At 70.7% G+C, this 55,367-nt stretch carries 57 protein-coding genes (2 of these 57 running past the window's edge); 38 read left to right on the plus strand and 19 right to left on the minus strand.

The features are described 5' to 3' along the window. The 3 genes from ABT254_RS07040 to ABT254_RS07050 form a co-directional block, all read left to right on the plus strand. A protein-coding gene (locus tag ABT254_RS07040) for an SDR family NAD(P)-dependent oxidoreductase (RefSeq protein WP_351464697.1) crosses the window boundary here: on the plus strand, positions 1-663 show its 3' portion. The gene continues 129 nt to the left of window position 1, outside the view; 663 of the gene's 792 nt are visible here — the last part of the coding sequence; its start codon lies off the left edge, out of view; the stop codon is at positions 661-663. 31 nt (positions 664-694) lie between these two features. After that, positions 695-2,431 (plus strand): PEP-utilizing enzyme, encoded by a 1,737-nt coding sequence (locus ABT254_RS07045; RefSeq protein ID WP_351464700.1) that lies wholly within the window; start codon positions 695-697, stop codon positions 2,429-2,431. Positions 2,432-2,503: 72 nt separating this feature from the next. Continuing rightward, a complete protein-coding gene (locus ABT254_RS07050) occupies positions 2,504-2,818 on the plus strand; it encodes a putative quinol monooxygenase (RefSeq protein WP_351464703.1) in 315 nt (104 codons plus the stop codon). A gap of 46 nt (positions 2,819-2,864) precedes the next feature. On the opposite strand, the gene ABT254_RS07055 is transcribed toward ABT254_RS07050, so the two are convergent. The 4 genes from ABT254_RS07055 to ABT254_RS07070 are packed head-to-tail and all read right to left on the minus strand — an operon-like array spanning position 2,865 to position 5,835. Then, entirely contained in the window at positions 2,865-3,890 is a 1,026-nt protein-coding gene (locus tag ABT254_RS07055) for an NADP-dependent oxidoreductase (RefSeq protein ID WP_351464706.1), read from the minus strand. Between the two features lie 4 nt (positions 3,891-3,894). Then, positions 3,895-4,110 carry a transposase gene (locus ABT254_RS07060; protein ID WP_351464708.1) on the minus strand — a complete coding sequence of 72 codons (216 nt, stop codon included), beginning with the start codon at positions 4,108-4,110 and terminating at the stop codon, positions 3,895-3,897. A gap of 7 nt (positions 4,111-4,117) precedes the next feature. Next, a complete protein-coding gene (locus ABT254_RS07065) occupies positions 4,118-4,444 on the minus strand; it encodes a 2Fe-2S iron-sulfur cluster-binding protein (protein ID WP_351464711.1) in 327 nt (108 codons plus the stop codon). Continuing rightward, positions 4,429-5,835, minus strand: coding sequence for an aromatic ring-hydroxylating oxygenase subunit alpha (locus ABT254_RS07070; RefSeq protein WP_351464712.1), 1,407 nt, complete (start codon positions 5,833-5,835; stop codon positions 4,429-4,431). The genes ABT254_RS07065 and ABT254_RS07070 overlap by 16 nt, the downstream gene beginning before the upstream one ends. A gap of 387 nt (positions 5,836-6,222) precedes the next feature. On the opposite strand from ABT254_RS07070, the gene ABT254_RS07075 reads away from it, so the two are divergent. The 4 genes from ABT254_RS07075 to ABT254_RS07090 are packed head-to-tail and all read left to right on the plus strand — an operon-like array spanning position 6,223 to position 11,063. Next, positions 6,223-7,365, plus strand: coding sequence for a sugar ABC transporter substrate-binding protein (locus tag ABT254_RS07075; protein WP_351464715.1), 1,143 nt, complete (start codon positions 6,223-6,225; stop codon positions 7,363-7,365). Then, on the plus strand, positions 7,362-8,885 hold the full coding sequence (locus tag ABT254_RS07080; protein WP_351464718.1) for a sugar ABC transporter ATP-binding protein: 1,524 nt from the start codon (positions 7,362-7,364) through the stop codon (positions 8,883-8,885). The genes ABT254_RS07075 and ABT254_RS07080 overlap by 4 nt, the downstream gene beginning before the upstream one ends. A 1-nt stretch (position 8,886) precedes the next feature. Then, a complete protein-coding gene (locus ABT254_RS07085; RefSeq protein WP_351464720.1) occupies positions 8,887-10,023 on the plus strand; it encodes an ABC transporter permease in 1,137 nt (378 codons plus the stop codon). Then, positions 10,020-11,063 (plus strand): NAD(P)-dependent alcohol dehydrogenase, encoded by a 1,044-nt coding sequence (locus tag ABT254_RS07090; protein ID WP_351464723.1) that lies wholly within the window; start codon positions 10,020-10,022, stop codon positions 11,061-11,063. The genes ABT254_RS07085 and ABT254_RS07090 overlap by 4 nt, the downstream gene beginning before the upstream one ends. A 36-nt stretch (positions 11,064-11,099) precedes the next feature. Here ABT254_RS07090 and ABT254_RS07095 read toward each other — a convergent pair whose 3' ends face one another. From ABT254_RS07095 to ABT254_RS07105, 3 genes are read right to left on the minus strand one after another with little or no spacing between them, the layout of a single operon-like run. Continuing rightward, positions 11,100-11,894: a ThuA domain-containing protein gene (locus ABT254_RS07095; protein ID WP_351464726.1), complete on the minus strand. Its 795-nt coding sequence runs from the start codon at positions 11,892-11,894 to the stop codon at positions 11,100-11,102. A 3-nt stretch (positions 11,895-11,897) separates the two neighbouring features. Beyond that, positions 11,898-12,662 (minus strand): SDR family NAD(P)-dependent oxidoreductase, encoded by a 765-nt coding sequence (locus tag ABT254_RS07100; RefSeq protein WP_351464729.1) that lies wholly within the window; start codon positions 12,660-12,662, stop codon positions 11,898-11,900. Positions 12,663-12,704: 42 nt separating this feature from the next. Then, positions 12,705-13,943, minus strand: a complete 1,239-nt coding sequence (locus ABT254_RS07105; protein ID WP_351464732.1) for an acyl-CoA dehydrogenase family protein — start codon at positions 13,941-13,943, stop codon at positions 12,705-12,707. 194 nt (positions 13,944-14,137) lie between these two features. Between ABT254_RS07105 and ABT254_RS07110 the strand changes: the two genes are divergently transcribed. From ABT254_RS07110 to ABT254_RS07125, 4 genes are read left to right on the plus strand one after another with little or no spacing between them, the layout of a single operon-like run. Beyond that, on the plus strand, positions 14,138-15,673 hold the full coding sequence (locus tag ABT254_RS07110; RefSeq protein WP_351464735.1) for an AMP-binding protein: 1,536 nt from the start codon (positions 14,138-14,140) through the stop codon (positions 15,671-15,673). Positions 15,674-15,729: 56 nt separating this feature from the next. Next, entirely contained in the window at positions 15,730-16,341 is a 612-nt protein-coding gene (locus ABT254_RS07115; RefSeq protein ID WP_351464738.1) for a histidine phosphatase family protein, read from the plus strand. Between the two features lie 30 nt (positions 16,342-16,371). Continuing rightward, a complete protein-coding gene (locus tag ABT254_RS07120; protein ID WP_351464740.1) occupies positions 16,372-17,574 on the plus strand; it encodes an acetyl-CoA C-acyltransferase in 1,203 nt (400 codons plus the stop codon). Positions 17,575-17,580: 6 nt separating this feature from the next. Further along, positions 17,581-18,552 carry a PDR/VanB family oxidoreductase gene (locus tag ABT254_RS07125; RefSeq protein WP_351464743.1) on the plus strand — a complete coding sequence of 324 codons (972 nt, stop codon included), beginning with the start codon at positions 17,581-17,583 and terminating at the stop codon, positions 18,550-18,552. A 43-nt stretch (positions 18,553-18,595) separates the two neighbouring features. On the opposite strand, the gene ABT254_RS07130 is transcribed toward ABT254_RS07125, so the two are convergent. Then, positions 18,596-19,984 carry a glycoside hydrolase family 43 protein gene (locus ABT254_RS07130; RefSeq protein ID WP_351464745.1) on the minus strand — a complete coding sequence of 463 codons (1,389 nt, stop codon included), beginning with the start codon at positions 19,982-19,984 and terminating at the stop codon, positions 18,596-18,598. Between the two features lie 248 nt (positions 19,985-20,232). Here ABT254_RS07130 and ABT254_RS07135 point away from each other — a divergent pair, with 248 nt between their 5' ends. The 5 genes from ABT254_RS07135 to ABT254_RS07155 all read left to right on the plus strand — a co-directional run bounded on the left by ABT254_RS07135 (position 20,233) and on the right by ABT254_RS07155 (position 25,009). Further along, on the plus strand, positions 20,233-21,657 hold the full coding sequence (locus tag ABT254_RS07135) for an amidase (RefSeq protein ID WP_351464748.1): 1,425 nt from the start codon (positions 20,233-20,235) through the stop codon (positions 21,655-21,657). A gap of 26 nt (positions 21,658-21,683) precedes the next feature. Then, positions 21,684-21,902 carry an NfeD C-terminal domain-containing protein gene (locus ABT254_RS07140; RefSeq protein ID WP_232655759.1) on the plus strand — a complete coding sequence of 73 codons (219 nt, stop codon included), beginning with the start codon at positions 21,684-21,686 and terminating at the stop codon, positions 21,900-21,902. A 143-nt stretch (positions 21,903-22,045) separates the two neighbouring features. Then, complete coding sequence (locus tag ABT254_RS07145; protein ID WP_351464751.1) at positions 22,046-23,533, plus strand: flotillin family protein; 1,488 nt, start codon at positions 22,046-22,048, stop codon at positions 23,531-23,533. A 197-nt stretch (positions 23,534-23,730) separates the two neighbouring features. After that, positions 23,731-24,477, plus strand: coding sequence for a phosphotransferase family protein (locus ABT254_RS07150; protein WP_351464754.1), 747 nt, complete (start codon positions 23,731-23,733; stop codon positions 24,475-24,477). Positions 24,478-24,562: 85 nt separating this feature from the next. After that, the gene (locus ABT254_RS07155; protein WP_123969191.1) at positions 24,563-25,009 is read left to right on the plus strand and encodes a type II toxin-antitoxin system PemK/MazF family toxin; all 447 of its coding nucleotides are present in this window, start codon (positions 24,563-24,565) and stop codon (positions 25,007-25,009) included. Between the two features lie 40 nt (positions 25,010-25,049). Here the strand turns inward: ABT254_RS07155 and ABT254_RS07160 are convergent, their stop codons facing one another. The 3 genes from ABT254_RS07160 to ABT254_RS07170 form a co-directional block, all read right to left on the minus strand. Then, entirely contained in the window at positions 25,050-26,381 is a 1,332-nt protein-coding gene (locus tag ABT254_RS07160; RefSeq protein ID WP_351464758.1) for a phosphatase PAP2 family protein, read from the minus strand. Between the two features lie 282 nt (positions 26,382-26,663). After that, the gene (locus tag ABT254_RS07165; RefSeq protein ID WP_351464760.1) at positions 26,664-27,095 is read right to left on the minus strand and encodes a hypothetical protein; all 432 of its coding nucleotides are present in this window, start codon (positions 27,093-27,095) and stop codon (positions 26,664-26,666) included. Then, positions 27,095-27,772, minus strand: coding sequence for a helix-turn-helix transcriptional regulator (locus tag ABT254_RS07170; protein ID WP_351464763.1), 678 nt, complete (start codon positions 27,770-27,772; stop codon positions 27,095-27,097). Before ABT254_RS07170 ends, ABT254_RS07165 begins: the two co-directional genes overlap by 1 nt. A gap of 127 nt (positions 27,773-27,899) precedes the next feature. Here ABT254_RS07170 and ABT254_RS07175 point away from each other — a divergent pair, with 127 nt between their 5' ends. Then, complete coding sequence (locus tag ABT254_RS07175) at positions 27,900-28,301, plus strand: cupin domain-containing protein (RefSeq protein ID WP_351464766.1); 402 nt, start codon at positions 27,900-27,902, stop codon at positions 28,299-28,301. Between the two features lie 145 nt (positions 28,302-28,446). On the opposite strand, the gene ABT254_RS07180 is transcribed toward ABT254_RS07175, so the two are convergent. Continuing rightward, the gene (locus ABT254_RS07180) at positions 28,447-29,274 is read right to left on the minus strand and encodes a TIGR02452 family protein (protein ID WP_351464769.1); all 828 of its coding nucleotides are present in this window, start codon (positions 29,272-29,274) and stop codon (positions 28,447-28,449) included. A gap of 288 nt (positions 29,275-29,562) precedes the next feature. On the opposite strand from ABT254_RS07180, the gene egtA reads away from it, so the two are divergent. From egtA to ABT254_RS07215, 7 genes are all read left to right on the plus strand, one after another. Then, positions 29,563-30,882: an ergothioneine biosynthesis glutamate--cysteine ligase EgtA gene (egtA, locus tag ABT254_RS07185; RefSeq protein WP_351464772.1), complete on the plus strand. Its 1,320-nt coding sequence runs from the start codon at positions 29,563-29,565 to the stop codon at positions 30,880-30,882. Next, positions 30,879-32,213, plus strand: coding sequence for an ergothioneine biosynthesis protein EgtB (egtB, locus tag ABT254_RS07190; RefSeq protein ID WP_351464775.1), 1,335 nt, complete (start codon positions 30,879-30,881; stop codon positions 32,211-32,213). Before egtA ends, egtB begins: the two co-directional genes overlap by 4 nt. Further along, positions 32,213-33,004, plus strand: a complete 792-nt coding sequence (gene egtC / locus ABT254_RS07195; protein ID WP_351464778.1) for an ergothioneine biosynthesis protein EgtC — start codon at positions 32,213-32,215, stop codon at positions 33,002-33,004. Before egtB ends, egtC begins: the two co-directional genes overlap by 1 nt. Further along, positions 33,001-33,963, plus strand: a complete 963-nt coding sequence (egtD, locus tag ABT254_RS07200; protein ID WP_351464781.1) for an L-histidine N(alpha)-methyltransferase — start codon at positions 33,001-33,003, stop codon at positions 33,961-33,963. The genes egtC and egtD overlap by 4 nt, the downstream gene beginning before the upstream one ends. A 132-nt stretch (positions 33,964-34,095) precedes the next feature. Beyond that, positions 34,096-34,938: an endonuclease/exonuclease/phosphatase family protein gene (locus ABT254_RS07205; RefSeq protein WP_351464784.1), complete on the plus strand. Its 843-nt coding sequence runs from the start codon at positions 34,096-34,098 to the stop codon at positions 34,936-34,938. A gap of 211 nt (positions 34,939-35,149) precedes the next feature. Further along, positions 35,150-35,824, plus strand: coding sequence for an endo-1,4-beta-xylanase XynA (xynA, locus tag ABT254_RS07210; RefSeq protein ID WP_351464787.1), 675 nt, complete (start codon positions 35,150-35,152; stop codon positions 35,822-35,824). Next, positions 35,821-36,510: a polysaccharide deacetylase family protein gene (locus tag ABT254_RS07215; protein WP_351464790.1), complete on the plus strand. Its 690-nt coding sequence runs from the start codon at positions 35,821-35,823 to the stop codon at positions 36,508-36,510. Before xynA ends, ABT254_RS07215 begins: the two co-directional genes overlap by 4 nt. 37 nt (positions 36,511-36,547) lie before the next feature. On the opposite strand, the gene ABT254_RS07220 is transcribed toward ABT254_RS07215, so the two are convergent. Next, a complete protein-coding gene (locus ABT254_RS07220) occupies positions 36,548-37,372 on the minus strand; it encodes a sulfite exporter TauE/SafE family protein (RefSeq protein ID WP_351464793.1) in 825 nt (274 codons plus the stop codon). Between the two features lie 102 nt (positions 37,373-37,474). On the opposite strand from ABT254_RS07220, the gene ABT254_RS07225 reads away from it, so the two are divergent. The 3 genes from ABT254_RS07225 (at position 37,475) to ABT254_RS07235 (ending at position 40,933) form a co-directional block, all read left to right on the plus strand. Next, positions 37,475-38,248: an AraC family transcriptional regulator gene (locus ABT254_RS07225; RefSeq protein WP_351464795.1), complete on the plus strand. Its 774-nt coding sequence runs from the start codon at positions 37,475-37,477 to the stop codon at positions 38,246-38,248. Positions 38,249-38,423: 175 nt separating this feature from the next. Continuing rightward, complete coding sequence (locus tag ABT254_RS07230) at positions 38,424-40,679, plus strand: sensor histidine kinase (RefSeq protein WP_351464798.1); 2,256 nt, start codon at positions 38,424-38,426, stop codon at positions 40,677-40,679. 38 nt (positions 40,680-40,717) lie between these two features. After that, on the plus strand, positions 40,718-40,933 hold the full coding sequence (locus tag ABT254_RS07235; RefSeq protein ID WP_030935003.1) for a dodecin: 216 nt from the start codon (positions 40,718-40,720) through the stop codon (positions 40,931-40,933). A 22-nt stretch (positions 40,934-40,955) separates the two neighbouring features. On the opposite strand, the gene ABT254_RS07240 is transcribed toward ABT254_RS07235, so the two are convergent. Then, positions 40,956-41,447, minus strand: a complete 492-nt coding sequence (locus ABT254_RS07240) for a phosphatase domain-containing protein (RefSeq protein WP_351464801.1) — start codon at positions 41,445-41,447, stop codon at positions 40,956-40,958. A 79-nt stretch (positions 41,448-41,526) separates the two neighbouring features. Then, positions 41,527-42,699, minus strand: coding sequence for an epoxide hydrolase family protein (locus ABT254_RS07245; RefSeq protein ID WP_351464804.1), 1,173 nt, complete (start codon positions 42,697-42,699; stop codon positions 41,527-41,529). Between the two features lie 82 nt (positions 42,700-42,781). Here ABT254_RS07245 and ABT254_RS07250 point away from each other — a divergent pair, with 82 nt between their 5' ends. Further along, a complete protein-coding gene (locus ABT254_RS07250; RefSeq protein ID WP_351464807.1) occupies positions 42,782-43,354 on the plus strand; it encodes a CGNR zinc finger domain-containing protein in 573 nt (190 codons plus the stop codon). A 33-nt stretch (positions 43,355-43,387) separates the two neighbouring features. Here the strand turns inward: ABT254_RS07250 and ABT254_RS07255 are convergent, their stop codons facing one another. Then, on the minus strand, positions 43,388-44,221 hold the full coding sequence (locus ABT254_RS07255) for an alpha/beta fold hydrolase (protein WP_351464810.1): 834 nt from the start codon (positions 44,219-44,221) through the stop codon (positions 43,388-43,390). Between the two features lie 73 nt (positions 44,222-44,294). Beyond that, the gene (locus ABT254_RS07260) at positions 44,295-45,245 is read right to left on the minus strand and encodes a dihydropteroate synthase (protein ID WP_351464812.1); all 951 of its coding nucleotides are present in this window, start codon (positions 45,243-45,245) and stop codon (positions 44,295-44,297) included. Positions 45,246-45,684: 439 nt separating this feature from the next. Between ABT254_RS07260 and ABT254_RS07265 the strand changes: the two genes are divergently transcribed. From ABT254_RS07265 to ABT254_RS07285, 5 genes are all read left to right on the plus strand, one after another. After that, positions 45,685-45,915 (plus strand): hypothetical protein, encoded by a 231-nt coding sequence (locus ABT254_RS07265; protein ID WP_351464815.1) that lies wholly within the window; start codon positions 45,685-45,687, stop codon positions 45,913-45,915. 123 nt (positions 45,916-46,038) lie between these two features. Beyond that, a complete protein-coding gene (locus ABT254_RS07270) occupies positions 46,039-46,461 on the plus strand; it encodes a (2Fe-2S) ferredoxin domain-containing protein (RefSeq protein ID WP_351464818.1) in 423 nt (140 codons plus the stop codon). An 81-nt stretch (positions 46,462-46,542) separates the two neighbouring features. Then, a complete protein-coding gene (rpmF, locus tag ABT254_RS07275) occupies positions 46,543-46,713 on the plus strand; it encodes a 50S ribosomal protein L32 (RefSeq protein WP_351464821.1) in 171 nt (56 codons plus the stop codon). A gap of 19 nt (positions 46,714-46,732) precedes the next feature. Beyond that, positions 46,733-47,962 carry a GTP-binding protein gene (locus tag ABT254_RS07280; RefSeq protein WP_351464824.1) on the plus strand — a complete coding sequence of 410 codons (1,230 nt, stop codon included), beginning with the start codon at positions 46,733-46,735 and terminating at the stop codon, positions 47,960-47,962. 80 nt (positions 47,963-48,042) lie between these two features. Beyond that, entirely contained in the window at positions 48,043-49,041 is a 999-nt protein-coding gene (locus ABT254_RS07285) for an LLM class flavin-dependent oxidoreductase (RefSeq protein ID WP_351464827.1), read from the plus strand. Here ABT254_RS07285 and ABT254_RS07290 read toward each other — a convergent pair. Together ABT254_RS07290 and ABT254_RS07295 are read right to left on the minus strand one after the other, a co-directional pair. Further along, entirely contained in the window at positions 49,028-50,059 is a 1,032-nt protein-coding gene (locus ABT254_RS07290; RefSeq protein ID WP_351464830.1) for an alcohol dehydrogenase, read from the minus strand. The two genes, ABT254_RS07285 and ABT254_RS07290, sit on opposite strands and share 14 nt — an antisense overlap. A gap of 113 nt (positions 50,060-50,172) precedes the next feature. Beyond that, positions 50,173-51,009: a helix-turn-helix domain-containing protein gene (locus ABT254_RS07295; protein ID WP_351464833.1), complete on the minus strand. Its 837-nt coding sequence runs from the start codon at positions 51,007-51,009 to the stop codon at positions 50,173-50,175. 112 nt (positions 51,010-51,121) lie between these two features. On the opposite strand from ABT254_RS07295, the gene ABT254_RS07300 reads away from it, so the two are divergent. The 5 genes from ABT254_RS07300 to ABT254_RS07320 all read left to right on the plus strand — a co-directional run. Beyond that, positions 51,122-51,727: an NADPH-dependent FMN reductase gene (locus ABT254_RS07300; protein ID WP_351464836.1), complete on the plus strand. Its 606-nt coding sequence runs from the start codon at positions 51,122-51,124 to the stop codon at positions 51,725-51,727. A 90-nt stretch (positions 51,728-51,817) separates the two neighbouring features. Then, entirely contained in the window at positions 51,818-54,160 is a 2,343-nt protein-coding gene (locus ABT254_RS07305) for an ATP-binding cassette domain-containing protein (RefSeq protein ID WP_351464839.1), read from the plus strand. A gap of 112 nt (positions 54,161-54,272) precedes the next feature. Next, entirely contained in the window at positions 54,273-54,620 is a 348-nt protein-coding gene (locus tag ABT254_RS07310; RefSeq protein ID WP_351464842.1) for a VOC family protein, read from the plus strand. A gap of 197 nt (positions 54,621-54,817) precedes the next feature. Continuing rightward, entirely contained in the window at positions 54,818-54,997 is a 180-nt protein-coding gene (locus ABT254_RS07315; RefSeq protein ID WP_351464845.1) for a hypothetical protein, read from the plus strand. 30 nt (positions 54,998-55,027) lie between these two features. Further along, positions 55,028-55,367 carry the beginning of an acyltransferase family protein gene (locus ABT254_RS07320; RefSeq protein WP_351464847.1) on the plus strand. The gene runs 1,760 nt beyond the window's last position, so 340 of the gene's 2,100 nt are visible here — the first part of the coding sequence; it begins with the start codon at positions 55,028-55,030; the stop codon falls past the right edge of the window.

Consider the following 55,367-nt stretch of genomic DNA (forward strand, 5'->3'; position numbering starts at 1 on the left):
ATCAAGGGCAAGCAGGCGCTGGAGGAGCTGGACGCCGGGGACCGGGCCGTCTTCCACCCCTGTGACGCAAGCAGCCAGGAGGACATCGAGGGCCTTGCCGACTTCGCCGCCGAGCGGTTCGGGCGGCTCGACATCTGGGTCAACAACGCGGGCGGCACCCAGGGCTTCGCCCCCGTGCACGAGCTCAGCGACGAGGCATGGAACCACGCCCTGGCCTTCAACCTCAACGCCTACTTCTACGGCACCCGCCGGGCACTGCCGAAGATGCTCGCGGGTGGCTGGGGCCGGATCATCAACATCTCCTCGGTGGAGGGCAAGCAGGCCAACAAGCCGGCGATCAGCCACTACATCACCAACAAGCACGCCATCCACGGACTGACGAAGGCGACCGCCTTCGAGTACGGCACCCAGGGCGTCACCTGCAACGCCATCTGTCCCGGTGCCGTCGACACCGACCTCATGCGTGCCGCGGGGCCGGCCGCCGCCGAGGCCGAGGGCATCAGCTACGAGGAATGGCTCAGCCGCTTCGCCGAGCACGCCGCGACGAAGAAGATCACCACGGTGGAGCAGATCGCGGCCGTCGCCTCGCTGCTCGCGAGCGAGGCAGGGGCGGGTATCACCGGCGCGCTGATCAGCGTCGACGGCGGAACGGCGCAGTGGTAGGGGCGGGCACGAAGGGCGGGAGACCTCGGTCATGAAGAGCTGGATCACGGACTGGCAGCGCAGTGAGCGGCTGCCGCACTACACCCGGGCCAACGCGGGCGAGACCCTGCCGGACCCGGCCAGCCCGCTGGGCTGGACCCTGGTCTGGGGGCGCGGTCTGCAGGGCTGGCGGCGCGGCTTCGTCGGGTTCGGCATCTACCGCGAGGAGGAGGTGGCCGGCCCCCGGCCACCGTTCGTCGGCATGTTCGGCGGCCACTTCTACCTCAACCTGTCCCACATGCGGCTGTTCGGCATCCGGATGGGCCAGACGGCGGACCAGATCGACGCGGCCTTCGTCGGCCAGCGCTCCGACACGCCGGTGTACGTGGCGCACCCGGACGACCAGGACGAGGAGCTGACCGCCAAGGCGGGCGCGACACTTCAGCGGATGCTCGGCCAGACCGGTTTCCCGGAGGCCGACGCCGACCGGGAAAGGCTGCGTGCCCTGCGCCGCTCGCGCCCCGACCCGACACGGCTGTCCGACGCCGAACTGGTGGCCCACGCACGGTCGTTGCTGGACGAGGTGGAGACGACCTTCCAGCGTCACGTCGAGTCGTCGCTGCCCGCCTCGGTCGGACCGGCGATCCTCGGCCCGCTGTGCGCGAGCGTGGACCGCCCCGGCGCCCTGCTGGATCTGATCGGCGGTCTCGGCGACGTCGACTCCGCGTCCCCCTCGACCGGACTGTGGACGCTGTCCCGTCAGGTGGCGGCCTCGGGCGAGCTGAGCGCGCTGTTCGACCGGGGTCCGGCCGCCGTGGAGCAGGCGCTCGGCACCGCGACCGGGGATGTGAAGGCGTTCCGTGACTCCTTCGAGGAGTTCCTGGCGGAGTCCGGCGACCGCGGCCCCAACGAGTGGGACATCCACGCCCTGTCCTGGGAGGCGGCGCCCGTGCAGGCGCTGGCCCTGGTCGACCGGATCCGGCACAGCCCCGACGACGCCTCCCCCGCCGCCCGCCACAAGCGGCTGACCGAGGGGCGCGAGCGGACGGCGCGGGAGATCCGGGCCGCGCTGCCCGAGGAGACGCAGCCCATGTTCGACGCGGGCATGCACGCCTCCCAGGTGTGGATCCCGGCCCGCGAACGCACCAAGGCCAACTGCGTCACCGTCGTCAACGAGATCCGCATGACCGTACGGGAACTCGGTCGCCGTGGCGTCGAGGCGGGGCTGTTCGCCCGGCCCGAGGACGTGATGATGCTGCTGGACACCGAACTCGACGACTATGTCGCCGGCCCGGAGTCCTTCGGTCCCGTGATCGCCCAGCGGCTCGAGGAGTACGCCGGTCTGTACGACCTCGAGCCGCCGTTCTTCGTCGCCGACGACGCCGGGACCGAGGTCGACACCTGGCCGCGGCGCGCCGAGGAACGCACCCCGGCGGCCGTCGAGGGCGATGTCCTCGGCGGCGTGGGCGGCAGCCACGGCACCTACACCGGCAGGGTGCGGGTGGTCACCGACCCGGCCTCGTGCGAGGCGCTGGAGCCCGGTGAGGTGCTGGTCGCGCCGATCACGGACGCGGCCTGGACCCCGCTGTTCCTGGTCGCCGGAGCGGCCGTCGTGGATGTGGGCGCCCTCAACAGCCACGCCGTGGTGGTCTGCCGTGAACTGGGCATCCCGGCCGTGATCTCCGTCGAGAACGGGACGCGGCGCCTGCGGGACGGCATGGTGATCACGGTGGACGGCGACCGGGGCACCGTCACCGTGGACGATGTCCCCGGGCCGCTCGGCGGCTGAGAACCCCGCGGGCCCGTCGCCTCCCTCGCAGGGGAGCGACGGGCCCGCGGCCATGAGCGTGAAGGGAAACCCGTGGCTGAGGAAATCATCGTCGCCGGCTGGATGGACTACGAACCCGCCGACCGCACCGCCGTGCTGAAGGCCCTTGTCGAGCTGGGCCGGCGGACCCGCGAGGCGGAACCCGGTTGTCTGGACTACGCCATGACCCCCGACCCCGGCGACGAGGGGCGCATCCGGGTGTTCGAGCACTGGACCTCCCGGCAGGCCCTCGACGAGCACTTCTCCACCCCGCACATCAAGGACTTTCGCGCGGCCGTGGCGGGGGTGACCCGGGTCGGGGTCTCCCTGACGGCGCACACGGTCGCCGAGTCACAACCCATGCGTTGAAACGGCGCCCCCTCTCCGGGGGGCGCCGTTTCAGGCGTTCCATCCGTCAGTCGGCCAGCCGCACGAGCATCTTGCCGACGTTGCCGCCGCCCAGCAGGGACAGCAGCGCCCCCGGGGCGTTCTCCAGGCCGTCCACGACCGTCTCGCGCGCGGTGATGCTGCCTTCGGCGAGCCAGCCCGCGACCCGCTGCTCGAACTCCGGGCGCAGGTCGTCGTGGTCGCGGACGATGAACCCGGACAGCGTCAGCCGCTTGAGGACCGCCTGGACCAGATGGTTGATGTCCACGGTCCGCCGCTCGCCGCCGAACTGCGACATCATGCCGCACAGGGCGACCCTGCCTCCGGTCCGCAGGGCGTGCAGGGCGGCGGCGAGCTGCTCGCCGCCGACGTTGTCGAAGTACACGTCGATGCCCTCGGGTGCCATCCGGGCCAGCGCGTCGCGCACCGGCTCGGCACGGTAGTCCGCGGCGTCGTCGTAGCCGAACTCCTGGACCAGCAAGGCGCACTTGCCGGGTCCGCCGGCGGTCCCGATGACGCGGCCCGCGCCCAGCAGCCGTGCGAACTGGCCGGCCGCGGTGCCGACGGCGCCGGCCGCCGCCGACACGAAGACGGTGTCGCCGGGGCGCAGCTCCGCGATCCGGGTCAGGCCCACGTAGGCGGTGAATCCTGTCTGGCCGAGCAGCCCCAACCAGGTGGGCAGCGGGGCGAGTCGCGGGTCGATACGCGCCGCACCGTCGGTGTCCGCCCCGTTGACCACGACCCGCTCCCGCCAGCCCAGTTGGTGACGTACGAAGGCACCGGGCGGAACGGCAGGACAGCGGCTCTCCTCCACGACGCCGAGGGCCCGCCCGTCCAGCGGTGAACCGGGGGTGAAGTTGTGCGTGTAGTGCTTCTCGGTGGTCTCCAGCCGTCCGCGCATGGACGGGTCGACGCTCATGTAGAGGTTGCGGACGAGGACCTGTCCCTCGCCGAGAGACGGCAGGGGGCGTTCCTCGACGGCGAAGTCGCCGACGACCGGTTCCTTCGCGGGCCGGCGTCTGAGGCAGACCACCCGGGTGGTGCGCGGGGACACGGCGTCACCCCTCCTGCGGGGGCGACGTGCGCCGCTGGGCGAGCCGGCCGACCCACCCGGCCATCTGGAGGTCGGCGTGGCGCAGTTCGCCCGACTGCCACCGGGCCCGGAAGTCGAAGACACCCCGCGCCCCGGTCCTGGGATCGGTCACCTCGACCAGTCCGTCCTCGGTGAGCCGGTACACATGCCCGGTCAGCGGGTGGATCACTTGCTTGGACATGGGGGCCTCACTCCTGCACTCGGCGGCGCACGCCGCGCTTGGTCACGGTCACCGGGCCCTCGACCCGGAGCCGGCAGGCGAGCCGGGTCAAGCCGTCCACCGGCCTGCGCAGGGCCTCGATGCCCTCGCGTTCCAGCGGGCCCACCGGGGAACAGTTCTCGGCGCCCTCCTCCACCTGGACGAAGCAGGTGCGGCAGGTGCCCTTGCCGCCGCAGACGGTGGGCCAGCGGTAGCCGAGACGCCGGGCGGCGGTGAACAGGTCCTCGCCGTCGAGTACGTCGAGTTCGGCGCCCAGGGGTCCGACGGTCACCCGGTAGGTCACTTGTCCATCCACTGGTCGAGCGTCCGGTTGAAGTGGCGGATGCGGCTCTCCTGGTAGTTGGCGAGCGTGATGCCCGGCTTGCGCATCGCCTTCAGGCCCTGCTGGACGTAGGGCAGGTTCTCGCAGTCCTGGTCGAAGACGGGTCCCAGCACGCCGAGTTCGGGAATGTCGGCGAAGAGCATGTCCTCCGGGACCCAGCGGATCTTCGCCGGGGGCGGTATCTCGCCGGACCGCTTCGGGGAGGACATGAAGATGATCTCGGCGGTACAGGAGTCGGGATCCAGGCCGTTGGGGCGGAACCGGTAGATGATGTTGGACTTGGCGCCACCCCAGGGGTTGAAGTTGGGGAACAGCAAGTAGTTGATGGCGTCCAGCAGTTCGGTGTCCGGGGTCTGCGAGAAGTCCTGCGCCGAGGTCTCCGCCAGCTGCGCCCGCATCCGCTCCGCGAGGACCTGGCGGGCGGTGCCGCCGGGCGGGATCGCCGGCAGTTCGTCGCCTTCCTGCCGTACCAGGTCACGGCCCTGGGCGGCGGCGTAGAAGGCGCGCGAGTCGTAGAAGGTCTCCAGGACGTCCTCCTCCGTGACGGAGTCCGCCACATGGGGGCTGGGCGCGCCCTGGATGTTGATCATCCGGTTCCAGTTCGGCTGGTCCGCCATCACGTCGTACTGCGAGTTGGCGTCGGCGAGCCACGGCAGCATCTGCGGGTGGGTGGCGATCACATGGAAGGACTCGATGAACGCGTCCTGGGCGACCTTCCAGTTGCAGGGCAGCACCTTGGCGATGTGCAGGGACTTGTAGCGGGTCTCCAGCGGCCAGATGTAGTACTCGTCGAAAGTGCCGCGGTAGCTGTCGAAGGACTCCGCGTACGGGTCCATGTTGATGAAGACGAAGCCGCGCCAGGTGGCCACCTGGGCCTCGGGGAGGGCGAACTTCTCCGGGGTGACGTGCGGGAAGTCCCAGGCGCAGGGTGGGGTCTGCATCGTGCCGTCGAGGTTCCAGGCGAAGCCGTGGAACGAGCAGCGGAACTCGCTCACATTGCCGCCGCCGGTGCGCAGTTTGCGTCCGCGGTGCAGGCATACGTTGACGAAGGCGCGGATCTCGTCGGGGGCCGTACGCACGACGATGAGCGAGTCGTCGCCGATCTCGTAGACCTCGTGGTCGCCGACCTCGGGAATCTCGCTCTCCAGACAGGCGAACTGCCACACGCGCCGCCAGACCTGCCGCATCTCGCGTTCGGCCCACTCACGGGAGGTGAAGCGGGCGGTGTCGATGTCCTCGCTGCCGAGGGGGTCGTTCCGCTCGAACCTCAGGGCGGGCGGGACCGGGCGGCTGTCCTGGTCGAGGTAGTCCTGGACGCTGGGCCCGGGGCACCGCGCGGTACCCAGCTCCGACGTTTCGTCCATCATCTCTCCTCCGGCAGAAACTTTAGAGTGAGTGTAGTTACCGGTTGCAGTACGGAGCAACACTTTCGACCACCGATGAACCCCACGTCTCCCGAGGTCAGCACTGAATGCGCCACGGAGCCCTGAAATTTCTCGGCGCCTCCCCTCCCCAAGGCCGCTCCGGCGTGTCACACTCCGACCCACTTGAGACTGTAGTGCCTCATAAGTTTCTACGATCCGGGACGGTCTTGGGCCAGCCCGGTGCCAGCGCCGCGGGGATCCCTCCCAGGCGGCCCGCGCCGTACCCCACGCCGGCGATCGACGCACCCCTCATACCTGTTGCGTGCCGTTCCGCCCCGCGCCGCGGGTCGCGGCAGCCCAGGCGCCACACCACGGGAGTTCTCAACGATGAGTTCCACACCCGGACGCGCGGTCCGCCGCGCCCTCACCGCGATCGTCCCCGCCACCGCCCTGCTCACCCTGACGGCGTGCGGGAGCGGCACCACACCGGCCACCAGTTCCTCGCAGGCGGCGGCAGCCGGCTCCCCCGGACTGACGGCGGCCCGCACGGCTCTCAAGACGTACGCGCAGCGCCCGACCGCGATCTCCGTCACCCAGCCCGTCGGCAAGGCCATCCCCAAGGGCAAGAAGATCGACTTCATCCTCTGCGGCGTCCAGTCCTGCAAGGACCTCGCCGACTTCTTCACCGAAGCAGCGGGACAACTCGGCTGGAAGGTGAAGCAGGTCGCCACGCAGGGCACGCCGGAATCCGTCCAGGCGGCCTACGAGCAGGCCGTGCGCGACAGGCCCGACGCCGTGGTCGCCTCCGGTTTCCCGCGCGCGGTCTACAGCAAGCAGCTGGCGCAGCTGAAGGCGGCCGGCATCCCCGTCATCCAGTCGAACGCCGACGACGTGGCGGGCGACGGCATCTCCCTGCTGAAGAACGGGCCCAAGGACGTCGGTGTCCAGGGCCGGATGCTCGCCGCGTGGGTGGTCTCGAACAGCGGCGCCAAGGCGGACACCGTCTACTTCGACCTGCCGGCCTACACGATCCTCAAGCCCGTCAAGGACTCCTTCGCGGCCAACTACCAGCAGTGGTGCACCGGTTGCGCGCTGGACAACGTCGACGTGCCGATCACCGCCGTGGGCAAGGACATGCCGGACCGCGTCGTGTCGTATCTGCGCTCCCACCCGAAGGTGACCCATGTCGTCTTCTCCCTGGGGCTGCTCAACGTGGGCGTGCCCGCCGCGCTGAAGACCGCCGGCATCACCGGCAAGCACATCGTCGTCAACGTCGGTGACGCGCAGAACTACCAGTACATCCAGAGCGGTCTCACCGACGGCGCGATGGCCCTCAACTCCCACGAGACCGCCTGGCTCCAGGTCGACGCGCTGGCCCGGCACTTCACCGGCCAGTCCATGGCCGTGGACCAGAAGGCCGCACTGCCCAACATGCTCGTCACCAAGGACAACCTGCCCTCCGCCGACGGCGATTTCCCGATCGTCGAGAGCTACCAGCAGCAGTTCAAGGCGCTCTGGGGCCTGAGTTGACCGGGCCGGTCCTGCGGGTGGCCTCGCTGTCGAAGCGATTCGGCGGCACCCAGGCACTGACCGACGTGGACCTCGAGGTCGCGCCCGGCGAGATCCACGCCCTCATCGGACCCAACGGCTCCGGCAAGTCCACCCTCATCAAGATCCTCGCCGGCTACCACCACGCGGAGCCGGGAGCGGTGGCGGAACTCGACGGCGAACCCTTCGACCTCGGCAACGCCACCACCTCCCGCCACGACCGGCTCCGCTTCGTCCACCAGGAGCTGGGCCTGGTGGGCGAGTTGAGCGCCATCGACAACCTCGCCCTCAGTCACGGCTTCGCCCGCACGGCCCTGGGTAACATCGACTGGCCCGAGATGTCGAGGCGGACGACCGCCCTCGTCGAACGGTTCGGAGTCGACATCGACGTACACCGTCCCCTGACGAAGGCGACCCCCGTCCAGCGCACGGTGGTGGCCATCGCCGCCGCGCTCCAGGGCTGGGAGGGCGGCCGCGGTGTCCTGGTGCTCGACGAGCCCACCGCCGTGCTTCCGCCCGGCGAGGTGGCCCGTCTCTTCGACATCGTGCGGGAGGTCCGCGACGGCGGCGCCGGCGTCCTGTACGTCTCGCACCGCATGGACGAGATCTTCGCGCTCGCCGACCGCGTCACCGTCATGCGCGGCGGACGCCGTATCGCCACCCGCCCGGTCGCCGAACTCACCCCACGCACACTGGCGGAACTGATGGCGGGCGAGGAGACGCACACCGCGACCGACACGGACCACCGCCCGGCACCCTCCACCGATTCCGCCCCTTCCGTACTGCAGGTACGCGGCCTACGGGCCGGGCCACTACGAGGAGTCGACCTCGACCTGGCGCGCGGCGAGCGCCTGGGCATCACCGGTCTGGTCGGCTCCGGTCACGAGGTAGTGCCGTACGTGGTGTGCGGGGCCCATTCCGGACCGGTGAGCGGCCGGCTGCGGCTGCCGGAACGCTCCGAGCAATGGACCCAGGTTCGCGAGGCCGACACCCTGGGCCTGCCCATGGTCCCGGCGGACCGGGCGGTCGAGGGAGTCATCGGCGACTTCTCCGTCGGCGAGAACCTCACGCTGCCACTCCTGCGGCGACTGCGCGCCCGGGTCGGGCGGCTGCACCGGCGCCGCGAGTCCGCGCTGGTGGAGGACTGGATCCGTCGGGTCGGGGTGCGCACGGCCGGCCCCGGCGCCCGGATCACCACCCTGAGCGGCGGCAACCAGCAGAAGGTCGTCATGGCCCGCTGTCTGGCTCAGCACCCGCCCGTGCTGGCGCTGTGCGAACCCACGGCGGGCGTGGACATCGCCACCCGCCTCCAGCTGTACGACCTGATAGAGCGACAGGCCGCGGAGGGCATGGGCGTCATCGTGTGCTCCTCCGACACCCAGGACCTGCTCGCGCTGTGTACCCGCGTCCTGGTGCTGCGGGACGGCCGGATCGCACGGGAGCTCAATGGGCGGGACATCACCGAGCGCGCGCTCGTGCACGCGATGGAAGGAACCGAGTGAGATGACATCGACCCCGACCCGGGCGGTGCAACCACCGCCGTCCGCAGCGCAGAGGTCCGCGCCGTTCCTCCGGGGAGCGCCGGTCCGACGGGCGGCGGCCGCCCTGTCGTTCCGGAACATCGGCGCCGTATACGTATGGCTCGCCATCGTCGTGATCTTCTCGGTCTGGGCGCCGGACACGTTCCCGACCACCATCACGGTCAAGCAGGTACTCAACGGCAACGCCGTGGCCGGTCTGGTGGCACTCAGCGTCGTACCGCCCCTGGCCGCACGTGTCTTCGACCTCTCGGTCGCCTACACCATGTCACTCACCAGCGTGCTGACCGCCCGCTTCCTGGTCTCCGCCGGCCTGGGTCCGGGCGTGGCGGTCGCCCTGGCGATGACCGCCGCGCTGCTGGTGGGAGTCGTCAACGGCATCGTGGTCGTGGTCCTGCGCGTCGACTCGTTCATCGCCACCCTGGCCACCGGCGCGCTGATCCAGTCACTGATCACCATGGTCACCAACGACAGCTCCATCACCGGTGTGCAGTTGCTCGCCAAGCCGTTCGCGAACATCGCCCAGCTCGACGCGGGCGGCATCACCCTGCCGGTGCTGTATCTGCTGCTCGCCGCGCTGACCATCTGGTTCCTGCTGGAACACACCGCCACCGGACGCCGGTTGTACGCCACCGGCTTCAACGCCGACGCCGCCCGGTTGCAGGGCGTGCGCACCGATCGGCTGCGCTTCCTGACCCTGGTGGCCTCCGGGCTGCTGTCCGGTTTCGCCGGCGTCGTCTTCGCGTCCTCGGTCGGTTCCGGATCGCCGACCGCGGGCACGCCGTACCTGCTGTCGGCCTACGCCGCCGCCTTTGTCGGGGCGACCCAGTTGCGTGCGGGCCGCTTCAACGCCTGGGGCACCGTGCTGGCGGTGCTCCTGCTCGGGACCGGAATCACGGGGCTCGGGCTCGCCACCAGCGCGCAGTGGGCCGCGAGCCTGTTCACCGGTTCCGTCCTCATCGTGGCACTGGTCCTGACGGGTGGCCGGCTCACCCTGCCCGCCGTTCTGCGCCGCCGCAGGGGAGGCCACTCGCGTGTCGGCTCCGAGGCTCCCGCGGAGGGCGAGGCCCTGCCCACCATCGACAAGGAGACCGCCAGATGAAGGCTGTGCAGTACCGGAAGGTCGGACAGGTCCCCGAGGTCGTCGAGGTTCCCGCGCCCCAACCGGGGCCGGGCCAGGTGCTGTTGAAGGTGACCGCGGCGGGGCTGTGCCACTCCGACCTGGCGGTCATGGGATGGCCCGAGGAGCAGTTCCCCTACCCGCTGCCGATGACGCTCGGCCATGAGGGTGTCGGCACCGTCGCGGCCGTGGGCAGCGGAGTCGGCGCGGTGGCGGAGGGCGACGAGGTGGCGGTGTACGGCCCCTGGGGCTGCGGTCAGTGCCCCAAGTGCGCGGTGGGCAAGGAGAACTGCTGCCCGCACGCCGCCGGACTCGGCATCCTGCCGCCGGGACTCGGCTCCCCCGGCGCGCTCGCCGAGTACATGCTGGTGGACTCGCCCCGCCATCTCGTGCCCCTGAACGGACTGGACCCGGTGCAGGCCGCCCCGCTCACCGATGCGGGGCTGACGCCCTATCACGCCATCGGCAAGTCACTGCCCAAGCTGGTCCCGGGCAGCACGGCGGTGGTCATCGGAGTCGGCGGCCTGGGGCACCTGGCCGTGCAGTTGCTCCGCGCTCTGACACCGGCCACGGTGGTCGCCCTCGACGTGAGCAAAGAGAAGCTCGAACTCGCCCAAGCCGTGGGCGCGCACGAGACGCTGCTCTCCGACGGCGCGGCAGCCGCACGGGTGCGGGAACTCACCGGCGGGATCGGAGCGGAGGTGGTCCTGGACTTCGTGGGCGCCGAGGCGACGCTCGCCGTGGCTGCGGCCGCGGTGGCCGTGGAGGGCGATGTGACGATCGTCGGCCTCGGCGGAGGCACCCTGGCGGTCGGCTTCGGCGGCGGGCTGCCGTTCGAGGTCTCCGCCTCGTTCCCCTACTGGGGCAGCCGCCGGGAGCTCATCGAGGTGGTCGAGCTGGCCCGGCGGGGTCTGGTGTCCTCGCACGTCGAGACCTTCACGCTCGACGAGGCGCCCGCGGCCTACGAGCGTCTGCACGCCGGTGACATCAAGGGCCGCGCGGTGGTGCTGCCGCACGCGTGAGCGGCCCCCGCTCAGGGCCGGCGCCCGAGCCCCGACTCAGGCGCCGGCCCGCTGCTGTGCGGGGCTGCGGCCGGTCACCGCGCGCTCCACGCAACGCCGGAGCACGGTCAGGAACTCCGGTGTCTCCCAGGGGCCGCGGTCCACGCGCCCGGTGTCGTCCACGCCCAGGTCCTGCATGTCGTAACGGCCCCTGCAGTGACCGAGGGTGAAGTAGCAGACCTCGCCGAGACCGTGCCGCTTGAGGTACAGCACCGGCCGGGGCGCCCTGTCGAGGGCCGCCCCGCCCTCGGCGAAGCCACGGCAGGGCCCTGTGTACTCGGCGTGCAGCAACACCTCCAGCTCCCCGTGCAGCTCGCACACGTACAGCTCGTCGGTGACCGTGAACGGACCGATCCCGGCGACCAGCGGATGGCCGGGATCGGTCACGCGCACCTCGTACGGCTCGATCGGCGGGTGGGCCAGGAACTGACTGCCGAGTACCTGAGCCAGTTTCCCGAGGAGGCGCGGGGTCGTGAACTCCCGTGCCCCGCCGTGCACCGAGGGCTCGATCACCGCGTTGGTGCCGTGCAGGGCGAGCCAGCGGCCACCCCGCTCCACCACCCGGGCGAGCGCGGCCCGCTGCGCCGGGCGGGGCCGGACGTCACAGGTGTAGGTGACCAACAGGTCGGCCCGGTCGAGGGCTTCTACGCAGTCGTAGTCCTGGTGGACGGTCGTGCGCACCCTCGGGTGCTCGCCGAGCAGTTCCAGCAGCCGCAGCCGCGCGTGGTCGAAGTCGTGCCAGCGGCCGCCGCAGACGAGTACGGCGTCCAGACGGCCTGCCGGGCCCGCCACGGCTCAGTACTGGACGCGGGTGAGCAGCCCGCCGTCCACCACGAGGTTGACTCCCACACAGAAGGAGCCGGTCCGCCCGAGCAGGAACGCCACCGCCGCGGCCACGTCCTCCGCGGTGCCGTAACGGCCGATCGGAAGCTTGGCGAGCACTTCCTCGTAGACCTCCGGACGGCTGGTGCGGATGGTCTCCCAGGCGCCGCCCGGGAAGTCGATCGGGCCGGGCGAGACGGTGTTGACGCGGATGCCCTTCGGTGCGAGGGCGTGTGCGAGGGCGGAGGCGTGCTGGACGACGGCCGCCTTGAGCGCGGAGTACGAGTTCGCTCCGGCCGGGCGCGCGGTGTCGGAGGCGTTGGTGGTGCCGATGGCCACGACGGCGGCCCGGTCGGAGGCCTCCAGATGGGGCAGGGCGGCCTCGACGAGTCCCGCGAACGGGATCAGGTCGCCGCGCAAACTGGCCTCCCAGGACTCGGGTCCTTTCACGTTGCCCGCCGACACGTTGGACACCAGCAGGTCCAGGCCGCCGAGTGCGCCGGCCGCCCGCTCCACGAAGCCGGCCAGGGCCTGCGGATGGGTGACGTCGACCGCTTCCTCGAACACCGTGGCGCCCTCGGCGCGCAGCTCGGCGGCGGTCTTGGCCAGTCCTTCCTCACCCCGGGCGCACAGCGCCAGCGCACAGCCCTCCGCGGCCAGTTGCGCGGCGATCGCCCGGCCTATGCCCCGGCTCGCACCGGTCACCAGCGCCTTGGCACCCGTCAGTCCCAGATCCATCGATGTCACTCCTTCGTGATTGCCGAAACGAGGCCTGGTGCCTCAGTTGCCGGGGAGTTGCGAGAACGGCACCCGGTCCAGCCGCGGCTCGGGCGGCAGCTTGAGCACCCGTTCGCCGATCAGGTTGCGCTGGATCTGGTCGGTGCCTCCGGCCAGCCGGTAGCCGGGGGCGCCGAGGAGATGCTCGGTCCAGGCGAAGGTGCCCGGTTCCCCGGTGTCGGCGCAGATGCGCGCCCCCATCAGCTCGGCGGCGACCTGCCCTGTGCGGGTGAGCAGTTCGGAGGCCATGAGTTTGGTCAACGAGGCCTCCGGGCCCGGCCGGCCGCCGGCCGCGCTGGTCCTGGCGACGCGTTCGACGGTCGCCGCGCGCAGGGCGGCACGGACGTACAGATCGGCGAGGCGCTGGCGGACCAGCGGGTCCTCGGTGCGGCCGAGGGATCGGGCGAGGGCGAGGACGTCCGTGAAGGCGCCGCCCTTGCGGCGGTTGCCGCTGCCGGAGGCGGTGCGTTCGAAGGCGAGGGTGGTGGTGGCGACCTCCCAGCCCTGGCCGGGGCGTCCGATCCGGAGCCGGTCCGGGACGCGTACGCCGCTGAGGAAGACCTCGTTGAAGGAGGCCCCGCCGCTCATCTGACGGATGGGGCGCACCTCCACTCCGTCGGCGTCCATCGGTACCAGGAAGGCGGTGATGCCGGCCTGTTTGACGACGTCCGGGTCGGTGCGGGCGAGCAGCAGGCCGTAGTCGGCGAACCGGGCGCCCGAGGTCCACACCTTCTGACCGTCGATCACCCACTCGTCGCCCTCCTGCCGGGCGCGGGTGCGCAGGGCCGCGAGGTCCGATCCGGCACCGGGCTCGCTGAAGAGCTGACAGGCCAGCAGATCGGTGCGCAGGAAGGCGCGGGCGTGGTCACGGCGCTGCTCGGCGGTCCCGAACAGGGAGACGGCCATCGCGACCAGGCGCACGGTGACGCTGATCAGCTCGGTCGACGGCGGTACCTCGAAGGCGGACTCCTCCTCGGCGAAGGCGGCCACATGTGCGGCGGTCAGGCCCGCGCCGCCCTTGTCCGCGGGGAGGGTGAGGGCCTGGTAGCCGGCGTCGAACCGGGCTCGCTGGTAGGCGCGGCAGCGCTCCAGCAGCAGGCGTTCCTCGTTCTCCGGAAGGTTGTGGAACACGGCGAGGTCGGCGGCCTGGGTGTCGGAGTCCGGCGCCCGCGCCGGTTCCAGCACGGTGCCCAGCCACTGCCTAACCTGCCTGCGCCATGCGTCCGGATCCAGCTCGGACATGGCTCCTCCTCGGGCACTTACCAGACGGTGGATTCAGTAACGGAATGTGGACGGGGCGCCCGGCACCCGCTGAAACAGGCGGTAATGACTCCGTCCAGGATCAGAGTGTTCCGCACTTTCTTGATAAACGCTACAGTCTCAGCATCTCCTCTCCCTTGAACTCGGGAGAGGTCCGAGGAGCCGCCGGAGGAGCCATGTCGCTGCTGCCACTCGACCGTCGCGCCCAGGAGTCACCCGACGAACCCGCCCTGGCGGACGACCTGGACGTGCTGTCCTGGTCCCGCCTCGCCGACCAGGTGACGCGGGCGGCGGCCCGGCTCCTCGAGTTCGCGCCCGGCCCCGAGGACCGGGTCGCCGTCCTCGGTGACAACGCGATCCCGACGCTGGTGGCTCATCTGGCCGGCCTGCGCGCCGGAGTGGGGACCGTCGCCACCTCCCGGAACCTCACCTCGGGCGAGCTCGTCGAGCAGATCATCGACGCGGGCGTCACCGCGATCGTCGCCGGACCCGTCGGCGCGGGTGCCGCGCTCGACGCGGCCCGTGAACTGGGCCTGCCGCTGGTCCTCCACGGAACCCCGGCGCTCGGCCACGCCTTCGACTGGGACCGGTGGCTGGCCGCCGCACCCACCGGGCACACCCTCCCCGCGGGCCGACCCGCCCGGCCTCCGCTCGTCTACACCTCCGGAACCACCGGACGGGCACGCGGCACCGAGGTGCGCTGGGTCAGCGACCCGGTCGCCGACAGCTCCGCCTACCTCGCCGCGATGTCCGCCCGTCCCGGATTCCCGCCGGGACCGCACCTGGTGTGCGGTCCGCTGCAGCACAACGCTCCGCTCACCTCGCTACGGCACCTCGCCGCCGGCGAGCCGGTGGTCGTCCTCGGCAGATACGACGCGGAGACGTTCCTGAGCCGGGTGCAGAGGTGGCGGGTCTCCTCGACGGTGATGGTGCCCACCCACTTCCAGCGCCTGCTCGCCCTCCCGGACGAGGTCCGCGCCCGGTACGACGTCTCCAGCCTGCGGCAGGTCTCCCACACCGGCTCCGCGTGTCCGCCGGACGTCAAGCGAGCCATGATCGACTGGTTCGGTCCCGTACTGACCGAGTCGTACGGCGCCAGCGAAGCGGGCACCGTGGCACGCATCAGCAGCGCGGAGTGGCTGGCCCACCCGGGCTCCGTCGGGCGGGTGCGTCCCCCCTTCGAGGTCCTGGTCACCGACGACGACGGCCGGCAACTGCCGCCCGGCGAACCAGGACTGCTCGCCTTCCGGGCCCCGGAGGACCAGGGCGTGCGCTACCACGCGGACCCGGACAAGACCAAGGCCGCCTACATCGCCCCCGGCGTGTTCACCCTCGGCGACATCGGCCATGTCGACGCCGACGGCTACATCTTCATCACCGACCGGGCCGCGGACATGGTGGTCTCCGGCGGGGTCAACCTCTACCCGGCCGAGAGCGAGGCCGTACTGCGACAGCACCCGGCGGTCGCCGAGGTCGCCGTCATCGGCGTGCCCGACCCGGACTTCGGCGAGTCCCTGAGGGCCCTCGTCGTGGCCGCGGACGAACCGCCCGCCGACGAACTGGACCGCTTCTGCCGCGAGCGCCTCGCCGCCTACAAGTGCCCGAAGTCGTACGAGTTCGTGCCCGAACTCCCGCGCAACGCGATGGGCAAACTCGACAAACGCGCGATGCGCCGCCCCTACTGGGCCTCCGAACGGACCATCGCCGGCTGAGCCGCACCTCCGTGCCCGCTCACCCCTGTGCCCGCTCACCCCCCTGAAGGATCACCATGACCGAACTCCTCCTCATCCGGCACGGCCTCCCGCTGGCCGGTGTGTTCGATCCGGGGCTGTCCCCGGAGGGCACCGCCCAGGCCGACCATCTCGCCGCCTGGCTCGGACACGAGGACCTCGACGCCCTGTACGTCAGCCCCTACCGCCGGGCCCGGGAGACCGCCGCGCCCCTGGAACGGCTCACCGGCATGACCGCCACCGTCCTCGACGACCTGCGCGAGTGGGACACGGACGTGTCCCAGCCCTACACGCCGCCCGAGCAGATCGGCGCCGAGGATCCCCGGGCGGCGGCACTCGCCGAGGGACGCTTCGAGGACTTCGTGCCCGACCTGGACCGGGACGCCTTCCGGGCCCGTGCCGTCCGCGCCATGAACACCATCCTCGACGCCCATCCGGGCGGACGGGTCGCGGCCGTGTGCCACGGCGGCATCACCAACACCTACCTGGCGACCGTGCTGGGCCTGCCCACCATGTTCTGGTTCCACCCCGACTACACGTCCGTCAGCCGGGTGCGGCGCATGCCCGGCGGCCGCATCGTCCTGCACTCGGTCAACGAGACGGCCCATCTGATCGCCGACCGTGCCGTGGACGCCGGCACGGCCGCCTGACCCCGTCCCACGCCCCAGGAGGTCCCGGCCATGCCCGGATCCGTCATCGTCGCCGGTACCCGGACGCCCATCGGCAAACTGCTGGGCGCCCTCGGCTCCCTGTCCGCGGTCGACCTCGGCGCCCACGCCATCCGCGCGGCCCTGGCCGCCGTCGCCCTGGAACCGGCGGCCGTGGAAGCCGTCGTCATGGGCCATGTCGTCCAGGCCGGAGCCGGCCCCAACCCGGCACGGCAGGCCGCGGTCCAGGCCGGCATCCCCTTCTCCGTGCCCGCGAGCACCGTCAACAAGCTCTGCCCGTCCGGACTGCACGCCATCGCCCTGGCCGACCTCATGATCGCCTCGGGCCGACACGACATCGTCGTCGCGGGTGGCATGGAGTCCATGTCGAACGCCCCGCACCTGCTGCGCGGAGCCCGCACCGGCTGGAAGTACGGCTCGGCAGCGCTGGAGGACGCCCTCGACCGCGACGCCCTCGTCTGCGCCTTCGACGGCGTCTCCATGGGCGCGGCCACCGAGCGCTACCAACGGCCCTTCGACCTGACCCGTGCGGAACAGGACGAGTACAGCGCGCTCTCCCATCGACGGGCCGCCCACGCCCAGGAGTCGGGTGCGCTGTCCGAGGAGATCACCCCCGTCACCGTGGCCGGGCGCCGGGGCGAGATGGTGGTCGACGTGGACGAGGGCGTACGGCGGGGGACCACCGGCGAGAGCCTGGGGCGCCTGAAGCCGGCCTTCGCCGACGCGGGCACCATCACCCCCGGCAACGCCTCACAGCTCTCCGACGGCGCCGCGGCCGTCGTCATGATGAGCGCCGAGCGCGCCCGACGGGAAGGACTGACACCGCTCGCCGAGATCGGTGCCTACGGCACGGTCGCGGGCCCCGACCCCTCGCTGCTCGTCCAGCCGGCCGGCGCGATCCGCGACGCGCTGTCCCGGGACGGCCGCCTGAAGGTCGCCGACCTGGACCTGTTCGAGATCAACGAGGCGTTCGCCTCGGTGGCCCTGGCCTCCGTACGGGAGCTGGACATCCCCCTGGACAAGGTGAACGTCAACGGCGGAGCGATCGCGCTCGGGCACCCGGTCGGCATGACCGGAGCCCGGCTCGTACTGACCCTCGCCACCGAGCTGCGACGGCGCGGAGGCGGCAGCGGAGCGGCCGCCCTGTGCGGGGGCGGCGGCCAGGGCGACGCACTACTGCTGCACGTGCCGACACCGGCCCGAACCCGGAGCTGAACCATCATGAGCAACCAACTGCCCACGGTCGACGCGACTCTCACCGTGGAGACCCGCACCCGGGCCGCGGACGACGTCGTCTCCCTCACCCTGCGCCGCCCGGACGGAGGCCCACTGCCCGCCTGGACGCCGGGCGCCCATATCGACGTACTCCTGAACGGCGACGACGGCGACGAGCTGATCCGTCAGTACTCCCTGTGCGGGCACCCCGCCGAACGCGAGGCCTGGCAGATCGCCGTACTGCGTGAGCCGGAAGGCCGCGGCGGTTCCGCATACGTCCACGACCAGCTGCACGAAGGCGCCAAGGTACGGGTCCGCGGACCGCGGAACAACTTCCCGCTGCGGCCGGCCGCCCGCCATCTCTTCATCGCGGGCGGTGTCGGTATCACCCCCATCCTGCCCATGGTCGAGGCAGCCGCGGGCGCGGGAGCCGACTGGCGTCTGCTGTACGGCGGCCGCACCCGGACCTCCATGGCGTTCCTGGACCGCCTCGCCCCGTACGGGGACCGGGTACTCGTGCGTCCGCAGGACGAGTACGGCCTGCTGGACCTCGCCACGTTCCTGGGTGTGCCCGAGGAAGGGACCCTGGTCCACGCCTGCGGTCCCGAACCCCTGCTGCGGGCGGTGCAGGAGCGGTGCGCGGACTGGCCGCCCGGCACGCTGGGCGTCGAACGCTTCGCCCCGGTCCGGACGGCCGAAACCGGCCCTGCCGATGCCTTCGAGCTGGAGCTCGCCCGTTCCGGGCTCACCCTCACCGTGCCACCGGACCGTTCGGTGCTCGAAACCGTGGAGGAAGCCGGCGTCGTGGTCGACTTCTCCTGCCGGGAAGGCACCTGCGGCACCTGCGAGACCGACGTGCTCGACGGCACACCCGACCACCGTGACTCGCTGCTGTCCGAGGAGGAACGAGCCGCCGGCGAGACCATGCTCATCTGCGTCTCCCGCTCGTGCGGCCCTCGCCTCGTCCTCGATCTATGACGGCCCCGCTGCCGGAGTTGACGAACTTGAAGCAGGGCACAGCTCACCCCCAGGCCGTCACCGGCACGAACGAGCTGTCCTGCCGGAACAGATCCGTCCCCGCCGTCGCCTCCACCCGTAGCTGGTAGTTGTAGTGCCGCAGGTAGTAGCCGGGATAGTTGTACGACTCCCAGCGGATCGAGCCCGAGGCCGTGCCGGTTCTGGCGATGAAGGTGGCGTCCTTCGCGAAGGTCGGCGTGCCGTCGTTCGCGTCGAAGCGGCCCCGGAAGTCGTAGTGGCGCAGGTAGTTGCCGGACGCGTCGCGGAAGGAGAAGGCGTTCGAGTCGGCGAGACCCGCGACAACCGTGAAGGCGGACGCCGTCTTCTCCGCGCTCGTGCTGGAGCTGGTCACCACGGGAAGGTTGAGCAGGGAGGACTGCTCCTGCCAGTAACGCGTGGGGTAGTTCGCCGACTGGAAGGAGCGCGTCACGTTCTTGGCGAGGCTCGGGCCGCCGGACACCGTCTCCTTGATGACCGTGAAGTGGCGTGCCGTGCCGGAGATGGAGGGCAGCGCCTTCGGGGCCGTCCAGGTCGCGAAGGTGTCGTAGCTGTCACTGTAGTAGTAGTTGCCGTCGCCGTAGCCGTCGAAGAAGATGCGCCAGCCGCCGTTGTCTAGCTGGATCACGGACGGGCCCTCGCGGTAGCTGCCCCAGCCGGCCCAGTCGCCGGTCCTGGTGATCGTGTAGGGGCCGGTGAGGCTCGACGCGGTGCCGTATTCGATGTACTTGGCCGTCTCGTTCTTCGTGAACGCGTGGTAGGTCGAGCCGATCTTCACGATGTACGTGTCGATGTGGTTGGAGCCGATCCCGGACAGGGCGACGGGTGAACTCCACGCCGTCAGCGCCGAGTTGGCGGCCTTCAGGCGGTAGGGGGTGAAGATCCACTCGTCGCTGGTGAGCGAGCAGGACACGATGATGTTGACGCTGCCGTCGCTGTCGACGAACCACTCGGGCGCCCAGGCCCGGGACAGGTTGGCGATCGGGACCGTGTAGTCGTACAGGAACGTCCAGTTGACGCGGTCGGAACTCCGGGCGAAGCCGATGGTCGTGCTGACGTCCTGCCAGGTGTGCGTGGTGTAGGTGAGGTAGTAGTAGCCGTCCGTGTGCTTGAAGACGCTCGCGTCGCGGATCCTGTTGCCGGGCGGGGTGTAGGCCGAGGCCTGCACCAGGCGGAAGTCGGTGGCGTCGTCGGACTGGTAGACGTTCACCGTGCCGTCGTCGCTGTTGAGGAACGGGACGATGGTGTAGCGGGTGGCGGAGCCGCTCGCCGGCGCCGCGGCCGATGCCGTGCCGAGCAGGCCGGGCAGTTCGCCCAGGACCAGCGCCGAGGCAGGCAGGGCGGCCATCGCGCGCAGGAGGGCGCGGCGGGACGGGGCGGGGGGTCGAGTGCTCACGTGCGGCTCCTTGGTCCAACCGAAATCCATGATGTCCGGAATATCGAACATGGTTCGGCAAGTCGGTCAGAAGGTAGAGGTGGGGCCTGTGTGCGTCAATGGATTGAGCAGGACTTGACGACACCTGTGCGGCGGTTGCGTTCCCGGCGAATCGCCGCCGAGGGAAGGGATGTTCGAGATGCCGTACCACTTCGGCCCAGAGGACGTTACCGTTCAGTAGACAACGCCGTCCCGGAGAGGTGTCCCGTATGACGCTCGACCGTGCCGCAGGCCTGGCGGAGTCCGCCCGAGCTCTCGCCGAGGGGGAGACCACCTCCCGCGCGCTCGTCGAACAGGCCCTCGCGCGGATCGAGGCGACGCAGTCCACCCTCAACGCCTTCCGGATCGTGCGCGCCGAAGCCGCCCTCGCAGAGGCCGACGCGGCGGACGAACAGCTGGCCGCCGGGGTGCGCAAACCCCTGCTCGGCGTGCCCGTCGCCGTCAAGGACGACATGGACGTGGCCGGCGAGCCGACCGCCTTCGGCTGCGGCGGGGAGTTCCCGCCGGTCGCCGAGGACGGCGAGGCCGTACGCCGGTTGCGCGCGGCCGGGGCTGTGATCGTCGGCAAGACCAACACCTGCGAGTTCGGGCAGTGGCCCTTCACCGAGGGGCCCGCCTTCGGCGCGACGCGCAACCCGTGGCATCCGGAGCACACTCCCGGCGGCTCGTCCGGCGGGTCCGCCGCCGCCGTCGCCGCCGGTCTGGTGCCCGCCGCGCTCGGTTCGGACGGCGCCGGATCCGTGCGCATCCCCGCCTCCTGGACCCACCTCGTCGGCATCAAGCCGCAGCGCGGCCGCATCTCCACCTGGCCGCGCGGCGAGTCGTTCCAGGGCATCACCGTCAACGGCACCCTCGCCCGCACGGTCGCGGACGCGGCCCTGCTCCTGGACGCCGCGAGCGGCAACCACGAGCGCGATCCGCACCGGCCGGCGGCCATCAACGCCCTGGAGGCGGTGGGCCGCGAGCCCGGGCGGCTGCGCGTCGCGCTCTCCCTCAAACCGCCGTTCACCGCCGTGCCCGCCCGCCTCCAGCCGGAGGTCCGCGCCCGCGTGCTCCAACTGGCCGAACAGCTCAGCGCGTTGGGGCATGTCGTGGAGGAGGCCGACCCGCCCTACGGCCAGATCGGGCTCACCTTCGTCCCCCGCGCCACCGCCGGCATCGCAGAGCGCGTGGCCGAGACGCCGTTCCCCGCACTCCTCGACCGGCGCACCCGTGAGGCCGCCCGGCTGGGCAGGCTGCTGGGCGGGGTGCCGCTGAAGGCGGCGCGGCGTGCGGAGGTGGTGCTGCAGCGCCGTATCGGCACCTTCTTCGAGTCGTACGACGTCGCCCTCGCGCCCACGACCGCCGCTCCCCCGCCGCGCATCGGCGCGATGCTGTCGCTGAGCGGTTTCGCCACCGACCGGGCGATGATCGCCGCCTGCCCGTATGCCTGGCCGTGGAACGTGCTGGGCTGGCCGGGGGTCAACGTGCCCGCCGGGTTCGTGAGCGACGGGCTGCCCGTGGGGGCGCAGCTGCTCGGACCGGCCGGCAGCGAACCCTTGCTGATCTCGCTCGCCGCGCAGCTGGAGGCGGAGCTGCGCTGGCACGAGTCGTGGCCGCCGCACCGGGCCGTCACGGACTCCCCGGCGGCGTAGGCGGGTTCGGCCCGTACCCTGTGACCATGGACGATGCGTCGATGGTCGGGCTCATGGGGCGGGTCACCGGCACGGTCGGGCCCGGGCTCGTCGGCGAGGTGATCGTCCGGGTGCGGGGCGGGGCCGAGCACTTCCTCGCGTACGCCGCCGCCGGGACCGACCGGATCGAGCGGGGCACGGTCGTGATGGTCGTCGAGTACCTGCCGCCGAGGACCGTCTACGTCACCGCCGCTTACGACAGTTGAGCATGCTCCGCCCCAGGTGAGAGCCTTGGCAAGGGGTGGGCGTCAAGAAAACGACAAGGATTCACCGGCGTCTTCTCACCGGTCTCGCGCAGGAGCACACTCCCTTCGTTCGGTGCCGAAAGGGCACCATGCAAAGGGGGCGTATGCCGATGGTTGTCGGCGTCGTTGCGGGAGTGGTGGCTGCCTCCATTCTCGTTCTGATCGGTCTGTTCAAGCTCATGTGGCGCGTCGCCGAGCCCAATGAGGCGCTCGTCATCTCCGGCTCGAAGCACAAGACGGAGGGGCTCGGCGAGGGCATGGGATTCCGCATCGTCACCGGGCGCGGCACGCTGGTGCTGCCCGGTGTGCAGGCGGTGCGCAAGCTCTCGCTCGACCTGAACGAGACCGAACTGCATGTGGACTGCGTGACCCACCAGGGCATTCCGCTCAAGGTGCGGGGCGTGGTCATCTTCAAGGTGGGCGACGACTACGTGTCGATCGCGAACGCGTCCCGCCGCTTCCTCGACCAGCAGAAGCTGATGGCGGAGCGGGTGCACAACGTGTTCGCCGGTCATCTGCGCTCCATCGTCGGCGGGTTGACCGTCGAGGACATGATCCGCGACCGGGAGAAGCTCACCGCGCAGACCCGGGCCGCCTGCGGCACGGAGATGGAGAAGCTGGGGCTCATCGTGGACTCCCTGCAGATCCATGAGATCGAGGACCCGACCGGGTACATCCAGAACCTGGCCGCACCGCACGCCTCCGCCGTACAGCGGGACGCGCGGATCGCACAGGCGGAGTCGAACCGGCTGGCCACCGAGGCCGAGCAGCAGTCGTTCGCGCGGATGGCGGAGGCGACCCGGGACAGCGAGATCCTGCAGGCCGGCTACCAGGCCGAGCGGGACAAGGCGGCCGCGCAGGCACGGCAGGCGGGTCCGCTCGCCGATGCCGCGGCCCGGCAGGAGGTCGTCGTCCAGGAGACCCGGGTCGCCGAACTCGAGGCGCACCGGCGCGAGCAGCAGCTCCAGGCGGACGTCCGCAAGCCCGCGGACGCCAAGGCCTACGAGAAGCGCACGTTGGCCGAGGCGGAGCGCGACGCGCGGATCTCGGCGGCGCAGGCCAAGGCGAAGGAGACCGAGCTGGCGGCCGCCGCCGAGGCGACCCGGGTCAAGACGGCCGCGGGTGCCGAGGCCGAGGCGACGAAGGCACGGGGTGCCGCGGCCGCCACGGCGACCAAGGTCACCGGTGAGGCCGAGGCGGCCGCCGCGCAGGCCAAGGGTCTGGCGGACGCCGAGGCGACCAGGGCCAAGGGTCTCGCCGAGGCGGAGGCCATCAAGGCGCGGGCCGCGGCCCTGGCCGAGAACCAGGAGGCGGTCGTCGCCCAGCAGCTCGCCGAGAACTGGCCGGAGATCGTCAAGGCGGGTGCGTCCGCGTTCGGCAGCGTCGACAACATGGTGGTGCTCAACGGCGCGGACGGCATGGCCGACATGCTCGCCAAGGCGCTCACCATGGGCGGCACCGGCCTCGGTCTGGCCCGCCAGCTGCTGGCCTCGATGAACCAGAACGGCCAGACCCCGCACGGCACTTCGCCGTCCCTGAACGGGATGGCGGTACCGCCGTCGCAGAAGGTGCCGGTGGAGAAGGAGGGATAGCCGCACCGGCAGCGGTACGCCGGCAGCCCCGGGGGTCCTCGGTTTCGAGGGCCCCCGGCCTGCTGCGTGCCTCGGCCCTTCGCAGGGCTGGTCGGCGTGGTGCCCGAGGCCACCGCCCGGCGGGACGCGGTCAGCCGCGTCATCGCACCTGACAAACCCGGCGACGTCGGCGATCGTCCCCGGGATACTGGTCGCCCATGGATGAGGTCGAAGTCGTCGTCGCCCATTCCGAGCGGGCGACTCTGCGCGTCGGCGACGTGTTCCTGAAGGTGGACAGCGACCAGGCGCGTATCGACGTCGAGGTCGAGGCGATGACCCTCGCGCCGGTCCCGACCCCGCGGGTCCTGTGGCGCAAGCCGCACGTGCTGGCGGTCGCCGCCCTCCCGGGGACGACGCTCGGGCGCCTCGGCGGGCCGTCCACCGGGTCGCCGGCGGCCTGGGCCGCGGCGGGCGCCGCCATCCGGAAGCTGCACGACGCGCCGCTGCCGCCCCGGCCGGGCGGGGCCGGGCGGAGCATCGGCACGCTGGCGGCGGAGCTCGACGAGGAGTGCGGGTTGCTCGTGACGAACGGCGTCCTGCCCGCCGACCTGGTCACCCGCAACCGCCGGGTGGCCGAGGCCGCGCTCCGGCCGTGGACTCCGGCGTTCACCCACGGCGACCTGCAGATCGCGCATGTCTTCGTCGACGGCGACGAGGTCACGGGCATCATCGACTGGTCCGAGGCGGGCCAGGGGGACGCCCTCCACGACCTCGCCACCTTCACGCTCGGACACGAGGAGCACCTCGACGACGTCATCGCCGGCTATGGCGCCGACGTCGACCTCGACGTGATCCGCGCATGGTGGTCACTGCGGAGCCTGCTGATCGTTCGCTGGCTGAGCGAGCACGGCTTCGACCCCTTCGCGCCGGGCTGTGAGGTCGACGTACTGAGATCCCGGATGTGAGGCCGCGCGCGCCCGACTCCACTGACGCACCGTCATGCAAGGAGGTCCGGAAACCTCCTTGTGTCGGGAGACGTAGGGTGCCTGCGTGACTGCGTTTACCGATGAGAACGTGCCGGGCCGCTTCGGCCCCACCGCCACCACCGAGGCCGACCCCCGCCAGGTCGGCAGGGTGCGCACCGAGTACTCCCCCGCGCACGACGGGGACCCCGACCCGGGCGAGATCGTGTGGACCTGGGTGCCCTTCGAGGAGAACGACGGCCGCGGCAAGGACCGCCCGGTGCTCGTCGTCGCCCGCGAGAGCGCCGGCACTCTGCTCGCCGTGCAGCTGTCCAGCAAGCGGCACGACGGCGACCGGGAGTGGGTGGCGATCGGCAGCGGGCCCTGGGACCGCTCCGGGCGCGACTCCTGGATCGACGTGGACCGGGTGCTGCGGCTGCACGAGGACGGCATGCGCCGCGAGGCCTGCGCGCTGGACCGGGGGCGGTTCAACCTGGTGCGACAGCGGTTGGCGGAGCGCTACGGCTGGAGCTGAACGCGAGGCCCCGGGCTGACCGACCGGGGCCTCGCGCGGGTCATGCCAGTTCGGGCTGTGGCTCCAGTTGCCGTGCCGGAACTGCCGTCGGTTCCCACGCTCTGGTGGTCCGCACATAGTCGTGGACCACCGAGATCATCGCCAGCAGGAGCAGCGGCCCGAACAGCCACGGGAGCCTGGCCATGTCCATCGGCAGATAGCGGTACGACACCAACAGCGCGGCGAAGACCGTTGCGCCGTGGGCGACCAGCTGGATGCCCGACCGGTCCCAGCCGCGGCCGTGGGCGCGCAGAGCCCCCTCGATGGTGAGCGTGAACACCACGCCTGCGATGAGGTCCGCGCCGTAGTGGTAGCCGAATCCCAGGGTGGCGCAGACCGTCGCGATCAGCCAGAAGGTGCCGGCGAAGCGCAGGGCCCGTGGGCCCTTCCGGGAGTGGATGAAGATCGCGGTGGCCCATGCCGTGTGCAGGCTGGGCATGCAGTTGCGGGGGGTGTAGTCGTCGAACGGCATCGGGTGCGGGGCGTTGAGCGGCGGCGCCGTGCCCGGCCACAGGTCGGCCACCGCCCAGTGCACGGTGGGCAGCGCGTCCGGCGCCAGGTCGGGTGAGGGCCACTGGTCGGTGCCGGTGCCGTAGGCGAAGATCGGTCCGACCACCGGGAAGATCATGTAAATGGCCGGTCCGAGGAGGCCGATCACCAGAAACGTGCGCACCAGGTGATGGCTGGGGAAGCGGCGGTCCGCGGCCACGTTGCGCAGTTGGTACAGCGTCACGACGACGGCGGCCACCGCGAGCTGGCCGTAGACGAGGTCGAGAAGGTGGAAGCCGACCGGGCCGGAGGCCTTGACGACCCGGCCCACCAGCCACGACGGATTGCCCAGCGCGTGATCGGCGGTTGCCACGTACTGGTCGAGCACCATGTGGCGCGACTTCGACGTGATGAGCAGCCAGGTGTCACCGGTCTTGCGCCCGGCGACCAGCAGCAGGGCCAGCCCGACGCCCTTCAGCAGAAGCAGACGTTCCTGGCCGGTGCGGCGCGTGACGGCGATGACGGCGCAGCCCAGAATGACCCACAACGCGCCGTTGCCGAACGGGTGGTGGTTGTCGGTCACCTTGACGTCACTGGCCCAGCGCACCACCAGGAAGACGAGGTCGATGCCGATCGCGGTACCCGCCGCGATGAACCGTTGCCGCCGGGTGAGCACCACCATCATCAAACCCATGCTGGCGTAGAGGAGGAAACCCGATTTCGGGGGCAGTACCACCTCTTGCACCTGGGTCGTGAGCGGCCCCGGCAGGCCGTAGTGGCGCGCGGCGACCTCCAGCGCGAGGAGGAATCCGAGCACCACCACACCCGCCGCGGTCCACAGCATCGTCCGCGGCCGCCACCAGGTGGCGAAGGCTGAACCGGATCTTATTCGCGGGAATGACCGCGATTCTCTGGATATCAATTGGCTGGCCGATTTTTTGGATGTTGGTTAGTCAGGTCTCTTTTGTGCTGGATGGCGTGGTTTTTCGGTAGAGGGCGGACTGTGACGCGATCGTCGTGGGCTCGAACATGCTATCGGGGCGGTGCAAGTGGGTTTCGCTGGTCACGGACGGCTCGCGATGCCCGCGCCGACTGAGAAGACCCCTTCGGGTCGCACAAGGTTCACTCAGGCGGCAGTCAGCAGACAGATCCCGAGGGCGATCAGGGCCGCGACTTTGGCGGCCTCGAGGGCGACGTAGTACAGGTGGTCGCGCGAGCGGGGCAGGTCCTCGCCCGCCAGGACCCGGTCCGACCTGCGGTTGAGGCGCGGGCGCACCGCGAGGAGTTGCGCGAGGAGCAGCACCGCCGCGGCGGCGACCGGTCCCATGACGCGGCCGGGCGGATCGCCCGCCGCGACGGCGGCCACCACCACGACGGCGAGGACGGCCTCCGCGAGGTTCAGCGCCCGGAAGACCAACCGCCCGATCCCCAGCCCGATGGGGATGGTCACGCCCGGCGCGCGGAACTTCAGCGGTGCCTCCAGGAAGGAGATCGCCAGGACCATGCCGAGCCAGACGAAGGTGGCCGCGACCGCCACTGCGGCCCACGCGGGGTACATCAAGGATGCCTTTCTGCTGTCCGCTGCGGCACGGGCGCCAGGTGGACCAGGCACGCATCGGGATCGGCGAACGGTTCCAGATCGGTCGCGGTCAGCGGGGCGCGCAGCTCGGCCAATGCGCCCTGCATCAGGGCCAGATGCAGCGGGCAGACCAACTGGCCGTACTCCTCGGCGAGTTCCAGGAAGGGGCAGTGCCGCAGCCGGATCCGCGAGGGGACCTCGCCGCCCTCCGGGTCCGGGGCGAAGCCGAGACCGTCCAGCAGCTCGACGAGCCGGCCCGCCGACTCCTCGGGGGTGGGCCGCCGGGACGGGGGCGGCGGCTCGACGAGGGAGCGGCCCCAGGCGCGGCCGGCCTCCATCGCGGTGGAACGCGCGTCGGGCCCCATGGCGGCGATCCGGCCGAGGAGCATCTGTGCGAGCAGCCGATAGCTGCGGGTTCCGCCCCGGTCCATGCCCGGCCTCGGGGCGTAGACGGTGCGCGGCCGCCCGCGCCCGGACGGCTCCAGCACCTGCCGCTCGACCAGTCCCTCGCCGGCCAGCGCCTCCAGATGGAAGCGGACGGTGTTGGGGTGGACTCCGATGCGCTCGGCCGTCTCCGTGACGCCGAGCGGGGTCGCGGCCGTGCGCAGCACGTCGAGGACCTCACGGCGGCGCGCGCTTCTGTGCGCCCCGGGCATGCCCCTCACTCCCCTCCCCCTGCGGCCATTTTCTCCAAATAATACTTGTAATAATTGGTGGGCAGGCGGTAGGGCTTGGTGGGCAGGCGGTACGACGGACGTAGGCGGACAGGATGGAGGGGAGCAGATGAGCAAGGCCGACAGGCAGGTCGGTCCGGAGCCGGAGGCCGCGATCCCGCGCATCCTGGGCAACACCGACGCCTTGACCGCCACGGCCTCGAGCGATACCGCGGTGCTCTGGAAGCTCGCCGAGAGCGGACGCCAACTCGACGCCAATCTGGTCCGGTTGACGCCGGGCCGCCACATCGCCCCGCACGCCGAGCCCGACCTGGACGTACTGGTGCTCGTCGTCGAAGGCGACGGCGTCCTCGGCGCCGATCCGCGGGACGAGCAGCAGTCCCTGACCTCCGGCACCCTGCTCTGGCTCCCGCACGGCTCCACCCGCAGCATCACCGCGGGGGACGACGGCCTCGCCTATCTGACGGTCCACCGCCGACGTGCCGGTCTGCAGATCGGCCAGGCTCCCTGAAACCGCACCCGGACGGGGCCTGCCGGACACTCCGGAGCCTGTGCGAAAGCAACGAGGTGCAAAGTCCTGGAGCCGGGGAACGCGGGCCGTCCTTCGTCCGTCTTCCCATGTGAGTCCCCCGCAGCATCCCCCGTCTGCGGGGGGCTCACCGGCTCGACTGCGACTGCACCACAGGAAACGCCCGTGCGAACGCGCCTCGGAACGTATGGCCCGTGGTGCGGTCCAGGATCCCGAACGTCACGTGCTCGAAGACCCCGGCAAACCGGCCCTCGGGGCCGAGCAGCGTCCGGAAGGCGCCCGCCACCTGCGCCGGGTCGTTCTGGAAGACCCCGCAGCCCCAGGCGCCCAGCACCAGGCGCCGGTAGCCGTGGGCCACGGCCGTCTCCAGCACCCGCTCGGCGCGGACGGCCAGGGCCTGCGGCAGTTCGGTGGCGCGCTGCGGTGCCGTACGCCTGATCACTCCCGCGTTCGGGGCGGCGGCGGTCAGGAAGCCCGCGGTGTACGGCTCGTCCAGCAGGCGGCCGCGGTCGTCGCGGAAGACGGGCACCGCCGGGGAGTGGATGACCCGGTCCTTGTAGAACGGGTCGCGGTGGGTGCGGTGGTGGTCGTAGAACTCCGGGACCCGCAGCAGGCACGTGTACAGCGCGGAGGCGCGGCACAGGGCCTCTTCCTGGGACTGGGCGCCGTTGAGGAAACCGCCGCCCGGGTTGCGGGCCGAGGCGAAGTTCAACACCGCCACCTGCCCGCCGAGCCGCCGTGCGGCCTCCAGGCTGCTCTCGCCGGTGACCTCGAAGAACGTGTCCGCGGCGGCGGTCGGTGAGACCTGCACGGGCTCCGGCCCGTACATCCCCGTACCGGCCCGCGCCGCCTCCACCGCCTCGATGGACACCTCGCGCCCGTCGGGCGCCCGATAGACGCCCGCGGCCACGATCTGTTCCGTCTGCCGCGCGACGCCGCGCAGGCGCGCGCTCATGGCGCCACCCCCGTGTGCGCCACGCTCGCGCGCCGTGCGCGCTCCCCCGTCGTGCTCATGGACCGATCGTGGGCGATCCTGGACGTGCGGTGCAACAGAGTTTCCGCGTCCGCGAACGCCCAGGAAAGCCACAGGAAACGCCCGGAACGAGGAGATTACCGAGCCGGAACATGCCGATACGCACCCTTGTGCGATACGGCGGGAGAGTCTTGGGTGGGACGAGTGCTGCCGTCCGGGTACCTGACGGGCCGGGCCGGCGGCACGGTCGAATCTCAGGAGGTTCCCGACATGTCAGATACGCCGAGCGCCGCTCCGGCGAGCGAGTGTACGGAGCCCCGCACCGCCCTCACCCCACCCGAGGTGGAGGCACTGGTCCGGGGCATCTGTTTCAAGACCGGCCCACCCCGCAATGTCGGGGTCGAAGTGGAATGGCTGGTCCACGAGCTGCGCACACCGCAGCTCCCCGTCACACCCGAACGACTCGAAGCGGCCTACGCCGCACTGCGGACCGTGCCCCTGAGGTCGGCGCTCACCATTGAGCCCGGCGGCCAGCTGGAGCTGAGCTCGCCGCCCGCCACCTCCCTGATGGAGTGCATCGGTACCGTCTCCGCCGACCTCGACGCCGTCCGCTCGGTCCTCGCCGGGCAGGATCTCGGACTCGTCGGCATCGGCCACGACCCCTGGCATCCGCCCCGCCGGTTCCTGCACGAGCGGCGCTACGACGCCATGGAGACCTGCCTGGACCGCACCGGCCCGTCCGGGCGCCGCATGATGTGCACCTCGGCCTCCGTCCAGGTCTGTCTGGACGCCGGACACGAGGAGCCCGGCCCCCTCGGCCACGGCCGCCGCTGGTGGCTGGCGCACCAGCTGGGCGCGGTCCTGGTGGCCGCCTTCGCCAACTCCCCGCTGGCCGGACACGAGCCCACCGGCTGGCGCTCCACCCGACAGCTGCTGTGGCTGGAGATCGGTCCCGGCCGCGCGGGCGCACCCCCACTGGACGGCGATCCCCGCCGGACCTGGGCCCGGCACGTCCTGGACTCGCCGGTGATGTGCATACGCGCGGACGACGGTCCCTGGGACGTTCCGGAGGGGCTGACCTTCCGGGAGTGGACCAGGTCGGGGGCACCGCGGCCGCCCACCCGCGAGGACCTCGACTACCACATCACGACACTGTTCCCGCCGGTCAGACCGCGTGGGTTCCTCGAACTGCGCATGATCGACGCCCAGCCGGGCGAGGACGGGTGGATCGTCCCGCTCGCCGTGACGAAGGCGCTCTTCGACGACCCGGAGGCCGCCGAGACCGCGTACCGCACCGTGAAGCCCCTGGCCGAACGGGCGCTCTCGCTGCCGGCGCCGCACAATCCGCTGTGGATCGACGCGGCCCGAGCCGGCCTGGCCGACCCCGAGCTGCACGAGGCGGCGATCACCTGCTTCACGGCCGCGCTCGACGCCCTGCCCCGGCTCGGCGCCACCACCCAGGTCACGGACGCCGTGGCGACGTACCTGGACCGCTACGTCATGCAGGGCCGCAGCCCGGCCGACGATCTGCTGGACCGGGTGCGCGGCACCGACCGGCGCCCGCACGGGAAGGATCTCCGCACATCATGACCGACCCCGCCCTCGACGAACCCTCGATCGACGCCGAGACCCTGCGCGAGCGTGCCCTGACCACCCTGACCACGGCTCGCGCCCGCACCACGCTCCTGACCAGCTGTGTCGAGGAGCCCGACCTGACCGCGCAGCACTCGCCGCTGATGTCGCCCCTGGTGTGGGACCTGGCGCACATCGGCAACCAGGAGGAGCTGTGGCTGCTGCGGGCCGTCGCCGGCCGGGAGGCGATGCGCCCCGAGATCGACGGCCTCTACGACGCCTTCGAGCACCCGCGCTCCGAGCGGCCCTCGCTGCCGCTGCTGCCGCCCGCCGAGGCCCGCACCTATGCGGCCGAGGTGCGCGGGCGGGTGATGGACCTGCTGGAAGGCGCCGACTTCCACGGCACCCGGCTCACGGAGGCGGGCTTCGCCTTCGGGATGATCGCGCAGCACGAGCAGCAGCACGACGAGACGATGCTGATCACCCATCAGCTCCGCAAGGGCCCGCAGGCCCTGACCGCCCCGGACCCGGAACCGGTGCCGCTGTTCACCGGCCCTGCCGAAGTCCTCGTCCCCGGCGGCCCGTTCACCATGGGTACCTCCACCGAACCGTGGGCGCTGGACAACGAACGGCCCGCGCACCGGCGCGAGGTGGCGCCCTACTACATCGACACCACACCGGTGACGAACGCCGCCTACCAGGCGTTCATCGACGACGGCGGCTACGATACCGAGCGCTGGTGGACGGCGGCCGGCTGGGCGCACATCCGCGAGCACTCCCTGCACGCCCCGCTGTTCTGGAAACGCGACGGCAAGCAATGGCTCCGGCGCCGCTTCGGCATCACCGAGGTGGTGCCGCCCGACGAGCCGGTCGTGCACGTGTGCTGGTACGAGGCCGACGCCTACGCCCGCTGGGCCGGACGGCGGCTGCCCACCGAGGCCGAATGGGAGAAGGCCGCCCGCCACGACCCGGCCACCGGCCGCTCGATGCGCTACCCGTGGGGTGACGCCGACCCGGCGCCCGAGCACGCCAACCTCGGGCAGCGGCATCTGCGCCCGGCCCCGGCCGGCAGCTACCCCGCGGGCGAATCCCCGCTCGGCGTACGGCAGTTGATCGGCGACGTGTGGGAGTGGACGTCGAGCGACCTGGCGCCCTACCCCGGCTTCGAGGCCTTCCCGTACAAGGAGTACTCGGAGGTGTTCTTCGGGCCGGAGTACAAGGTCCTGCGCGGCGGTTCGTTCGCCGTGGACCCGGTCGCCTGCCGGGGGACGTTCCGCAACTGGGACTACCCGATCCGGCGGCAGATCTTCTCCGGGTTCCGCACCGCCCGCTCCGCGGGAGACGTCTGATGTGCCGTCATCTGGCCTATCTGGGGCCCGAGGAGCCGCTCGGCCGCGTCCTCGTGGAGCCCGCGCACAGCCTCTACCGCCAGTCGTGGGCACCCCGGCGGCAGCGGTACGGGACGGTCAACGCCGATGGTTTCGGGGTGGGTTGGTACGCCGAGGGCGACCCGGTGCCGGCCCGCTACCGCCGCGCCGGGCCCATCTGGGCCGACCTGTCCTTCGCCGACCTGGCCCGGGTCGTGCGCTCGGGGGCGGTCCTGGCCGCCGTACGGGACGCGACGCTGTCGGGCGCCGACGCGGAGGCCGCGGCGGCGCCGTACGCGGCCGGGACCTGGCTGTTCAGCCACAACGGTGCCGTGAAGGGGTGGCCGGGTTCGCTGGCGCCCCTGGTGGCGAGCCTGCCCGCCGTCGACGTGCTGTCGATGGAGGCCCGCAACGACTCGGCGCTCGTGTGGGCGCTGGTTCTCGCGCGGCTGCGCGCCGGCGACGACGAGGCGCAGGCGCTGGCCGACACGGTCGTGGAGGTCGCCGAGGCGGCACCCGGCTCCCGCCTCAACCTGCTGCTCACCAACGGCGAAACCATCACCGCGACCACCTGGGGCGACACCCTCTGGTACCTGTCCCGGCCCGGCCGCAGCACCGTCGTGGCCTCCGAGCCCTACGACGACGACCCGCACTGGCAGGAGGTCCCCGACCGCACCCTGCTCGCGGCGAGCCGCACCGACGTGCTGCTCACCCCACTCAAGGAGCCGAACGACGCCTCGGCCCCCGCACTGCCGAAGGAGCCCCGTACGTGAGTCCGTTCCTTCTCACCCGCACCCTGCCCGAGGACGCCACGGACGCCGCCCTGCGGGCAGACGTCCTGCACGGCCTCACCGGCACACCCAAGACGCTGCCGCCGAAGTGGTTCTACGACGCCCACGGCAGCGAGCTGTTCGAGCAGATCACCGAGCTGCCCGAGTACTACCCCACGCGCGCCGAGCGGGAGATCCTCATCGCCCGCTCCGCCGAGATCGCCGCGGCGACGCACGCCCGCACCCTGATCGAACTCGGCTCCGGGTCGTCGGAGAAGACGCGCCACCTGCTGGACGCGCTGACCGAACTGCACACGTACGTGCCCGTCGACGTCAGCGAGAGCGCGCTCACCCAGGCCGGGCAGGCGCTCGTCGCCGAGCGTCCCGGTCTCCAGGTCCATGCGCTGATCGCCGACTTCACGGCGAGCGTGACGCTGCCGGACACGCCGGGGCCCCGGCTGATCGCGTTCCTCGGCGGCACGATCGGCAACCTGCTGCCGGTCGAACGGGCCGCCTTCCTCGCCTCGATCCGCTCCCTGCTGTCCCCCGGTGACGCGCTGCTGCTCGGCACGGACCTGGTCAAGGACGAGCAGGTGCTGGTCCGGGCGTACGACGACGCGGCCGGAGTGACGGCGGCGTTCAACAAGAACGTCCTGGCCGTCGTCAACCGCGAGTTGGGCGCCGACTTCGATCCGGACGCCTTCGACCACGTAGCCCTGTGGGACAGCGCCGACGAGTGGATCGAGATGCGTCTGCGCTCGCGTGCAACGCAGTCGGTGAAGATCCCCGCCCTCGACCTCGCCGTCGACTTCGACGCGGGCGAGGAGCTGCGCACCGAGGTGTCGGCGAAGTTCCGCAAGGAGGGCGTACGGAGCGAACTGTCCGCGGCGGGGCTGGAGCTGGCCCACTGGTGGACGGACGAGGAGGGTCGGTTCGCGCTGTCGCTGAGCGTGGCGCGCTGATCTCTGCACCCTGGGGCCCGACCGCCGGGAACGGCGGTCGGGCCCGTCAGCTGTGAGTGGCCCAACAGCCCTTGCCGACGACCGAGCTCGCATAACCTCGTGCCGGGACACGTCGGATGCCGCGAGGAGGCCATGGTGCTCGAAAGGGGCACGCGGTTGCTCGCGGGCGCCATGGTCGTGGCCTGCATGCTGCTCGTCGGCCCCAGTGTCCCGGGCGGCACCCTCTTCACCCGGTCGCTGCCCGCCGATGCCGCCAGGAATGTCGTTGCCAACCGGGTCATGACCTGGAACCTCTGCAACCCCTGCGAGGCGGGCAACGTGGACCGGGCGGCGGAGATCGCCACGTATGCGCCGCAGGTCATCGGCGTGCAGGAAGCAGCTTGCGTGAGTGACGTCGAGCGGATCCGGGACTACCTGGGGCGCCTGTACGGGCTGGTCTACCACGTCGAGTACGGGCCGGTGCTTCGGAGTTGGGGTCGCTGCGGTGGAGCGCCGTGGCGTCCGGGAGGCTTCGGCCAGGCGATCCTCTCAGCGGCGCCGATGACAGACCGCGTCACCGTGGAATACCCCGACGGCGGCTCCGAGGACCGTGGCTACATGGCCGTCACCACCACGGTGGACGGCCGGCCCGTCCGGGTCTTCAACACCCACCTCGCCCAACGGCGTCAAGAGGCGGTCCGCGCAGAACAGACCGCCGTACTCGCCACCGAGGTCGCCCGGCACGACCGCGCCATCGTCCTCGGCGACTTCAACGCCGTGCCGGACGCCCCCGAACTCGCCCGGATGTGGGCACTGGCCGCGGACGCGGACCCCCGGTGCCGCCCCTCGCGCGCCGGCACCTGCGAGCCGACCACAGACTGGTACAGCAGGTTCGACTACGTGTTCCTACGAGGCATCGCCCCACTTGAGCACCGCGTGCAACCCACCTCGTACTCGGATCACCACCTGCTCTTCGCCGACCTGGACGCAAGGTAAGGCGTCCACCGACTTCGACAGTCCGGAAGGTCTTCGAAACATTCGAGAAATCGCGCCCAGTCATGGTCTGGATAACTGGTCCTCTGGCAGATAACTGCTGTCCAAGACTCCGAATGTTTCGCGATCAATGCCGAAACTATTGACGCTTGACGGGGACAGGCCAACACTGTTCGACCAATACCCGGCCTCGAACAGCGAGGAGGAACCCCACATGAACGGCAAACCCGCACTGCCGATGAACCGCAGGACCGCCTGCGGCCTGTTGCTGGGTGCCGCGTCGGTGCTGGCTCTGCCCGGCACCGCCCGCGCCGCCACGGTCATCACCACGAACCAGACCGGCACCAACAACGGCTTCTACTACTCGTTCTGGACCGACGCCCAGGGCACCGTCTCCATGACCCTGAACTCCGGCGGCAACTACAGCACGAGCTGGAGGAACACCGGCAACTTCGTCGCCGGCAAGGGCTGGAGCACCGGAGCGCGCAGGAACGTGAGCTACTCGGGCAGCTTCAACCCGTCCGGCAACGGCTATCTGTCGCTGTACGGATGGACGTCGAACCCGCTCGTCGAGTACTACATCGTCGACAACTGGGGCACCTACCGGCCCACGGGCACGTACAAGGGCACGGTCTCCAGCGACGGCGGCACGTACGACATCTACCAGACGACGCGGTACAACGCCCCGTCCGTCGAGGGCAACAAGACCTTCAACCAGTACTGGAGCGTGCGGCAGTCGAAGCGGACCGGCGGCACCATCACCACCGGCAACCACTTCGACGCCTGGGCACGCGCCGGAATGCCCCTCGGCAGCTTCAAGTACTACATGATCCTCGCGACCGAGGGTTACCAGAGCAGCGGCAGCTCCAACATCACGGTGTCGGGATGAGCACCGGCCGAGGTCTCCCGTTACGTCCCTGGACGACGGCCCTGGCCGCCGCCGCCCTGGCCGCCACGGGCACTCTCACCCTCCACGCCGCGCCGGCGCAGGCCGCCGCCTGCAACGGCTACGTCGGACTCACCTTCGACGACGGCCCGTCCGGCAACACACCCGCCCTGCTGAGCGCGCTGAAGCAGAACGGGCTGCGGGCCACGATGTTCAACGAGGGCCGCTACGCCGCCGCCTACCCGGCGCAGGTGAAGGCCCAGGTCTCCGCGGGCATGTGGGTCGGCAACCACAGTTACACCCACCCGCACCTGACCCAGCTCGGCCAGGCGCAGATCGACTCGGAGATCTCCCGCACCCAGCAGGCGATCGCGGCCGCGGGCGGCGGCACGCCGAGACTCTTCCGGCCGCCGTACGGAGAGACCAACGCGACGGTGAAGGCCGTGGAGGCCGGATACGGCCTGACCGAGATCCTGTGGAACGTCGACTCCCAGGACTGGAACGGCGCCAGCACGGATGCGATCGTGGCCGCCGCCGCACGGCTCACCAACGGGCAGGTCATCCTCATGCACGACTGGCCCGCCAACACGGTCGCCGCGATCCCCCGTATCGCGCAGGGCCTGGCCGCCCGCAGTCTGTGCGCGGGGATGATCTCCCCGCAGACAGGCCGCGCCGTGGCCCCGTCCTGACCGGGACCACCCGCACGAACACCGGCCGCCACCCCGGTCAGGATCCGACGGGGTGGCGGCCCTCCACGGCCACCATCACCACCAGTACGACCACGAGCAGCAGGACGTAGGCGATGGAGTGGACGCGGTCCGGAACCCGGGCGGTGAGCCGCCGCGCCCACGCGATGGTGGGCAACGAGCCCAGGAGCAGGGCGGCGCCCGCGGTGAGGTCGACGTAGCCGAGTCGGCCCGCGCAGGCCGGTGCGCTCGGGGCGAGGACGTAGACGAGGGTCGCGGCCACGGCGACGGGGACGCTGAGCGGGTTGGCCATGGCGGTCGCCTCGGCCATGGGCAGGCCCCTGCGGCGCAGCAGCGGGACCGTCATGACGCTGCCTCCCACGCCCAGGCCGGCGGCCACGAGACCGATTCCGGTTCCACCGAGGGTGATCGCGGCCCGGCCCAGCGGCTTCGGGCCCGTCCGGTGCGCCACCGCGAGGAACCCCTTGCGCAGCACACTGTCGGCGATCGTCACCAGCAGGTAGGCGGCGAACAGCAGGCGCAGTGCCGTACCGCCGATCAGGGTGGCCACGAAGGATCCGGCGCCCGCGCCGACCGCGATGAACGCCGCCAGCGGCCATACGTACGCGCGGCGCAGCCGGCCCTGACGCCACTGGGCCAGCGCCGCCGCCACGGAGTTGACGACCATGACCGCCGCCGAGGTCGCCACCGCGACGTGCATGGCGTCCGCCGCCGAACACGCCGTCGCGCTCAGGACGCCGTAGACGACGGGAACGGTGATGAAGCCGCCCCCGAAGCCGAAGAGGACCGTCGTGAGGCCGGTCAGACAGCCGAAGAACAGGAGGGTGGAGAAGGAGATCAGCACTGGTCAGACGCTAGGGATCGGGCGGCATGGCGGGCAATCGACGAATTGCCAGGTTCCTACGCGCAGCAGACACAGCCGCGTGGTTGTGCTTAGTCTCGTGGCATGCGCAACATCCCGGTCGCGGAGGTGGACGACCTCGACCGTGCCGTGCTCGCCATCGGCACCGACTATCCCCAGGAGCATCTGCTCGTCCGGCACGAGCACCGCCGGGCCCAGGTCCTGTATGCGGCCACCGGCGTCATGCAGGTCGAGACGGACGACGGCAACTGGACGATCCCCACGGCCCGCGCGGTGCTGATCCCGCCCCGGACCAGGCATCAGGTCACGATGGCGGGCGTCAGCACCCGCAGTCTCTACATCGAACCCGCTGCCGTGCCGTGGTTTCCCGCCCGCTGCCAGGCCGTCGACGTCTCCGACCTGCTGCGGGAGCTGATCCTCGCCGCCGTCGACATGGAGCCGTGCTACCCGGAGCACAGCCGCGACGCGGCACTCGTCGCCCTCCTTCTCCACGAACTCAGGAACCTCACCCCGCTCCCCCTCGATGTGCCGCTGCCGTCCGAGCCGCGGCTGCGCGGCCTGTGCGAGGCGTTCCTGCGGAAGCCGGACATCCATGACCCGCCCGCACGGTGGTGCGGGGCCCTCAACATCAGCGAACGCACCCTGGCCCGCCAGTTCCGCAGCGGCACCGGGCTGAGCTTCTCCGAGTGGCGCCGGCGCGCCTGCATCCTGCACTCCCTGAAGCACCTGGCCGCGGGCATGCCCGTCACCCGCATCGCGGCCCTGCTCGGCTACGACAACCCCGCCGCCTATACGGCCGCGTTCAAAGAGCTCCTCGGCCGCCCGCCCACGGCGCACAGGCCTCAACTCGCCCCGTGAAAAATGCCGTTATTGGGTCGGCGGGTGAACGGAGGGTGGTAGGCGGGACGTAAAGAGATATGCCGGGCCTGCGTCGAACGTCAGGCGATCCCGCAGCGATAGGACGATCTTGCCGAACACGGTTTCCCCGACATCCGAAGACCCGCCGCGGAGGTCCCTGACCGGCAACTGGCCCGTGGCCAGGCGTCTGAGGGCCGTGCTGCTGATCCCGGTCATCGTCGCCCTCGTCCTCGGCGGCATACGGGTCAAGCACTCCGTGGACACCTGGCAGGCAGCCGACGATGCGGTCCGGGTGGCCGAGTTGGTGCGGGCGGCGAACAAGTACGCCAGCGACGCCATCAACGAACGCGACGTGGCCGTCATCCCGCTGCTGAAGGGCGAACGCAACGCCGCCGCGGTCGTGCAGGCCAGCCGTACCACCGACGAGGATGCCAAGGCCTTCGACCGGGCCGTCGACCGCATGCCGCAGAACGCCGGCCTCCTGCGGCGCGTGGGCCTGGTCCGCGCCGGCGAGAAGCAGCTGCCGACGGTGCGCGCGAACGCGTTCACCTCACGCCTGACCGGTGTGCAGACCGAGGAGAGCTACCACATGGTCCAGCACCCCCTGATGGAGATCTCGAACGAACTCGGCTTCGGCAGCAACAACCAGGCGAGTTTCGGCCGCACCCTCTACGCCATCTCCCTGACCCAGGCGGCCGAGTCACTGATCCGCTCCATCGGCACCCATCTGCTGGCCGAGGACCGCGGCACCCTCGCCCCGGGCGAACTGGACAGCCAGCTCGCGTCCTTCCGCTCGTACGCCTATCTCGAAAAGGTCGCGCTCCAGGAGTACGCGGGTGCCGGCACCGCCGACGACATGGCACGGCTGCGGAAGGCACTGACGGCCGCGACCACGCGAGGTGCGCAGCAGCGTGCCGACGCTGCGGCCAAGGCCAAGGCGGCAGGCCGGAGTTACGTCACCCCGCCCGACCTGGACAAGATGGTCAGCGAGATCGCCGCCGGCCGGACGACCACGCAGCTCACCGCAGAGGGCATCACGCCCGAGTCGTTCTTCGCCGCGTCCACGCTCGGCTTCGACGCCTACCGCAGCATCGAGGTCCACCTCACCGACTCGGCCCTCGCGGGCGCCCGCGACATCGCCGACGACGCCCGTCGTGACGCGATCGTCAACGCGCTGCTCGTCCTCACGTCCGTGCTGGTCGCCTTCCTCCTCGCCGCCTGGGTGGCGCGCACGATGAGCCGCCGTATGCGCCGGCTGAGTGCCTCCGCCATCGAGATCGCCGGACAGCGGCTGCCCGCACTGATCACCCGGCTGTCGCGGGCCACCCCCGTCCAGGTCGACTCCCGGGTCGCCCCCATCCCGATCACCAGCACGGACGAGATCGGCGAGGTCGCCCGCGCCTTCGACCACGTCCACCGTGAGGCCGTGCGGCTCGCCGCCGAACAGGCGCTGCTGCGCGGCAACATCAACACGATCTTCACCAACCTGTCCCGGCGCAATCAGTCCCTGATCGAGCGTCAACTGGCCCTGATCACCGACCTGGAGGACCACGAGACCGACCCGGACCAGCTGGAGAACCTGTTCCGGCTGGACCATCTCGCCACCCGGGTCCGCCGCAACGGCGAGAACCTCCTCGTGCTCGGCGGCGAGAAACCCGCCCACCAGTGGGACCGGCCCCTGCCACTGATCGACGTCATCCGAGCCGCCTCCTCCGAGGTGGAGCAGTACGAGCGCATCGCCTTCTCCGGCATCCCGGAGGCCGAGATCCACGGCCGGGCCGTGACCGACCTCGTCCATCTGCTGGCCGAGCTGCTGGAGAACGCCACCTCGTTCTCCTCCCCGCACTCGGAGGTCCGCGTGACCGCCGTCCAGCTGCCGGACGGCCGCATCACGCTCGAGATCCACGACCAGGGCATCGGCCTGCCGGCGGAGGACTTCGCGACGATCAACCGCAAGCTGGCCAATCCGCCGACCGTGGACGCCGACATCTCCCAGCACATGGGACTGTTCGTGGTCGGCAGACTGGCGGGCCGCCACGGCATCCGCGTCCAGCTGCGCCCCGCCAGAGAGCAGTCCGGCACGACGTCGCTCGTCATGCTGCCGGACACGATCACCTACCGGACGGCGGCAGAGCAACCCGACACCGAGACCCTGGCCCTGGCCGCCGTGAAAGAGGTCTCCTCATCACGGCACAGCATCGCGACGGCGTCCTTGGCCGCACAGGGGGCGCCGCCGGTCGGTTTCGACGGGTTCCAGGGGTACGAGTCCTGGAACGACCGCCCGGCCGACCCGCCGCCCGGCCGCGACGAGGACGCCCGCGACCCCCGGGCCAGGGGTGCCCGCTCACGACGGCGTGCACGGCGCGGCCGGGGGCAGGAAAGCGGCCCGGACGTGTCGCGCTCCACGCCGCCTTGGGGCACGGTGGAGTGACGCGTGACGCAGGTGTCACGGCGGAGAGGAGTACCCGCATGACGAACCACACCTACCGGGTCACTGAGATCGTCGGCACCTCACCCGAGGGAGTCGACCAGGCCATCCGCAACGGCATCACCCGCGCCTCGCAGACCCTCCACAACCTGGACTGGTTCGAAGTCACCCAGGTCAGGGGCCAGATCGAAGAGGGCCAGATCGCCCACTGGCAGGTCGGCCTGAAGGTGGGCTTCCGTTTGGACGAGTCGTCCTGACGGGGTGGGTTGGGCGGCAGGTTCAGGTCCGCCCCTCCACCTCCTGCGCCGTCTCCAGGGCGGCCGAGGGGGCGGTCCAGTGGGCCCGTACGACCGGGAAGCCGGCCCGTTCGGCGTCCTCGCACACCAATTCGTCGTCGTCCACGAGCACGCGGACGTCCCGGGTACGGGCCAGGCTGCGCAGGATCTCCAGCTTGGTGCGGCGGGCGGGCCTGCGGTCGTCGTTGCGGCGCATGTGGACGCGCCCGTCGGGCAGACCCTGCGCGGCGAGCCAGGCCAGCGTGTCGCGCCGGCAGCGCTCGGGCCGGCCGGTGAGGTAGACGATCTCGCACTCCTTCGCGCTCTCCAGGACCAGCGCGATGCCCTCCGGGATCGGCGGATCGGCCGGTGCGGCGGCGAAGAACGCGTCCCAGTCGCGCGGCTTGCGTTCCAGGAACCGCTGGCGGTGGGCCGTGTCGGCGAGGGTGTTGTCCAGGTCGAACACGGCGATCGGGCGCTTGCTGCTGTCGGTCACACGCCCACCCTAGATCTGTCCCGCTTTCCCGGTTCAGGGCGTGACTCCGTAGGTGGGAGCGAGCGATGTCTTTCGACGATCAGCGATGGGCGGCCAGCACGGCCGCGAGGCCCTCTTGCAGGTCCTTGACGAAATACTCGGGAACTTCCAGCGCCGGGAAGTGTCCCCCGGTTCCGGGCGAGCTCCATCGGACGATCCGGCGGTACCGCTCCTGTGCCCAGGGGCGCGGGCACTTCTCGACGTCGCGGGGATACATGGTGATTGCTGACGGCACGTCGACCCGAAGCCCGGGGTCGAGCGAGTTGTGGCTCTCGTAGTAGATGCGGGCCGCCGACGCACCGGTCCGCGTCAGCCAATACAGGGTGACGTCGTCGAGAACGCGGTCTCTGGAAATCGTCTCGAACGGGCCGTCCTCGGTGTCCGACCACTCGGCGAACTTGTCGAGGATCCAGGCGAGAAGGCCGACCGGTGAGTCGACGAGCGAGTAGCCGATGGTCTGCGGCCGGGTCGCCTGCTGCTTCGCGTAGGCCGCCCGGTGATGCCAGAAATGGCGGGTCTCCTCGGCCCACCCGCGCTCGACCGCCGTCAGCCCGTCCGTCGACAGCCCGGGCGGCCCCTCCGCGAACGTCGTGTGGATACCGAGAACGTGCGCCGGGAACCTGCCGCCGAGAACCGTGGTGACATTGCCTCCCCAGTCGCCGCCGTGCGCAAGGAACTCGCCGTAGCCGAGCCTCCCCATCAGCTCCACCCACGCGGCCGCGATCTTTTCGGTGCCCCACCCGGTGGTGGCCGGCTTGTCGCTGTAACCGAAGCCCGGCAGCGACGGGACCACGACGTGGAACGCCGGCGCGTCCGCGTCTTTCGGATCCGCCAGTTCGTCCACCACGTCGATGAACCGGGCGATGCTGTCCGGCCAGCCGTGCGTCAGGATCAGAGGAGTGGCGTCCGCGCGCGCGGATCGGCGGTGCAGGAAGTGGATTCCCAGATCGTCGATGGTCGTGCGGAACTGGCCGATCCCGTTGAGGCGCTCTTCGAACGACCGCCAGCTGTACCCGGTGCGCCAGTAGTTCACGACATCGACGAGATCGGCGAGAGGAACGCCCTGTTCCCAGCGGCGAGGGCCGGACGCGGCGCGAGAGACCGTCTCGGCCTCCGGTAGCCGCGCCGCGGCCAATCGCGCGCGCAGATCGTCGAGGTCGGCGTCAGGTGCGTGGGCTTCAAATGCTTGTACGTCGTCGGCTGGACGGGACATGAGACCTCCTGGCCACCTTGGAACCGGCTAAGACGGTTCTAACAGTCCTCCGAGGCATGCCGCAACCGGCTAAGGTGGTTCCATGCGCGATGGGTTCCCTGACTTCCGCCTCGGCAGCGTCCTGGCGACCAGCTTCACGGGGACTCTGTCGGAGCGTCACGGCAACGCCGTGGAGCGCATTCCCACGCCGCAGCGGCTCGTCGACTGGCTCAACGTGAGCGGCCTCGCAGTGGACTCCTGCACCCCTGCCCAGCTCGACCTCGCCCGGGAACTGAGGGAGTCGATTCAAGCCGTCGCGACAGCGGCCGCACTCCAGGACGCGCTCCCTGCGTCTGCTGTCCAGGTCATCAACGACCGCAGCGCCCAGGGCCGGGCCGCGGCGTTCCTGACGGCCGAAGGCCAGCGGCAGTGGCGGCTCAGTTCGGCTTCCCGCGTGGAAGACGCCCTCGGCGTGATCGCCGCCGACGCGATCAGCATCATCGCGGGCGAACGCGACGGAAGACTGGCCTTGTGTGCGTCGCCGACCTGCCGAGCCGCCTTCTTCGACACCAGCCAGAGCCGCACCCGCAAATGGTGCGACATGAACACGTGCGGGAATCGTCAGAAGAAGGCGCGCTTCCAGGCCAAACAGCGCAACCCCGGATCAGCGCAGTGATCGTTGCCCTGGACGAGCCTCATCCCATAGGCGTCAGGGGGCGCTCTGCAGGAAGTCGACGAGCACCGCGGTGAGTTCGGCGGGGGCGTCCTCCTGGACCAGGTGGCCGGCGCCCGTGATGGGTTCGAGGCGCGCACCCGGGATGCGGGCGGTGAGTTCGTGGCCCTTCGCCGGTGGGATCCAGGTGTCCTCCTGGCCCCAGCACACCAGGGCCGGGATGCCGATCTCGCCGTAGCGGTCCTGTATCTCGTCGGTATGGCGCTGGTCCGCCTGGGCGATCTGCCGGTAGAACGCCGCCTGGCCCACCTCCCCGAGCCAGGGCCGAGCGAGCCGGTCCAGTACGGCGGGGTGCAGGCCGGGGCTGCTGGCCGAGCCGATGTACTCGCGTACCAGCGCGCGGTGCAGGGCGGGCGGCAGTTGCTCGAAGACCTCGCAGTGCCCGCCGACCAGCCGGAAGAACGGTGATCCCCAGGGCGCCAGGGCGACCGGGTCGACCAGGGCGAGCGCCCGGTAGCGGACTCCGTGCAGCAGATGCGCCCGCAGGGAGACGGCACCGCCGAAGTCGTGGGCGACCACGAGTGGTTCGGCAAGCCCCCAGTGCGCCAGGAGTTCGGTGAACACCCGGCCCTGGGCGGCGAGGGAGACGTCCTGCCCGGCCGACATCTGCGATGCGCCGTAGCCGGGCATGTCCCACACGAACACCTGGTGCCGGCGCGCGAGCGCACGGGCCACGGCCCGCCAGACGTACGAGGAGAAGGGGGTGCCGTGGCAGAGGACGACCGGGTTTCGTCCCGGCTCGCCGAGGTGGTCCCAGCGGACGTCGCCGGAGGTGCTGCGGTAGGTCTTGGTCAGCGGCCAGTCACTCACGGGGCAACTCCCGGGTTCTGTCTCTTCGATCGGCTCGTTGAGCCTCTTCGGTGGAGCGGCTCCTGGGATAACATCACGCAGGCTGTTGATCGTCCCGGTAGCCGTCGTACCGAAGAGGCGGCCAGGCTTGAGGGCCCAGTTCCCGTAGAGCGGCGAGTACCGCCCTGACCCTAGGAACTTCGTGAGTGCGGTAAATGCCTGTTCCTCCTAGATGCGCCAACACTGCAAAGAAACCTTCGGCGGTGCGAAACTCGTCCTCGAAGAGACCAAAAGCATGTGGTAGGGCGTGACAGATCGGCAGACCTATCCGCCGCAATCGGAATGTATTGAGCAGGGTATTGGCTTGATAGTGAATGCGATCATTGGCGGTTACAGATCCCTCCTGGGAGAATCCGATTCCAGGGTCAATGGCGATTCGATCGACTCCCACCGAGCGAGCGCCTTCCACACGCCTCTCAAAATAGTCAAGCATCCCAGGAATGGGGTCTTCACGGATACCTTTTGCATTCACGTCCCGAGAGTTCTCACCTTCGACGTGGCAAAGAATAATCGTCGCCTGATGGTCTGCCACTATTGGAAATATTTCACCGTCCGAGGCCAATCCACCGGAGTAGTTCAAAAGTAGCGCCCCCGCTTCCAAGCACGATCGGACAACGGCAGGCTCGTAAGTCTCGATTGAAACGACGACACCTTGCTCAGCAAGTTCCTTCACGACTGGCACAAGCGCGGAGATCTGTTCGCGTGCCGTCACCCGCACAGTACGGGGATTGCTCGACTCAGCGCCGATATCGACAATATCGGCTCCTTGAGCCGCAAGGATACGCCCTTTTCGGATAGCAGAGCCCGTTGAGGTCGCGACACTTTCTCGATATGTCGAATCACGAGAAAGGTTGACGCATCCCATTATGACAGGAGTAGCGTCAACATCGATTGTGCGATGGCCCACGCGAAGTAGGTCGACGGGCAAGGAGAGATCACCCTCAAACTGCCGCGCCAAATCGAGCAAATCAGTAAGGGAAATCATCCGACCTCGCTCTCAATTAAGGTTCATATCGCGAACCACTGTCAATTACCGTCCGGGGAAGCCCAGCCGATAAGCGTGGCACATGTCCACCACTCACGTCCGGGGTGTGGCAGTGGTTGGTGATGGATGGCGGGATTGTCGGTTCACCCAGGGAGGCGACCGCGCCTGACGGAGAAGCCGGTAGGCGCACTCCGGGCAGCTCCCGCCCCCTCGGCCCTCTGCTGCTTCCGCCACGCGGCCACCCCCGTCCACCCCCGCCACCGGAGCCCAGCCGAGCGGCGCACAGATCCTGCAGACCCGACTGGGCAGGACCCACGCCAAGACCGAGGACGCCTTCGCTCTGGTCGAGCGGCTACGGTGACGCCGTCGTCCCGGTGGCCTTCGCATTGGCCTCGAACAGCCGCGTGACCTGGGCCGATCCAAGGTCGTTGACCCGGCTATGAAGAAGCTCAGCGTGCTTGCCGTCCTGACCATGACCGGCCTTGCGCTCGCCACCCCAGCCCACGCCGACAACGACGACAACCCCCGCGGCCACATGAACGTCAGCCACCGAAGCCCTCTCGCCACCGGCCTCTGCAAGGAAGCACTCGCCCTCGTCCCCGTGTTCGCGACCGGAACCGACCAGGCGATCGACGACGCCTGCAACAACCGCGACCACGCCGGCGACTGACGCGACCAGTCCAGGCACTCCGGCTCCGCAACCCTGACGACCATCCCCAAGGGAAACTCCTGGAACCTGCGCGGCACCGCCCCGGTGCGACGGGACCAAGGGGGTATGGATCATGCTTGTCCCATGCCATCCGCCGTCCCCTTTCCCCGCCGCACATTGATCGGCGCCGCCCAGCAGCGCCCCTGCACCCTCGTCGTCTGCCGGGGCTGCTGCTGCGGCGACCCGCGCAAGCACCCCGGCACCGACCACGCCTGGCAGCTGGAGCGGCTGCGCGCGGCCGCGGCCGAGCACGGCTTCCAGGTCCGTACGACCGACTGTCTGGGCCCTTGCGACCAGGCGAACGTCATCGTCGTGCAGCCCTCGGCGGCGGGGCGCCGGGCCGGCGGGCGGGCCACCTGGGTCGGCTTCGCCATGGACGACGACTGCACGGAGGAGCTCATCGGCTGGGCGGCGGCGGGCGGACCGGGCATCGCGGAGCCGCCCGTGACGCTGGAGCTGCAGTTCATCCAGCCGCCTCGGGACGCACGCGTGCGCAGCCGCCGGTGAACCACCCACCCACCCACCAATTGTTAATGGGATCCATTTTCATGTAGCGTCCTCGGTGCTCGCCCACCGAGGAGGTTTCCCATGGCTGTCCCCAAGCGGAAGATGTCCCGCAGCAACACCCGCCACCGCCGCGCCCAGTGGAAGGCGGCCACCCCGCGACTCGTCCCGCTCACCCTCGAGGGCGTGCGCCACCTCGTACCGCAGCACCTGGTCAAGGCGTACGAGCGCGGGCTGCTGCGCCCCGAAGGCTGAGCCCGCGATGCCGTACGACATGCCGCAAGCCCGCCTGCCCGTCACCGTCCTGTCCGGCTTCCTGGGGGCGGGCAAGACCACGCTCCTCAACCATGTCCTCGCCAACCGGCAGGGCTTGCGGGCCGCCGTGATCGTCAACGACATGAGCGAGGTCAACATCGACGCCGCGCTGGTGCGTGGCGGCGAGGCCGCGCTCTCGCGGACCGAGGAACGCCTCGTCGAGATGACGAACGGCTGCATCTGCTGCACCCTGCGCGACGACCTGCTGGAGGAGGTCGACCGGCTGGCCCGCGAGGGACGCTTCGACCACCTCCTGATCGAGTCGTCCGGGATCTCCGAGCCGATGCCGGTCGCCGCCACCTTCGCCTTCGCCCGCGACGACGGCGCCACCCTCGGCGACGTGGCCGAGCTGGACACCATGGTCACGGTCGTGGACGCGGCGAACTTCCTGCCTGAGCTGGCGGGCGGCGACGAACTCGCCGAGCGCGGCCTCGCCCCGTACGAGGACGACGAGCGCACCGTCAGCGATCTCCTCGTCGACCAGGTCGAGTTCGCGGACGTCATCGTCCTCAACAAGCTGGACCTGGTCGACTCCCGCGCCGCCGACGCGCTGCGGGCGACGCTCGCCCGCCTCAACCCCCTCGCCCGCATCGTCGACGCCACCCGCGGACGCGTGGACCTCCACCAGGTCCTCGGCACCCGCCTGTTCGACCTCGAACGCGCCCAGCAGGCGCCGGGGTGGGTACGGGAGCTCAACGGCGACCATGTGCCCGAGACGGAGGAGTACGGCATCTCGTCGACCGTGTTCCGCTCCGAACTCCCCTTCCATCCGGGCCGGTTGTGGACCTTCGTGACCGAGGACCTGGACGGCGGCGCATTCGGCCGGGTGCTGCGCTCGAAGGGCTTCTTCACTCTTGCGGGCCGCTCCCAGGTGACGGGGCTGTGGTCGCAGGCCGGTTCGGTGGCCCGCTTCGAGCCGTCGGCCGCACGCGATCCCGAGGCGCCGTATGCGCAGGAACTGGTTCTGATCGGCGTCCGGTTGAATGCCGAAAGGATCCAAGCGACCTTGACGGACTGCCTCATGCGGCCCGGCGAACGCCTCCCGGACGTCGACCCGTTCCCCGTCTGGGACACGTACGGCATCGACGACATCTGTGAGCACGAGCAGCAAACCGCTCATGCGCTGACTCCTGTCGACATCCTGGACACGGTCCCCAGTTGTGAGGACGCTCGAGTGCAAGCGGTGTGACAGCGCGGCACACCAAGTCATGTGACCGGCAGCGACCGGGGGAGCGGGAATGCCGTGGCCTGTCAGGCGTTGAACTGCCTGTGAGTTCCCTGATCGCCACCACCCGCTTCTCCGTCCTCGACCGCTCCCGCGTCCGCGAGGGCCACACGGACGCGGAGGCGTTGCGCGACACCGTGCGGCTGGCGCAGGAGCTGGAGGATCTCGGCTATCACCGGTTCTGGGTGTCCGAGCATCACGGGGTACCGGGCGTGGCGGGTTCCGCGCCCACCGTGCTCGCCGCCGCGGTGGCGGGTGCGACGCGCACGATCCGGGTCGGCACGGGCGGTGTGATGCTGCCCAATCATCAACCCCTGGTCGTGGCCGAGCAGTTCGGGGTGCTGGAGTCGCTCTTCGCCGGCCGGATCGACATGGGGCTGGGGCGGTCGGTCGGCTTCACCGGCGGGGTGCGCAAGGCGCTGGGCCGGGACAAGGGCGACGCCGAGGACTTCGGGGCGCAGCTGGAGGAGCTGCTCGGCTGGTTCCGCGGGACGTCCCCGACGGGCGTGCACGCGCGCCCCGCGGAGGGCCTGACCGTGCCGCCGTTCGTGCTGGCCATGGGTGAGGGCGCCGCGGTCGCCGCCCGCGCGGGCCTGCCGATGGTCATCGGCGACCTGCGAGGCCGTGAGAAGATGCAGCGCGGGATCGACCACTACCGCGCCCACTTCCGGCCCTCCCCGTGGGCGAGCGAACCGTACGTCGTCATCTCCGGCACGGTCGCCGTGGCCGCCACACCCGAGGAGGCGCGTCGGCTGCTGGTCCCGGAGGCCTGGTCGATGGCGTACTCCCGCACGCACGGCACCTTCCCGCCGCTGCCGCCCGCCGAGCGCGTCGAGGAGCTCGCCATGACCGGCAAGGAACGCGGGTTCTACGAGTCCGGGCTCGCCGGCCACATCGCGGGCACCGAGGAGCAGGTCGCGCACGAGCTGGAGACGGTGCTGAAGGAGACCGGCGCACAGGAGGTGCTGGTCACGACCAGTACGTACGACCGTGCGGCGCTGGTCGACTCGTACCGGCGCCTCGCCCGGATCACCTCCCGGTAGTGATGACCATCCGGAAGCGGGCGGTGCCGGAGAGCATCTTCCGGTAGGCCTCGCCGGCCTGGTCCAGGGGCAGGGTCTCGGTCATCGGGCGGATGCCGTGCAGGGCGCTGAAGGCCATGGTGTCCTGCACGTCCTGTGCGGTGCCGGACGGATGGCCGCGGATGATCCTGCCGCTCATGAGGAGCTGGACCGGGCTGATGCCCAGGGGTTCGGGGTCCGCCCCGATGGCGACGAGTTCGCCGCGGGGTGCCAGGCCGTCCACGGTGGCCGTGATCGCCTGGGAATTGCCCGCCGTGGCCAGTACGACCCTGGCGCCGCCGAGGGACTGCAGCGCCTGTGCGACCGGGGTGGCCGCCGTGCTGTCGACGTAGTGGTGGGCGCCGAGCTGCTTGGCGAAGTCGGCCTTCTCGGCCCCGCGGGCGATCGCCACGGTCTCGAAACCCATCGCGACCGCGTACTGCACGCCCAGGTGCCCGAGGCCGCCCAGGCCGAGCACCGCGACCAGATCACCCGGCCGGGCGGAGCTGCGCCGCAGCCCGTTGTAGGTGGTCACGCCCGCGCAGGCCATGGGCCCGGCGTCGGTCGCGGACAGGGCGTCCGGGATCCGGGCCAGGGCGTCGACCGGGGCGATCAGCATCTCGGCGAAGCCGCCGTCGTACGCCCAGCCGGGCACCTTGAGGTTGACGCAGACGACGAAGTCGCCCTGCCGGCAGGGCGTGCAGTGGCCACAGCTGCCACCGAACCAGCCGACCGTCACGCGGTCGCCCGCCTGCCAGCCCTGTTCCGCGGCGCCCTCGCCGAGCGCTTCGATCCGTCCGGCGATCTCGTGTCCGGGGACCACGGGGAAACTGATGCCCGGAGCGCCGCCGTTCACGAACAGGGTGTCGCTGTGGCAGACCCCGCAGGCGTCCACCGCCACCCGTACATGGCCGGGGCCCGGCTGCGGCACCTCGCGCTCGACGATCTGGAACGGGCCGCCGGCCTCGATCGCCTGCGCGACTCGATAGGTAGTGCTCATATGTCCCTCCGGGGTGGGCAGGAACGGGGCGAAAGCCCCAGGGTCCAGCACATCAGCTCGAAGCCGATCCCGCGCGCGAAACAGACGAACCGATCAAGGACGACGGCCCGGGCTCACGAAATGGCCCGCAGCCCGCCGCGGGACCGGCGGCGGAGTTGGTCGACGGCCTGGGCCGTCTGTTCGTCCGCGGGCAGGAAGACGACCAACTGCTGGGCGTCCGAAGGGAGTTCGAGCACCTCACGGACCAGCCGAAGTGCACACCCGGACGGGTGGTCGAGGCGGAGGTCCCCGCGATGCGGAACCAGGTGACGGTGCAGGCGGCGCGTGAAGTCGGGGCCGGCGACGGGGGCGAGTTCCGTGCTGAACCACTCGGAACTCTCGGAGGTCGGTGCCAGCCACAGGTCGAAGGCCTGCTGGTCGGCGACGGCGTCCCAGTCGGCGAAGAACGTCCGCGCGCGGGCGTCGGTGAAGACGTACCGGGTGAGGTTCGGGGTGTCCGCGTCGAGCAGTCCGGTGCCGCTCATCACCGACTCGTAGCCGCTGGTGTGGGCGAGGACGTCGCCCAGCCGGTTGGTGACCATGGCGACGCCCGGCTCCAGGAGGCGGAGTGTCTCCAGGACGGAGGGGCGGACCTCGCGGCGCGGCGGTGCGGGCTGGGTGTGGGCGACACACTCGCCGCCGCTGATCTTCGCGAGATAGCGCAGGTGGTTGCGCTCGGCCGGGTCGAGGCTGAGTGCATCGGCGAGCGCGTTGACCACCGCAACCGACGGGTTGCGGTCACGGCCCTGCTCCATGCGGGTGAGGTACTCGACGCTGATGCCGGCCCGCGCGGCGAGATCCAGGCGTCGTAGCCCCGGTGAGCGGCGGCGGCCGTGATGCGGCAGTCCCAGCGACTCGGGCTGGATGCTGTCGCGCTTGGCCCGGATGAAGTCCCCCAACGGCGTGCCCATGAGGCGAGCATAGGCCGCTGCCCGCTGCTCGCGGAGGGCTCAGCCTGGCCCTGCGGGGGCCAGCCTGAGCACGGTCTGGTTGCCGTCGGGGCGCGGCGTGACCGTGGTGGGCATGGACAACAACGAGCAGAGCAGGCACAAGCTGGTGATCATCGTCGGAAGCGTCCGGGACGGACGGTTCGGCCCGGTGGTGGCCTCGTGGGTGGCCGGACAGGCGGGCGCGCACGGTGGTTTCGACGTGGAGGTCGTCGACCTGGCCGAGATCGACATCCCGTTGGGGCTGCCCGCCCAGTCGCCGAAGTACGCCGGTGACGCCTACCCCCGCCCGGCCGGGATGGCGGCACTGACGTCGGCCCTGGAGGGCGCCGACGCGTTCGTCGTGGTCACACCGGAGTACAACCACAGCTATCCCGCCTCGCTGAAGGCGGCCATCGACTGGCACTTCACCCAGTGGACGGCCAAGCCCGTCGCCTTCGTCAGCTACGGCGGCGCGGCAGGCGGCCGGCATGCCGTACTGCACCTGGAGAACGTGCTGACCGAGCTGCACGCGGTGACCATCCGCGACGGTCTCGCCTTTCCGAACTACTTCACCGCCTGGCAGGACGGGCATCCCCTCGACCCCGACGCCGCCGGGTACGCCAAGACGCTGCTGGAGCAGCTGGCCTGGTGGGCCGGTGCACTGCGCTCGGCCCGCGAGGCCGCGCCCTACCCGGCGTGACCTGGGACGACGCCCCCGAGACGACGCCGACGGATTAGAATCGCGGCGTTTGTCCCGCCGCAGCCGAAGCCCCCCACGGAGTACCCGTTCATGCACGGCCCACACGACCCCTACGTCCGCGTCCGCGGCGCCCGCGAGCACAACCTCAAGGGCGTGGACGTCGACATCCCGCGGGACGTGTTGACCGTGTTCACAGGGGTCTCCGGGTCGGGGAAGTCCTCGCTCGCCTTCGGCACCATCTACGCCGAGGCCCAGCGCCGCTACTTCGAGTCCGTCGCCCCGTACGCGCGCCGTCTGATCCACCAGGTCGGCGCGCCGAAGGTCGGCGAGATCACGGGACTGCCACCCGCGGTCTCCCTCCAGCAGCGGCGCTCGGCCCCGACGTCCCGCTCGTCCGTCGGCACGGTCACCAACCTGTCGAACTCCCTGCGGATGCTGTTCTCCCGGGCCGGCGACTACCCGCCCGGCGCCGCACGCCTCGACTCCGACGCCTTCTCCCCCAACACGGCCGCCGGTGCCTGCCCGGAGTGCCACGGCCTGGGCCGGGTCCACCGTACGACCGAGGAGTTGCTGGTCCCCGACCCGTCGCTGTCGATCCGCGAGGGCGCGATCGCCGCCTGGCCGGGCGCCTGGCAGGGCAAGAACCTCCGCGACATCCTCGACGCGCTCGGCCACGACGTGGACCGGCCGTGGCGTGAACTCCCGGCCGACCAGCGGGAGTGGATCCTCTTCACCGACGAGCAGCCGGTCGTCACCGTGCACCCGGTACGGGACGCGGACCGCATCCAGCGGCCTTACCAGGGCACGTACATGAGCGCCCGCCGCTACGTCATGAAGACCTTCGCCGACTCCAAGAGCCCCACGCTGCGGGCCAAGGCCGAGCGCTTCCTGACCAGTGCGCCGTGCCCTGCGTGCGGCGGCAGCAGGCTGCGTCCGGAGGCACTGGCGGTGACCTTCGCCGGCCGTACCATCGCCGAGCTGGCCGCGCTGCCGCTGAGCGACCTCGCGGGCTGTCTGGTGGCGGGCGACGAGACCGCCCGCGTCCTCACCGCGGACCTCACCTCCCGTATCGCGCCGGTCCTCGAACTCGGCCTGGGCTACCTCAGCCTGGACCGCTCCACCCCCACCCTCTCGGCGGGCGAGCTGCAACGGCTGCGCCTGGCCACGCAGCTGCGCTCCGGACTGTTCGGTGTCGTCTACGTCCTCGACGAGCCGTCCGCCGGCCTGCACCCGGCGGACACGGAGGCCCTGCTGACCGTCCTGGAGCGGCTGAAGTCGTCGGGCAACTCGGTGTTCGTGGTGGAGCACCACCTCGACGTCATGCGTGGCGCCGACTGGCTGGTGGACGTCGGCCCACGTGCCGGCGAGCACGGCGGGGAGGTGCTGTACAGCGGGCCGGTGGCGGACCTCGCCTCGGTCCCGCAGTCCGCGACGGCCCGCTTCCTCTTCGACCGCTCCCCCACCGCCGTACGCCAAGTGCGCGCCGCCCGCGGCCAGTTGAAGGTCGGGCCCATCACCCGGCACAACCTGCGCGGGGTGACGGCCGAGTTCCCGCTCGGCGTGTTCACCGCCGTCACCGGCGTCTCCGGTTCCGGCAAGTCGACGCTCATCGGCGAGATCACCGAGGACCTGACGGGCGTGGCACGCCTGGTCTCCGTCGACCAGAAGCCCATCGGCCGCACCCCGCGCTCCAACCTCGCCACCTACACGGGCCTCTTCGACGTCGTACGCAAGGTGTTCGCGGCCACCGAGGAGGCGCAGGCCCGCGGTTACGGCGTCGGCCGCTTCTCCTTCAATGTCGCCGGCGGGCGCTGCGAGACCTGCCAGGGCGAGGGGTTCGTCAGCGTCGAGCTGCTCTTCCTGCCGAGCACCTATGCGCCGTGTCCGGACTGCGGCGGCGACCGCTACAACCCCGAGACGCTCCAAGTGACGTACCGGGGCCGGAACATCGCCCAGGTCCTGGACCTGACGGTGGAGAGCGCGGCGGAGTTCTTCGCGGACACCCCGGCGGTGGCGCGCAGTCTCGCCACCCTGCTCGACGTGGGCCTCGGCTACCTGCGCCTGGGCCAGCCCGCCACCGAGCTCTCCGGGGGCGAGGCCCAGCGCATCAAGCTGGCCGGAGAGTTGCAGCGCGGCCGCCGCGGCCACACCCTCTACCTCCTCGACGAGCCGACCAGCGGTCTGCATCCGGCGGACGTCGAGGTCCTGATGCGGCAGCTGCACGGTCTCGTCGACGCCGGTCACACGGTGATCGTCGTCGAGCACGACATGTCGGTCGTGGCCGGTGCGGACTGGGTGATCGACCTGGGGCCGGGCGGCGGGGACGCGGGTGGGCGGATCGTCGCGGCCGGGACGCCGACGGAGGTGGCGGGCGTCGCGGGCAGCGCTACGGCACCGTATCTGGCCCGGGTGCTGCCACCGCGGCAGACGTGAGCGCAGGCGCCGCTCGCGGCATCACAGGGATGCCGGCCAGGCGGCGGTGTTGTCGGGGTGCGGGAACCGGACGGTGTTCAGGGGCGCGAAGCAGTCGACCTATCGTGGCCGCATGACCCTCGACCTCTTCGCAGGCATCCCGGTGAACGACTACGCGGTGGCGCTGAACTGGTACGAGCGCCTCCTCGGCACCGTGCCGGCCTTCTTCCCCAATGACACGGAAGCCGTCTGGGAGCTCGCGGAACACCGGTACGTCCACATCGAGCACCGGCCCGGCCACGACGGCCAGGCCCTCCACACAGTCTTCGTGGACGACCTCGACACGCGCCTCACACAGATCACCGAGCGAGGACTGAAGCCGACGAGCAGCCAGACCTACGCCAACGGCGTACGCAAGGTCACCTACCACGATCCGGACGGCAACGAGTTCGCGTTCGGCGGCGCCCCAGCTGCGCGGTGAGCTCGTTGACCGGTCGGCAGAAGCAACTCTTCCTCGTGTGCGGCGGTCTTACTGGCCGTCTACTCAGAGGCCCGGCCTCTGTCGACCCGTAGCGGTGAATCGACCGGAAAGGGCACTCCATAGTGCTGGATCCCAACTTCTGCCTTGATGTTCCACCGGGTTTCGACGACTCGGACGCCGAGAGCGGGGTGCATCCCATGGCGAGGAAGCTGTTCCCCGCCACAACTGCCGCGGACGCCTTCAAGAAAGCCCACGAGTGGGTGCGGGATCAAAGCATCCACCTGGTGGACGTGTCGTGGGATTTCTTCCACGACGAGGACGAGCCCTACTGCCTGAGCATCTATTTCACCTTCGACCTCGATCCCGAGGACAGCTGACACAGACTGTGCGGCCCGAGGAGTCACCGGATGTCGACCGTCACCGCCACTGTCTCGGCGAGCGGCAGATCCGCACCGCCCAAAGGCCACGCTCCACGGCTCGACATCCAGGGGCTGCGCGCGGTGGCCGTCGGGCTGGTGGTGCTCGCCCACGCCCACGTGTCCCAGGTCAGCGGCGGCTACATCGGTGTCGACGTCTTCTTCGTCATTTCCGGCTTCGTCATCACGTCGCTGCTGCTGCGCGAACTCGCCGCCACCGGCCGGGTGTCGGTCCGTTCCTTCTACGCCCGCCGGGCACTGCGGCTGCTTCCCGCGTCGTCCCTGGTGATCGCCGTCACACTGGGCGGGGCATGGCTGCTGCTGTCGAAGG

Source organism: Streptomyces sp. NPDC001137, from assembly GCF_040298885.1.
GTDB lineage: Bacteria > Actinomycetota > Actinomycetes > Streptomycetales > Streptomycetaceae > Streptomyces.

Excerpts from the sequence above, each read along its gene's own strand:
- ABT254_RS07315 (WP_351464845.1), top strand. The coding sequence starts at position 54,818 with ATGGCGAGGAAGCTGTTCCCCGCCACAACTGCCGCGGACGCCTTCAAG.
- ABT254_RS07170 (WP_351464763.1), bottom strand. The coding sequence starts at position 27,772 with ATGCCCGGGGCGCACAGAAGCGCGCGCCGCCGTGAGGTCCTCGACGTG.
- ABT254_RS07265 (WP_351464815.1), top strand. The coding sequence starts at position 45,685 with ATGAAGAAGCTCAGCGTGCTTGCCGTCCTGACCATGACCGGCCTTGCG.
- ABT254_RS07280 (WP_351464824.1), top strand. The coding sequence starts at position 46,733 with ATGCCGCAAGCCCGCCTGCCCGTCACCGTCCTGTCCGGCTTCCTGGGG.
- ABT254_RS07090 (WP_351464723.1), top strand. The coding sequence starts at position 10,020 with ATGAAGGCTGTGCAGTACCGGAAGGTCGGACAGGTCCCCGAGGTCGTC.
- ABT254_RS07305 (WP_351464839.1), top strand. The coding sequence starts at position 51,818 with ATGCACGGCCCACACGACCCCTACGTCCGCGTCCGCGGCGCCCGCGAG.
- ABT254_RS07245 (WP_351464804.1), bottom strand. The coding sequence starts at position 42,699 with ATGTCCCGTCCAGCCGACGACGTACAAGCATTTGAAGCCCACGCACCT.
- ABT254_RS07300 (WP_351464836.1), top strand. The coding sequence starts at position 51,122 with ATGGACAACAACGAGCAGAGCAGGCACAAGCTGGTGATCATCGTCGGA.
- ABT254_RS07235 (WP_030935003.1), top strand. The coding sequence starts at position 40,718 with ATGACGAACCACACCTACCGGGTCACTGAGATCGTCGGCACCTCACCC.
- ABT254_RS07105 (WP_351464732.1), bottom strand. The coding sequence starts at position 13,943 with ATGTCCGAGCTGGATCCGGACGCATGGCGCAGGCAGGTTAGGCAGTGG.
- ABT254_RS07160 (WP_351464758.1), bottom strand. The coding sequence starts at position 26,381 with ATGCTGTGGACCGCGGCGGGTGTGGTGGTGCTCGGATTCCTCCTCGCG.
- ABT254_RS07150 (WP_351464754.1), top strand. The coding sequence starts at position 23,731 with ATGGATGAGGTCGAAGTCGTCGTCGCCCATTCCGAGCGGGCGACTCTG.
- ABT254_RS07100 (WP_351464729.1), bottom strand. The coding sequence starts at position 12,662 with ATGGATCTGGGACTGACGGGTGCCAAGGCGCTGGTGACCGGTGCGAGC.
- ABT254_RS07270 (WP_351464818.1), top strand. The coding sequence starts at position 46,039 with ATGCCATCCGCCGTCCCCTTTCCCCGCCGCACATTGATCGGCGCCGCC.
- ABT254_RS07205 (WP_351464784.1), top strand. The coding sequence starts at position 34,096 with ATGGTGCTCGAAAGGGGCACGCGGTTGCTCGCGGGCGCCATGGTCGTG.
- ABT254_RS07120 (WP_351464740.1), top strand. The coding sequence starts at position 16,372 with ATGCCCGGATCCGTCATCGTCGCCGGTACCCGGACGCCCATCGGCAAA.
- ABT254_RS07075 (WP_351464715.1), top strand. The coding sequence starts at position 6,223 with ATGAGTTCCACACCCGGACGCGCGGTCCGCCGCGCCCTCACCGCGATC.
- ABT254_RS07115 (WP_351464738.1), top strand. The coding sequence starts at position 15,730 with ATGACCGAACTCCTCCTCATCCGGCACGGCCTCCCGCTGGCCGGTGTG.
- ABT254_RS07175 (WP_351464766.1), top strand. The coding sequence starts at position 27,900 with ATGAGCAAGGCCGACAGGCAGGTCGGTCCGGAGCCGGAGGCCGCGATC.
- ABT254_RS07125 (WP_351464743.1), top strand. The coding sequence starts at position 17,581 with ATGAGCAACCAACTGCCCACGGTCGACGCGACTCTCACCGTGGAGACC.
- ABT254_RS07140 (WP_232655759.1), top strand. The coding sequence starts at position 21,684 with ATGGACGATGCGTCGATGGTCGGGCTCATGGGGCGGGTCACCGGCACG.
- ABT254_RS07225 (WP_351464795.1), top strand. The coding sequence starts at position 37,475 with ATGCGCAACATCCCGGTCGCGGAGGTGGACGACCTCGACCGTGCCGTG.
- egtC (WP_351464778.1), top strand. The coding sequence starts at position 32,213 with ATGTGCCGTCATCTGGCCTATCTGGGGCCCGAGGAGCCGCTCGGCCGC.
- ABT254_RS07215 (WP_351464790.1), top strand. The coding sequence starts at position 35,821 with ATGAGCACCGGCCGAGGTCTCCCGTTACGTCCCTGGACGACGGCCCTG.
- ABT254_RS07250 (WP_351464807.1), top strand. The coding sequence starts at position 42,782 with ATGCGCGATGGGTTCCCTGACTTCCGCCTCGGCAGCGTCCTGGCGACC.
- ABT254_RS07180 (WP_351464769.1), bottom strand. The coding sequence starts at position 29,274 with ATGAGCGCGCGCCTGCGCGGCGTCGCGCGGCAGACGGAACAGATCGTG.
- ABT254_RS07165 (WP_351464760.1), bottom strand. The coding sequence starts at position 27,095 with ATGTACCCCGCGTGGGCCGCAGTGGCGGTCGCGGCCACCTTCGTCTGG.
- ABT254_RS07060 (WP_351464708.1), bottom strand. The coding sequence starts at position 4,110 with ATGTCCAAGCAAGTGATCCACCCGCTGACCGGGCATGTGTACCGGCTC.
- ABT254_RS07135 (WP_351464748.1), top strand. The coding sequence starts at position 20,233 with ATGACGCTCGACCGTGCCGCAGGCCTGGCGGAGTCCGCCCGAGCTCTC.
- ABT254_RS07295 (WP_351464833.1), bottom strand. The coding sequence starts at position 51,009 with ATGGGCACGCCGTTGGGGGACTTCATCCGGGCCAAGCGCGACAGCATC.
- ABT254_RS07260 (WP_351464812.1), bottom strand. The coding sequence starts at position 45,245 with ATGATTTCCCTTACTGATTTGCTCGATTTGGCGCGGCAGTTTGAGGGT.
- rpmF (WP_351464821.1), top strand. The coding sequence starts at position 46,543 with ATGGCTGTCCCCAAGCGGAAGATGTCCCGCAGCAACACCCGCCACCGC.
- ABT254_RS07290 (WP_351464830.1), bottom strand. The coding sequence starts at position 50,059 with ATGAGCACTACCTATCGAGTCGCGCAGGCGATCGAGGCCGGCGGCCCG.
- ABT254_RS07145 (WP_351464751.1), top strand. The coding sequence starts at position 22,046 with ATGCCGATGGTTGTCGGCGTCGTTGCGGGAGTGGTGGCTGCCTCCATT.
- egtA (WP_351464772.1), top strand. The coding sequence starts at position 29,563 with ATGTCAGATACGCCGAGCGCCGCTCCGGCGAGCGAGTGTACGGAGCCC.
- ABT254_RS07110 (WP_351464735.1), top strand. The coding sequence starts at position 14,138 with ATGTCGCTGCTGCCACTCGACCGTCGCGCCCAGGAGTCACCCGACGAA.
- ABT254_RS07085 (WP_351464720.1), top strand. The coding sequence starts at position 8,887 with ATGACATCGACCCCGACCCGGGCGGTGCAACCACCGCCGTCCGCAGCG.
- ABT254_RS07070 (WP_351464712.1), bottom strand. The coding sequence starts at position 5,835 with ATGGACGAAACGTCGGAGCTGGGTACCGCGCGGTGCCCCGGGCCCAGC.
- egtB (WP_351464775.1), top strand. The coding sequence starts at position 30,879 with ATGACCGACCCCGCCCTCGACGAACCCTCGATCGACGCCGAGACCCTG.
- xynA (WP_351464787.1), top strand. The coding sequence starts at position 35,150 with ATGAACGGCAAACCCGCACTGCCGATGAACCGCAGGACCGCCTGCGGC.
- ABT254_RS07045 (WP_351464700.1), top strand. The coding sequence starts at position 695 with ATGAAGAGCTGGATCACGGACTGGCAGCGCAGTGAGCGGCTGCCGCAC.
- ABT254_RS07310 (WP_351464842.1), top strand. The coding sequence starts at position 54,273 with ATGACCCTCGACCTCTTCGCAGGCATCCCGGTGAACGACTACGCGGTG.